We start from the raw sequence: 57,671 nt of genomic DNA, 5'->3' as shown, positions 1-57,671 counted from the left end.
AGCTTTTTGAAACCGGCTCGCTTGATCCGCTTAAGCAGAGCTTCGATGCCTTCTGGCGTGCCGGGTAAGTAGGCCTGGAACCAGTCGGCACCCTCCACCTTCGCCACCTCTTCCATAGGCACCAGCGATGAACCACTCATAATCATGGGTAAGTTGCGATTCGCTGCTGCTCGCGCTAGCACTAGGTCGCCCTGGTAAGTAGAAAGCGCACTGATGCCCATAGGGGCAATACCGAAAGGCACGGCGTAGCGTTTGCCATAGAGTTCTGTGTGCAGATCAATTTGCGACACATTGACAAACGCCTTGGGCATAAAGCGATAATCATCAAAAGCAGTGAGGTTAGCGCGCTGGGTTCGCCCATCCTCTGCGACATGATCGATATAGCCAAAAATAGGTCGTGGTAGCGCTCTTTTGGCGAGCCGTTCTACGTCGTGCAAGTTGTGGATACGGGCGAGTTTTTTTCGAGACCATCGTTGTTGGAGCCAACCTTTCACACCACCCTCCTACTGATTGTTTTAGATTACCCGCCCATCTATCCGCTTGCTCACGCTGGCACAAAACGCAGCGCCACTCCATTGTTGCACCAGCGCAGGCCGGTAGGGTCGGGGCCGTCTTCAAAGACATGGCCCTGATGGCCACCGCAGCGGGCACAGTGGTATTCCGTGCGGGGCCAAATCAGTTTGAAATCAAGCTCGGTGAGCATATGTCCTTCTACATGCTCAAAAAAGCTTGGCCAGCCGGTACCGGAATCGTATTTCATTTCACTGGTAAACAGTAATAGATCGCACCCTGCACAGCGATACTCGCCCTCTCTCCACTCTTTATCTAAAGGGCTCGAAAAGGCGGGTTCAGTGCCATGATCGCGAAGCACATTGTAAGCTTCATCGGAGAGTCGCTCACGCCACTCGGCTTCGCTAAGCTCTAGCGTTTCCAAGTCTGGCGCAGGTTCAAGATCTAGCCGTGGAAAGCCAAACGACAGGCTTGGTATGGCACCTACTATGCCGGTGAGTCCCGCTAAGCCTAAGAATTGACGTCTTTTCATGGGTATCGCTCCCGTGTTGTTCTGGGAAGAAAGTAGCCAATAAAAATGGGACAGTGCCGAAGCGCTGTCCCATTTTGGCGTCAATCGTTTCTAATGGCGATCACTTCTAAGCACTTAGCCGTTCTAACCGTCGATTAATTACACCCGCCGATTGCTTTTCTACTTGCCTCTTTACCGAGCAAACGCACCGGCTCAATCATCTACCAGCCGCTTACCATTAGGTTAACTGGGGGCCCGCTTGGATGATCGCTTCATTAACGCCTTCAAACTTCTTGAAGTTATCGACGAATTTGGTCGCCAGCTCTTTAAGGTGACGGTCGTAGGCATCGCGGTCCTGCCAGGTTTCACGCGGGTCGAGCAGGCTGGAATCAACGCCCGGCACGGCAACAGGCACTTGTAGATTGAGCCCATCGATATGCTTGGTGTCGATATCGCGCAGTACACCCGACTGAATCGCGCTAATGATGGCGCGGGTGGTCGGGATAGAGAAGCGCGAACCACCTTCGCCGTAAGCTCCGCCGGTCCAGCCGGTGTTGACCAAGTAAACCTGAGCATCCTGCTTATCGACGCGCTTGATCAGCAGGTCAGCGTACTCACGTGCAGGACGCGGGAAGAACGGTGCACCAAAGCAGGTAGAGAACGTGGCGGCCAGGCCTTCAGAAGAACCCATTTCAGTGGAGCCCACTTTAGCAGTATAGCCAGACAGGAAATGATACGCCGCGGCTTCTTTGGAAAGAATCGACACCGGGGGCAGTACGCCGGACATATCGCAAGTCAGAAATACAATCGCATTCGGCTCGCCCGCCAGATTTTCCGCTACGCGCTTTTCAACATGCTCCAGCGGGTAAGCGGCGCGGGAGTTCTGGGTCAGGCTATCGTCGGCGTAGTCGGGCTCGCGACGATCATCCAACACCACGTTTTCCAGCACGGTGCCGAACTTGATAGCGTTCCAGATGACCGGCTCGTTCTTCTCGGAAAGATCGATACACTTGGCGTAGCAGCCGCCTTCCATGTTGAAGACGATGCCGTCGCCCCAAGCGTGTTCATCATCACCAATCAAGAAGCGTGCCTGGTCAGCAGAAAGCGTAGTTTTACCGGTGCCCGAGAGACCGAAGAAGAGGCAGGTTTCGCCATCTTCACCCACGTTCGCGGAGCAGTGCATCGGCAGCACGTCGGCGGCGGGTAGCAGGAAGTTCTGCACGGAGAACATGGCTTTTTTCATTTCACCGGCATAGCGCATGCCCGCGATAAGCACTTTTTTCTCGGCGAAGTTGATGATCACGCAACCATCAGAGTTGGTGCCATCGCGAGAGGGATCACATTCAAAGCCCGCCACGTTAAGAATGGCCCACTCGTCTTTAGCAGCTTGATTGTAGGCCAAAGGGCGCACAAACATGGTACGGCCAAACAGGTTTTGCCAAGCGGTTTCGGTGGTGACACGAACCGGCAGATAATGGGTAGAATCACTACCCACATGAAGCTCAGAGACAAAGTGATCTTGGCTGTTCAGGTATTCATCGACCCGATCCCACAAGGCGTTGAATTTCTCAGCATCAAAGGGACGGTTGACGCTGCCCCAATCAATTTGGCTACGCGTAGAGGGCTCATCAACAATAAAGCGGTCTTTCGGTGAACGGCCGGTACGCAGGCCGGTATTAACTACCAGGGCACCGTTAGCCGAGAGGCGGCCTTCGCCACGTGCCACGGCGCGCTCGATAAGTTCGGCGCTGCTGAGATTGACGTGGGCTTGGGGAGCTTGAGTCGTGGTCATGTCGATTCCTGGGCCTTGAGGCCGTTATATCTCGTTACCGGGCGTCACCGACGCCTTAAATGTCATCCCAGCCTGCTAAATCGGCTGGGCACGCTGAAGTCCGGCGCATTATGGCAAAAAGAAAGCCCCCAGGAAACGGGGGCGAAGATCAAATATCTTGTAGTTAAACTACTACAAAAGCACTACATTTTGTGTTGCAGCGCAGTAAAAATTAAAACGATCGTTTGCAACAGCGGCCAAATTCATTGGTTCTACTGGTCCGCCTAGCGGCACTAAAACACGCCCGACTGCCCAGCCGCGACTACATACTTAGTGAATCGTAGGCGATGGGGCTTCAGGGTCATCTAACAAAGTTTCAATATCCGCCGCCGTGTAGTGATATTTCGTATGGCAAAAGTGGCATTGGGTGTCGATAGCGCCCTGTTCGTGAAGAATATCTCGCAGTTCTTCCTTGCCTAGCGTGTGCAGTGCATGGCTCATTCGTTCGCGGGAGCAGGTACAGCCAAAGCGCAGGGCTTTGGGTTCAAAAACGCGCACGGTTTCTTCATGGTAAAGGCGGTGCAGCACTTCGCGCTGTTCAAGGCCGAGCAGCTCTTCTGTTTTAATCGTATCGGCTAACTGCACGCTACGGTCCCAGGCATCGACATCCTGGTTTTGTGACTCTTCAGGGAGGCGTTGGAGCAGCAACCCACCTGCGCGCTTCTCATCAGCCGCTAACCATAGGCGGGTTGGCAACTGCTCGGATTGCGTAAAGTAGGCTTCCAGGCAGCCACCTAGCGTCTCCTGATCCAGCGCGACAATGCCTTGGTAGCGATGACCTTCACGGGGGTCGAGGGTGATGACGATTTGGCCCTCACCGACCAGCTCACGGAAAGAGGCATGCTCGCTAGGCAGGTCGGCGTCTTCCGCGATGCGGGCAATCGCCCGCAATTCACCACCGGGGTTAGATTCGGCCATCAGTAATGACAGAACGCCGCGGCCGCGCACTTCGATGCTTAGCGTGCCATCCAGCTTAACAGTATCGGTGAGCAGCGCCACGGCAGCTAATAGCTCGCCCAACAGCTCATTGACCGCAGGTGGGTAGGCGTGGCGATCCAACACTTCGTGATAGGCGGCCGCCAGGGTGACGATCTCGCCGCGGACATTGGTGTGATCGAACATAAAGCGTTGAATTTGATCGGACATAATTTGGCAACCTACTATAAAGGACGGCGGGTGTTTAGCTGCGACTAATTGTTAACTGGGCTATTGATACTGCTGCACTGAGTAAATAGCCGCGAGGGCTACTCACCCTGATTGCGTTGGAAACGCTGAATATCGCGGCGCTGCTTTTTATCAGGGCGTTTGAGCGGATGCTGCATCGCCTCGTTAGTGAGGCGCCTTGCTTCAGCTTCCTTGGCACGACGCTGCACACTTTCGTCGGTTTCTGCATAGAGTGTGCGCGCTTCTGGCGCACCGCGTCGTTGATCCGAAAGCGATACCACCTCTACCTCTAATATCTCCCAGCCCTGTGGCACACGGATAAGCGCACCGATTTCCACCTGTTTGCTGGTTTTAGCGCGGCCGCCGTCGTAGTGAACCTTGCCACCTTCAATGGCTTTTTTAGCCAGTGCGCGGGTCTTAAAGAAACGTGCTGCCCAGAGCCATTTATCTAAGCGTACGCTCTCGCTCATTTAGGCACTCCTTGCGTTTCTGACTGCTGTTCCGGCAGTTGTTCGGGTAACAGATGAGCGAACCGATCAAGGGCTATAAATTCCTGTAGCTCTTTTTCGGGCCGCTGGCTGTCAGGTTGTTTAATGCCCAGCAAATACTTGATACCAAACTCACGAGCGCTTTCAAGCACGCGGGCATTGTCATCAATAAACAGCGTGCGTGCCGGGTCAAAAGGTTCGATTTCCTGCAACGCAAACCAGAACGCCTGCTCCTCTTTGGCGGCGCCCACGTCTTCGGAAGAGACGATGGCGTCCAAGTAGCTTTCCAGGCCGGTGAGGGGCAGTTTCAGGGCAAGACTGGCGCGATCAGCGTTGGTGGCAAGTACCACCCGTGGATGTGCTAGCTTAAGCCATTTTAGAAAATCCAGTGCGTCACTACGCAGGCCTATCAGGTGTTGGATTTCTCGTTTCAGGGCGACAATATCCACGCCCAGCTCGCGGCTCCAGTACGCTAGGCTGTACCAGTTTAAAGTGCCCTGCTCGCCGATAATACGCGCGCGCAGCGCTTCCTGAGAGGCTTCATCCAGTTGGTGCAATTCGCGGTAGCGCCGCGGTAAATGCTCAAGCCAAAAATGGCTGTCGAAGTGTAAATCCAGCAGCGTGCCATCCATATCAAGGAGGACAGTGTCTATCTCGCGCCAATCAATCATTGCCGCTCCAGTCACGTTAGGAGTAAGCGTGCTATTGTAGCTTAACCGCCTTTTACCAGCCATGGAGGCACATGTTTATGTCTACGTCCCCCCCTACTCGCCCAACCTTTAATCACCCTGAAGATGGCAGCGTTAACCACTCGGGTTACCAGCAAAAGCCACAGATTCTTGCTCGCAAGCAGATTACCCAAAGCCGTTTATTCCAGATTGAGTCACTGGATCTGCGTTTTTCCAATGGCGAAGAGCGCCAATTTGAACGTTTAACCGGCGCGGACCGAGGCGCGGTGATGATGGTAGCAATGCCTGACCCGGAGCATGTGCTGCTGATTCGCGAATACGCCGCCGGGTTTGAAGATTATGTGCTCACCTTGCCAAAAGGGCTGGTCGACCCCGGTGAAGATATCATCACGGCGGCCAATCGCGAGCTGATGGAGGAGTGTGGCGTGGGTGCGCACCGCATCGAGCCGCTGGTTGAGCTTTCCCTGGCGCCGAACTATATGCGCCACCGCATGCAGGTGCTGCTTGCCACGGATCTTTATCCCAAGCGATTGCCAGGGGATGAGCCCGAGCCATTGATTGTGGAAACCCACGCCATTGAGGAGCTCCCTTCACTGCTATTGCGCGAGGATTTTCACGAAGCCCGTGCGATTGCCGCGCTTTACATTGCGCGAGACAGGCTGCGTGAAGAGAAGCGCAATAGTGCGACGGATTTGCTTTGAGGCAGCTCTAGCTCTCAATCGTTACCTCTTACATATTTAATGATGATTTTTCAATGTAATCCAGCGCCGCTGGCGATGGCTGTCCAACCCCGCTTCCAGCAGAGCCATCGAACGCAGGGCGTCGTCGACACTTACCGGTAGCGGCGCTTTATCGCGGATAGCGGCGGCGATGCCCTGGTAATAAGCCAGGTAGTCGCCCGGCAGCGTTGGGTACTCGCTCCGAGTGAGCGGTGCGTTTTCACCCTCCCCTTCACGCAGCGTTAGGATGCCAGGCTGGCTATCGATGCCCCACTGCGGGGTAGGCACTTCACCTGCTTTTAAGCGGTCCTCCTGAGGATCCAGGCCATATTTAACGAAGCTACCTTGGGTGCCATGAACCCGAAAGCGCGGAGTGGGGTCGGCGACCAGCGTGCCCGCGGCTAGCATAACGCGGAAATCCTCATAATCGAGCAAGGCCAGGAAGTCATCGTCGGCCTTGGCGCCATCACGCAAGGTGCCCAACTCAAGCAGAATGGCCTGAGGCATGCCAAACAATTCGCAGGCTTGGTCCAGCAGGTGCGGGCCCAAGTCGTACCAGATGCCACCACCGGGGGTCGCTTTCTCGCGCCAGCGATCACGTACTTCAGGGCGAAAGCGGTCAAAATGTGATTCAAAATTCACCGTACGCCCTAGCGTCTCCGCTTCAAGCAACGCTTTTACTGTTAAGAAATCGCTATCCCAACGGCGATTGTGAAATACCGACAAAAGACACTCTTTTTCATCCGCCAACTTTCTGAGCAACTTTCCTTCCGACAGCGTGACCGTGAACGGTTTATCGACCACCACGTGCTTGCCCGCCGACAGCGCCGCCTTGGCAAGGGAAAAATGTGTGTCGTTGGGTGTCGGAATAACAATCAGATCAATATCGCTGCGCTTGCAAAGCGCCAACGCCTGGGCCTCCACCTCTACGCTAGGAAGTGAAGCCTGCACCTTAGCAGCATCGCTTGAGGATACCGCCACCAAATCCAGGCCCTCCGTGGCCTGAATAAGCGGTGCATGGAAGGTTTGGCTAGCGAATCCATAGCCGACTAATCCAACGTTTATAATCGCCTTCATTTGATTCCTTACTCGGGCTGATTGTGTGTTTCAACTTCGCGTTTCAGCTAGGTGTATCAGTCAAGTTTGCTGAGATCTCGAACGGCCCCTTTATCGGCAGAGGTCGCCAGCAGTGCATAGGCTTTCAACGCCGGCGTTATCTTACGAGGACGTTGTTCGGCAGGTTTCCAGGCCGTAGTGCCTTTTGCTTCCATCGCCTCGCGGCGAGCCGCCAGCTCCGCATCGCTCAGGTTGACGTTGATCGTCCGGTTAGGAATATCAATACGGATGATATCGCCCTGCTCGATTAAGCCAATGGCGCCCCCAGCTGCGGCTTCCGGCGACACATGACCAATCGAAAGCCCAGAGGTGCCGCCTGAGAAGCGACCATCGGTGAGCAGTGCGCAGGCTTTGCCTAACCCTTTAGACTTAAGATACGAAGTGGGATAAAGCATCTCCTGCATGCCCGGGCCACCTTTAGGTCCCTCGTAGCGGATTACGACGACATCGCTCGCTTTCACCTTATCCGCCAATACATCGGCAACCGCCTGATCCTGAGACTCGACCACATGGGCGGGGCCTTCGAATACCAGAATCGATTCGTCGACCCCGGCGGTTTTCACCACGCAGCCATCCAGCGCGATATTGCCATACAGCACGGCCAAGCCACCCTGCTCGGAGAAGGCGTGCTCCAGGTCGCGGATACAGCCGGTAGCGCGGTCGCCGTCCAGGCTCGGCCAGCGGGCACTTTGGGAAAAGGCGGTCTGGGTGGGAATACCGCCCGGCCCCGCTTTAAAGAACTCAACCACCTCGGCGCTGGGCGAACGCATGATGTCCCACTCATCCAGCGCGGCCTTGAGGCTGTCGCCATACACGGTAGGCACCGAGGTATCCAGTACGTGTGCACGATCCAGCTCGCCGAGGATCGCCATGATACCGCCCGCACGGTGGACATCTTCGATGTGATATTTCTGGGTGTTGGGCGCTACTTTGCAGAGCTGGGGCACTTCACGAGAAAGGCGGTCGATATCCGCCATGGTGAAGTCCACCTCGGCTTCCTGGGCAGCAGCCAGGAAGTGCAGGATGGTATTGGTGGAACCGCCCATGGCGATATCCAGGGTCATGGCATTTTTAAACGCCGCCTTGGAAGCAATGGCACGGGGTAGTAGGTGCGCTTCATCGCCTTCGTAATAGCGTTTGGCCAGCTCGACAATACGATGACCGGCAGTTTCAAACAGGCGACGACGATCTGAGTGGGTTGCCAGCACGGTGCCGTTACCCGGCAGCGCCAAGCCCAGCGCCTCCGTTAAACAGTTCATCGAGTTGGCGGTGAACATGCCTGAACAGCTGCCGCAGGTGGGGCAAGCGCTACGCTCAACTTCGGCGAGGGTTTCATCGTCAACGCTGTCATCGGCGGCCATTACCATAGCGTCGACCAGATCAAGGCCATGATTCAGCAGCTTGGTTTTGCCCGCTTCCATGGGGCCACCAGAGACGAATATCACCGGAATATTCAGGCGCAGCGCGGCCATCAGCATCCCGGGGGTAATTTTGTCGCAGTTGGAGATACATACCAGCGCATCAGCACAGTGAGCGTTGCACATGTACTCGACGCTGTCGGCAATCAGGTCACGGCTAGGCAACGAGTAGAGCATACCGTCGTGTCCCATGGCGATGCCGTCATCCACCGCAATGGTATTGAACTCTTTCGCTACGCCACCCGCTTTCTCAATTTCCTTCGCCACTAGCTGGCCCATGTCCTTTAGGTGAACATGGCCCGGCACAAACTGGGTGAAGGAGTTGGCGACGGCAATAATCGGCTTTTGAAAATCACCGTCCTGCATACCGGTGGCGCGCCACAGGGCGCGGGCACCGGCCATATTACGACCAGCGGTGGTGGTACGTGAGCGATACTCTGGCATGGCGTCCTCTACTCTCTTAATATCTATCTTTTAATAACTATCTCAAAAGCTTTCTTGGATAAAAGCTTAAAGACAACGCTCTATTTTTATTCGCCCACAACATGAAAGGCCGCGGGCAAGGATGTCTGAATAATCAACGGCCTTCGATTGTGGCATGAGCGCCACGCAGAGACTAGATGCAGCGATTAGATACAGAGGCTAAATGTAGAGGCTCGAAGTAGAGAGAAAAGCGCCATCTTTAGCCTGAGTAGCTCCCTAGCGCTAAAGCTTTTCAATTAGACACCATGCCACCGCTTAGGGTGGCATGGCATTAAATGAAATGATAAAAATCAGCGACCCAGCATTTTTTATACCGCCTACTAGAACGCTTCCCACTGATCGGCATGGGGATGTGTTGAAAGGGATTGGGGACGTCGCTGGGAAGGAGCTGGCAAACCGCGGGTTGCTTTATTTAAGGCATGGGTTGCACGCTGCAACTTCGCCCGCGCCTCGTTGATGTTCTCATCCTGGGCACCTTCCAAACGGAATGCGTCCACCACGTTGGCAAGCTCATGAGCCTCAAGGGAGAGATTGTCGGCTGATGCCGCAATCGTCTGAACTTTAGAGGCATTCTGCTGAGTCACATGGTCCATTTCAGCAATCGCCGTGTTTATTTGGCCGATCCCACTGCTCTGTTCGGTGGAAGCGGTACTGATCGCGGCCATCAGTTCACTGACCCTACTAACCTGCTGAGACACCTCTTCTATCGCACGTTCCGCCTGCTCGACGGCACTGCGGCCCCCGCTTACTTCTTGCGTCGTGCTGTCAATCATCTTGCGGATTTCCTGGGCGGCATCCGCGCTCCGCCCAGCCAGATTACGTACTTCGCTGGCGACTACGGCAAAGCCGCGGCCATGCTCACCGGCACGAGCGGCCTCAACCGAGGCATTGAGTGCCAGAATATTGGTTTGGAAGGCAATGCCATCGATGACGCTAATCATTTCGGTCATTTTTTCAGCGCTCTGGGCAATACGCTGCATGCGCTCCACCAGTTGCTGCATTTGCTGGCCGGTATCTTTGGTGCTGGCAGCGTTCTGTACCGCCAGTTCGGTTGCCTGACGGGCATTCTCGGTATTCTGCTGAACCGTCGAGGTCATCTCTTCCATACTCGAAGCGGTTTGCTGCAGTGACGATGCCTGTTGCTCCGTACGCGACGAGAGCTCTTCATTTTCAGCGGCGATCTGTTGGATTGCCGGGGTGACGACCGAGACGCGACTTTCCACATCACCCACAATGCTCGATAAGCTAAAACGCATGGTATCCAACGAATAAAGTAACTCGCCCAACTCATCGTTGGTTTGATGATGCCCTCGAGCAGCCAGATTGCCGGCGGCGATTTGAAAAGTGATATAGCGCGCGCCCGATAAACTGCGCAACACGGATTTCAGTATCATCGCGCTCAGGCCAATCATGACCAGAAAACCAATGGCCAGTAATGTCAGCTGGGCTACCAGCATCTGTTGGCGTCCGCTTTGCGCCTGAGAGACCAACGTTTCAGCATCGGCGCGCACTTGCTCGACCAAGGTGCTGTTTAGCTCACGCAGCGATTCCGTCGTCGGCACCACTATGTCGTTAAAAGCTTCAAAGGCCGCAAACCCATTACCTTCTTGAATAGCGACCAGGGTGTTTTCCACACCGGCGTCCCATATGGTCAGCGCACTATCGAATGCTTGGTTTGCTTCAATCTCAGCCACGTCATCGATATTGTAATCAAGCCATAGCGTATTCAACGAGCGGGTATATTCGCCAATTTCAGCGTTAATGGCGTCAAGATCCACTTGGCGTGGATTACGTACGACCGGCTCCAGCGTCTCGACCGTTTGCCCAATATAGCGTTCGATGTGCTGTAAGGTGGCCACTTCACCCAACCCAGAGCGGTTGAGTGTTTCCAGTCGCTCACCGGACATCACCAGGGCGTAAACCCCCATGCCTCCTGCAAGGCTTATAAGCAGTAACGAAGCCACCACCATGCTGGTGAGCTTGGCTTTCAGGCTGGTGAGCTGGAACCGGGTCAGTATGCCGGTTAAACCTTTGCGACGTAGCGCGCCCTGGGCGAGCTTATAGTGGCGGGACTTGCCCTTTTCACGAATTTCAGCGTAAACCTTTTCCGCCCTGGCCACTGCATTGGCGGGGGCTTTGCGGCGAACGGAGGTATAGCCTGCGATTCGCTCTCCATCCCGCAATGGCGCCACGGTGGCATGTACCCAATAGTAATCGCCATTTTTGCGGCGGTTTTTGACCACGCCTTGCCAGGTTTCTCCGGCTTGAATCGTTTTCCAGAAATCCGCATAAGCCGCTTCTGGCATATCGGGGTGACGAAGGAGATTATGCGGAGCGCCGATTAACTCTTCACGGCTATAGCCACTGACCTCAACAAACGTAGGGTTCGCGTAGGTGACATTCCCTTTTAGATCGGAACGGGAAATGAGCACCGTTTCTTCGCTCAGGACGTATTCACGTTGGGACACAGGCTGGTTGTTGCGCATTAATGCTCCGAAAATTAGATGTTCTTAATTTTATTAAATCAGCCGCTATTATCGCTATTGTTGGGCTTAAACAAAGTGAAGAAATGTAAAAAAAGCGCCGTACTTAAGTACGGCGCTCTTAACGGTTATTTTAACTCACCTGCATGGATCACAGACAGCGTGTCGAGGCGTTAATTAACGGCCAAACACCACATCGGCTACATCGCGATAACGTTTGGCAAAGTGCACCGTCATGCCCTCTTTCAGATAGTCCGGCAACTCTTCGTAATCACGTTTATTGGCCTCGGGCAGGATCAATTCGAAAATATCACTGCGCCGCGCGGCAATCACCTTCTCGCGAATACCGCCAACCGGCAGTACTTGGCCGGTCAAGGTTAGCTCGCCGGTCATCGCCAGGGGCCGATCAATAGCATGGTGCTTGGCTAGTGACAGCAGCGCAGTGGTCATGGTGACACCGGCCGAAGGCCCATCTTTCGGTGTGGCTCCTTCGGGCACGTGTAAGTGCACAAATGCCGAGTCAAAGAAGTCGGCATCGGCACCATACTCCTGCAGGTGGCCCAGGGTATAGCTGTAAGCGATGTTGGCCGACTCCTGCATCACCTCACCCAGCTTGCCGGTCAGCTTAAAGCCACGATCCAGCGAGTGTACCTTGCCCGCTTCGATAGGCAGCGTTGCCCCGCCCATGGAGGTCCACGCCAGGCCGGTCACTACCCCTTCACCTGTGAGCACTTTTTCCTTGCGGAAGATCGGTGCGCCTAAGAACTCTTCAAGATTCTTCACCGATATTTTGACCGTTTCGGACTCCTCTTCGAGCAGCTTGACGGCCGATTTACGCACAATACGATGCAGCTGCTTTTCAAGCTGGCGAACACCGGCTTCACGGGCATAGCCTTCAATCACTTGCTTTAAGGCCGCATCGGATAAACTGATACGCTTTTTCGTCAGGTTGTCGCGTTTAAGCAGCTTCAGCCACAGGTGATTCTTAGCAATCGCCAGTTTCTCTTCGGCGATATAGCCAGAGAGGCGGATCTGCTCCATGCGATCAAGCAGTGGCCCAGGAATCGAATCCAGCGTATTAGCGGTGCATATAAACAGCACCTTGGAGAGATCCATGCGCACATCAAGATAGTGATCAAGGAAATCGACGTTCTGCTCGGGATCAAGCACTTCCAGCAGCGCTGAAGCGGGGTCGCCCTGAAAAGACTGCCCCAACTTGTCGATCTCGTCGAGCATGATGACCGGGTTCTCGACTTCGACCTCTTTAAACGCCTGCACCAGCTTGCCGGGCATCGCACCGACATAGGTGCGCCGATGGCCTTTAATTTCCGCCTCGTCGCGCATACCGCCAACCGAAAAGCGGTAAAACTGACGGCCTAAGGCTTCGGCAATTGAGCGGCCTATAGAGGTTTTACCCACCCCTGGCGGGCCTACCAGCAGGACGATCGAACCACCGACATCGCCCTTAAAAGTACCTTCGGCCAGAAACTCAATAATGCGTTCTTTAACGTCTTTCAGACCGTCGTGATCGCGATCAAGTACTTGCCGCGCATGGGGTAGATCGAGCTGATCCTGGCTGGTCACGCCCCAGGGCAACGACGTTAGCCAGTCGAGATAATTACGTGTGGTGCCATATTCCGGTGAGCCGGTTTCCAGCACGCTAAGCTTATTCAGCTCATCATCAATACGTACTTGCACGCGCTCGGGCACGACCAGTGCTTCCAGCCGCGCTCGAAAGGTATCGACATCGTTTTCGCGATCGTCTTTGGAAATGCCTAGCTCACGCTGGATCACCTTGAGCTGTTCGCGCAGGAAGAACTCGCGCTGGCGATCCTGCATTTGCGCGTTGACCTGCTCGCTGATCTCGCCCTGCAATAGCGCTACATCAATCTCTTTACGCAGCAACGGCAGGACTTTCTGCATCCGCTCTTCCACCGACAGCGTGGCCAGCACATCCTGCAGCTCAGGGCCTTTGGCGGAGGTGATGGCGGCGGCAAAATCGGTCAGCGGCCCCGGCTGGTGCGGGCTAAAGCGGTTGAGGTAGTGCTTGAGCTCTTCACCGTACAGCGGGTTGATCGGCAGCAGCTCTTTAATGCCGTTGATGATCGCCATGGCATAGGCGCGGGTCTCTTCGTTCTCCGCATCAACCGGCTCTTTCGGGTAGGTAACTTCCACTAGATAAGGCGGCTCTTTGGAGAGCCAGCGGGTAATTTTAAAGCGCTGCAAGCCCTGAGCGATAAACTGGATCTGATCGTCTTCGCCCTTGAGTTTATGCACCTTCACCGCTGTACCAATCTCAGGAAAACCTTCGTGATCAAGAGAGGTAACGCCCTGCTCACCCACGAACGCCACGCCCAAGGTGTGATGCGGTGTATTACCCACGCGGCGCATGGTCTCTTCCCAGCGCTCACGGTTAACCACCAGAGGCTGAACCTGGGCGGGGAAAAAAGGACGATTATGAATAGGAAGAAGATAAATGCGCTCAGGCAGCATGTCGCTGGCGGGCACTAGGGAATTTACCCGTTCGCCGTCGGAGCGGTACTCTTCGCCGCCCTGCTGGTCGGTATTCCCTGCGTCATCGGTAGTTGATGCTGACGCTTCATCGTCAACTTGCCAATCAAGGTGTTCGTGATCGCGTTCGTAATCCTGGTCGCTCATGCGTCCTCCAATGAACCGATACCGGCGGTGAGAACCGCCTTGCGTTGTTCATGGAATGCGGGCAGTGCGCCAAAACTTCAACCCTTATGGCCTGTTTTTGGGAGGTAGCGGTAACTAGCGACCGGTGCAGCGTCATGGAGCTGAGTGGATAAAGCCAAGACTTTTTGTACCAAACTTAAGGCCATAGCTCGGGCATGGGGCGACCATTAACACGCCAGACACCGCGCACTACATCAAACTGCAGTTCACGAGTGCCGAGCGGCAAACCTAACCATAGCGCGGCAACGGTGGGCGCATCATACCAGGTGAAGTCGCCATCAATACGCTCCAGCCATTTCGCCTGCTCGTCCTCTTCGTCGAGATTCACCACGCTAAGTTCATCCAACTCACGGGCATCAAAAAATAGCGCGCCATCCGCATCGAGTCGAATGCCGAGCAGTGGGCTGTCGATCGCCACCGTGGTCACATCTAGGCGCGGCGAGTCACTGAGCATGTTACGAAAATCGGGCTCAAGGCGGGCCAGCAACCCTTCAGCCATAGGCAGGCTGGCATCCCCCCAGGCGGCTTCCTGGCGTAAACGACGAATGGCGTGGCGAACCGCATCGGCATTGATGCGCGAAAGCTCCATCTTTATTCGTCCATTAAGCAACGGCGTTTCGGGCGCTTCTGAGGGAACCATCACCTCCCCCACTTCTAAATCGCCTGTAATGCGTAGTTCGCTTTCGTCCAGCACCATATAGCTATTTAAATCGAGTGGCGCCAGTTGGATGTCATAGGAGGGATAGCTAAGCGTCAGTGTCTCAATATGCAGATGATCGCGCTGGGCAAAGTGGTAGGCACCATCGGTATAGGTGTAGCGGCTTTCAAGCACCGTGGGGCCTAATGCAAGCTGTGCCAAGCCATCGGTCAGTGTTAGCTGATCTAATAACCCACGCAGGCGCCAATCACCAAAGACGCCTTCGAGGCGCAGCCGACCACCACGGACGGCTAACTCGCGACCATTTTGTTGAATGACAAAAGGTGCCAGGGCAAGGCGTAGTTCACTGCGGCCGCTAAGGGTGTGATAACGCCCCTGCCAACGAGGCACCGAAGGGGCGGTAACCTCCCCCACTGCTTGCTGCAACACGATATCCAAGCGAGGTAATACCGTGCCTTCTACATCCGTGCTTAAAATGCCGTGGCGAGCGCTATAGGTCAGTTCAAGCCGCCAGGGGCGACCCAATAGCGGTGAAAGTATCAGCCGCCCTTGGGAACTTAGCCAACCCTGGTGGCTCTCAGTTCTGTTGACACGCCATTCGCCCCGCGCTTCCAGATCTTCTAGCGCCTGACGCAGGCTGCGCTCAAAGAGCACGCTTGAGAGAAGTTGCGCTGCCATCCATACCACGGCGATTATCGCCAGGGTAGGGACAATCAGACGTTCCTTGCGCATGCTGCCTCCTTGGTGCCAACGCACTTAAATGGCGAAAGCTACCGACAATGCCTGGTATCTGTAATACCTAGTATCCGTACCGTTTTCCTAATGAATTTTCTAATGCAGCCAGAACCATAAGTGCATAGTACTCCAGGCGTAGCCCCCTGCCATCACATCATCAATCATAATGCCGAAACCACCGGCTACACGGCGGTCTGCCCAACGTATTGGCCAGGGCTTAAAAACATCGAAGATACGAAAGACCACAAATCCCCATAGCGCAGCTTCCCATGAAAAGGGCACCGCGGCCATAGTGAGCCAGTAGCCGACAAATTCATCCCACACAATCCCTGAGTGGTCGTGTACGCCTAAGTCGTGTGACGTCTTATCGCATAGCCATACGCCAACAACAAAAGCGACAAAACAAATGCTTAGATACCATCCTAAGGGCAAATCCGCCATCATCCAGTAGAACGGAATGGCGGCCAGCGTGCCAAAGGTGCCGGGTGCCCACGGCACCGTGCCGCTACCTAAGCCAAAGGCAAAAAAATGTGTTGGGCGACGCCAGACACTTTTCGGTGCACGATTCATGGCGTGTCCCCACTAAAATGCTGCCAACCGGCATAGCCATTGACATAGCTACTCAGATCACTCTGGTCAGAAGCACTAATGCCTAGTGTCTCACAACAATGACCAATCACCGTTAGCGTCAGGCCTAATGACGCCAGACGCTGCTGAGCCTTGGCTATATCGTCAGCGTGTAACGTGACGAGCAGTTCATAATCATCACCACCTGAAAGCGCCGCCTTCAAGGCCGCCTCCCGGCCCAGCGTGCTTTCCAGCTCGTCTGCCAGCGGTAAAGCGGCTACGTCGATGACTGCCCCGACCTGCGAAGCCTCGCGAAGATGCGCCAGGTCGGCCATTAAGCCATCAGAAATATCCATCGCCGCGGTGGCTAACCCACGTAGTGCCAAACCCGCCGCCAAACGCGGTTCAGGCAGCAGATAGCGGCGCAACAGCGGGTGCGCCAATTCACGCTCACCCTTATTCCAGAGCGCTAGCCCACCGGCCCCGCCGCCTAATGCACCGGTAACGGCAACCAGGTCGCCAGGCTGAGCACCGCTGCGGGTCAGCGCTTCGCCCACCGGCACCTCGCCCATGACGGTCACGCCAATCGAAAGCGCGCCGGAAGTTACGTCCCCGCCCACCAGCGTGGTGGCGTGTTGCTGACAAAGTGTATGAAAGCCACGCGCATAGTCAGCAAGCCAAAGATGCGTTGCTTCATCGTCGACAAATTCTCGCTGATCAAAGGTTAATGCCATTAGGCACCAGCGGGATTTGGCCCCCATAGCGGCCAAATCACTAAGCGCGACCGCCAAGGCACGATGGCCCACCGCGAACGCTGGCGCTTCGCGAGGAAAGTGAACATTCACCACTGAGGTATCAACACTCACGGCCAATTGTTGGCCCGCTTGCGGCATCAATAGCGTGGCGTCGTCTCCACATCCTAGTGTGACGCCATTTGACGCGGTCGACGCCTCCTGCGACGACATGAAATAGCGTCGGATCAAATCAAATTCGGCAAGCACAAAGGCCCCTTAAACGCATTGTCATGACGCTCGCGTTCAGAGACGACGAGCGCTGACCTCGGCACTACGCAGGCGAATCGCCAGCTTGTCTAGAATGCCGTTCACGTATTTATGGCCGTCGGTGGCGCCAAATGACTTAGCCAGCTCAACGCCTTCGTTAATCACTACACGATAGGGTACTTCCATTCGCCGGGATAGCTCATAAGCGCCTAAGCGAAGAATCGCCAGCTCGACGGCATCGAGATCTTCCAGACGGCGATCTAGCAGCGGGGAAATTTCACGATCCAGTTCCGCTTTAAAACGAACGGTATTGTGCAGCAATTCGTGAAACAGCGCTTTGTCGGCGATCTCCATCACCTTGACCCAGTTTTCGTGGTCTTCCAGGTCGTCATCGGCTACCTGACTACGAAACTCAGCTTCAATGGTAGTGATGGATTTACCCGTCATTTGCCACTGATAAAGCCCCTGCACGGTTAACTCACGCGCCGCGTGGCGGCCTTGCTGAGCAGCAGAGGGTTTACGCTCGCTCATTGGGTATCTCCTAACGGCAGCGCGCGTAGCAGTGAGACCATTTCCATGGCGGCCATGGCCGCTTCGGTGCCTTTATTACCGGCTTTGGTGCCCGCGCGCTCAATCGCTTGTTCGATCGACTCAACGGTTAACACGCCGTTAGCGACCGGGGTATCAAATTCAAGCTGCAAGTGATTAATCGCTGTGTTGCAGCCGCCCGCTACGTATTCAAAGTGCGGCGTTCCACCGCGAATCACCGCGCCTAGCGCGATGACGGCGTCAGGCTTCATCACCTTCAACACGCGCTTGACCGCTAACGGCAGTTCCCAGGCACCCGGCACGTGAACAATATGGATATGCTCAGCATCGACGCCATGACGCGTCAAACTGTCGACCGCCCCTTCCACCAGGCTATCCACCACGTGATGGTTAAAACGACCGACCACGATGACATAATGTCCATCGACGTCAACAAAAGTACCTTCAACTTGAGAAAGGGAGTTCATCAATTTATTCCTGCTGCTTAGTACTGCTAGATTAGTACTGCGAGATTAGTCCTGCTGGAGTGATCCTGCTGGATCAGTCCTGCTGAAAGGTTGGCTCATCCGCCGTGTCATTAGGCCCCAGACGCTCAACGACTTCGAGATCAAAGCCAGACAGCGCGGAGAACTTCCACGGTGAACTCAATAATCGCATTTTACCCACGCCTAAATAGCGCAGAATCTGCGAGCCGGTGCCAATGGTTAAATAGTTGCCAGCGCCGTCAGAATCACTGGTACGCGGCTGGCGAACGCGATCCAAAAAGATATCCAGTTGATCTTTTAAATCCTGATGGGGGCTACCGTCATCAATCAACACAAATACCCCCGCGTTTGAACTGGCAATCTCCTCCAGCGCCCGGTGGGCATCCCAGCGGCACTGGTCGCCTTTCATCAGGCCCATCACATCGCGCAGCGTATCGGTAAGATGCACGCGAACCGTGGTGGACTCCTCTGGGGTGGGCTGACCGTTCACCAACGCCAAATGGTGAGCGCCCTGAATGCGATCACGGAAAACGTGCAGCGTCAGTTCGCCATGGGCCGTCATTACCGTTGAGGCTTCCAGGTGATCAATAGTCTGCTCGTTGACGATGCGGTAGTGAATCAAATCCGCAATGGTGCCCATTTTAATGCCGTGTTCTTGGGCAAACGCTTCAAGTTCTGGGCGGCGCGCCATACTACCGTCGTCGTTCATGATCTCGCAGATCACACCACTGGGATCACAGCCCGCCAGTGCGGCCAAATCACACGCTGCTTCGGTATGCCCCGCACGGCGAAGCACGCCGCCGGGCTCTGCCATCAACGGGAAAATATGCCCCGGCTGAACGATATCAGAGGGCTTGGCATGGGGCGCCACTGCCGCTTGAACCGTGCGCGCGCGATCCGCCGCTGAAATACCGGTGGTAACGCCTTCGGTCGCTTCAATCGAGAGCGTAAACTTGGTGCCAAAGCCGGAGCCATTGTCACGCACCATGAGCGGCAAATTAAGCTGCTCACAACGGGCACGGGTCATCGGCATACAGATAAGACCACGGGCGAAACGGGCCATGAAGTTGATATGCTCGGCCTGCACTTTTTCGGCGGCCATGATGATATCACCTTCGTTTTCGCGATCCTCATCGTCCATGAGAATCACCATTTTGCCCTGGCGGATATCTTCCACCAGCTCGGCGATAGGGGCTAAGCCTCTAGAGGAGGAGTGCGCCATGGAATCTCCAAAAGTTGTCGCGTAACGTTGCCGCAAAAAAGCTGTTGCGCCAGCTTGTAACGAAAAGTCGTCACGAAATAAAGTTGTCACGTTAGCTGCGATTTCGCGCGTCAGGGTACCTTGCTATCGCCAGTTGCGCTAGTCGACTGAGGGGAAGCGATAATGCGCCAATCGCGCCCCACCGCTCGCATATCATGAATGGTTAAACGCCGCTGATCGGCCATGCGTGAGAGCCCTGGCAACGCAAATAGCGGTCGTGCCTCGCCACCTAACAGCGTGGGGGCGACAAACAGCTGCAGCTCATCGACCAGATCCGCATCAAGCAAAGCACCCGCCAGGGTCGCGCCGGTTTCTACCAGCAGCTCATTAACCTGCTCGCTCTCGGCTAACCAATTCAGCATCAAGGCTAAATCAATGCGGCCATCGCTACCGGCAGGCAACACCTGCACCTCGGCACCCGCTTTGGTTAACCGTTCGCGCTTTTCAGCCACATGGTCTGGGGTGGTAACCACCAAGGTTCGCCCCGGTTCGCTTAAACAGGCGGCTGCCAAGGGCAAGCGCAAATGGGTATCTAACACCACCCTTAACGGTTGGCGCTGTACCACCTCATCGGCATTGGCAAGCGACAACTGCTCGGCGCGAAGAGTAAGCCGCGAGTCGTCCATGATAATCGATTCAACGCCGCTTAATATCGCACTGGAACGCGCTCTTAGCCGCTGCACTTGCGTTCGCGCTTCGGGCCCGGTAATCCACTGAGACTCGCCTGACCCCATAGCAGTACGCCCATCCAAACTCATGGCCATTTTCAGGCGTACAAAGGGGCGCTGTGTGGTCATTCGGGCAATAAAGCCAGGGTTCAATGCCCGCGCTTCGCTCTCTAGCAGGCCTACTGCTACCTCAATACCGGCTTCTTCAAGCAAGCGAATACCCCGGCCACTGACCTGGGGGTTGGGGTCCTGCATCGCAATCACTACCCGTGCCACCTTGGCCTTTTGCAGAGCAACCGCACAGGGGCCGGTACGCCCAGTGTGCGAGCAAGGTTCAAGAGTGACGTAAGCCGTCGCGCCCTGGGCCCGTTCACCGGCCGCGGTTAAGGCATGGATTTCCGCATGCGGCTCACCGGCTCGCCGATGAAAGCCTTCCCCAACGATCTGCTCATCGTGCACGATCACACAACCGACCCGAGGATTAGGATCTGTGGTGTAAAGCCCTTTGCGCGCCAGCTTTAGCGCCTGCGCCATAAAACGGTAATCGTCTTGGCTAAACAGGGCGCTCATTTTGGCGGCTCGCTAGTGTGTCTCACTGTGGAAGAGGACTCTTGATTGGGCTCTTGGGAAAGCCGATCAATCTCAGCACGAAATTCATCCAAATCCTGAAACTTGCGGTACACCGAGGCAAAGCGAATGTAAGCCACATGATCGAGGGTTTTAAGCGCCTGCATCACTGACTCACCAATATCACGGGCGTTGATCTCACGATCGCCTCGCGCACGAAGGGTTTGACGTATGCGCTCGACGGCCGCTTCAATGGCTTCCGCGCTGACCGGGCGTTTTTCTAGCGCACGCAACATGCCCGCCCGGAGCTTGGCTTCATTAAAGCTTTCCCGTGAACCGTCTGACTTCACCACACGAGGCATCACTAGTTCAGCAGTTTCGTAAGTGGTAAATCGCTCCTGACAGCTCGCACACTGGCGACGACGGCGCACTTGATCGCCATCGGCTACCAACCGCGAATCGGTCACTCGAGTATCGTTTGCACCACAAAAAGGGCAATGCATAGCGGTCAACCTGTTGTCAGCTCGTGCTGGCATGCCGCACGAGTTAGCGTGTTATAACCTGGCAATGAATATGCTATTAATGGCGTTTAAACTGGCATCAACGTCTTAAGCTAATGGATTTTAGCGTTTAAACGCGCTATCAACCACGCATTGTAACGATTTGGCACACAAGCTGCAGCGTTTGTGGCAGATTGTTTATCAGGAGCCACCCATGTCCCCCTTTGAGCAGACCGTGCACGGCTACCTCAGCCACCTATACGGACCGCGTGCTGACGAAGTGCAGCGCCGCTTGAATCAACACATTGAGCATTTTTTGTCGCTTGCCCCGTTTTCGTCCGCCCCTGGCGATGCTCCTTCCAAAAACGCACCTTCATGGAGCGAAAAAGATCAGTGGGTGATTAGCTATGGTGACTCCATTATAGAAGAGGGTGTGCCACCACTGGCTGTGCTTAGCGAATTTCTTCAAGCACGGCTGGGTGATCGCATTAGTGGTGTACACGTGCTGCCCTTCTTCCCATGGAGTAGCGACGATGGCTTCTCGGTGATCCACTATCGGGAAGTGAACAGTGAGCTTGGCGACTGGTCGCATATCCGCGAGCTCGCCGGTCATTACGACCTGATGGCCGATTTGGTGCTCAATCATGTTTCCAGGGAATCGCTCTGGTTCGTGGACTACCTGAGCGGCAGCCTGCCAGGCCGTGACTACTTTATCGAAGTTGACCCTGACACCGATGTTTCTCAGGTAGTTCGCCCCCGCAGCAACCCGTTGCTGGTACCTGTATCAACCCGGCGCGGCACCCGTTACCTATGGGCAACCTTCTCCGAAGACCAGCTCGACCTAAACTTTGAACATCCGGATGTACTGCTGGAGTTCGTCGGTATTCTGCTCTTCTACCTGGAGCAGGGCACACGGATTATCCGCTTGGATGCGGTGGCTTTTTTATGGAAGCGGTTGGGCACCTCCTGTATTCACCTGCCGGAAACCCACACCGTAGTGCGTTTGCTTCGCGCGATTGTTGATCATGTCGCCCCAGGCACTCTGTTGATTACCGAAACCAACGTGCCGCACCAAGAGAACATCAGCTATTTCGGTCTTGAACGGCTTCCCAAAGGGCCGCCCGATGAAGCGCACATGATTTATCAGTTCACTCTGCCACCGCTGCTGCTCCATACCTTAACCCGTGGCGAGGCCAGCACGCTGCAAACCTGGCTTGCCAGCCTACCGGTTCTGCCTGACCACTGTACTTACTTGAATTTTACCGCCAGCCATGACGGTATTGGTGTGCGCCCACTGGAAGGCCTACTGCCCGATCACGAGCGCGATGCACTACTGGAGCTGATGCACAAATTCGGCGGTTTTGTCAGCATGCGGAGCAACCCGGATGGCAGCGACACGCCCTACGAAATCAACATCACCTGGTTTGAAGCCATGCGCGGCACTCGCCGTGGTCAGGATCCATGGCAAATAGCTCGCTTCCTATGCAGCCAAGCGATCATGCTCAGCCTGCAGGGAATTCCAGCGCTCTATATTCATACGCTGACGGGCACACTCAACGATGTAGAAGGCGTTGAGCGCAGTGGTCGCCTGCGCTCGATCAACCGTAGGCGCTGGCAGCGTAGCGAGCTGGACCTGCTACTGGATAGTCCTTCCACCCCTACCCACGATGTGTTTCATGCCTTAAACCGGCTGCTGGATCAGCGTCGTCAAGAACCCTGTTTTCACCCCACTGCTGCCCAGAGGGTATTGGAATCGCCACCAGAATTGCTGGCAGTGGAGCGCGGCCCCCTGCATGATGGCCGTCGCCTGCTGGCGCTGTATAACGTCACCGACCTGCCGCTCCCCTTAGCGAATGTGGGTGAGGCGGTAACCCAAGCGCTGAGCCAGCACGCATGGCAGGCGCTTGACCCAAGTAACCCGTGGGAGGCCGAAGGCGCCCTTCCGCCTTATGCGGTGCGCTGGCTGGTGGCCACCAGTTAGTCGCGGCGCTTCGCTCGCCAGTTGCGACATAACGCCCCAGGGGCGACTAACATAATCCTTAAATAATCTAGTGCTGCGATGATGCCAGTCCAAGATAATATGAAGGATCGTTACTGGTTATGTTGCAACAAAGCATCGCCCTTGGCCCGATGGGCTTTAGTATTCACCAGCTATTGATCGGCCTGGCCTTTTTATTGGCGCTGCTGGCTGGCGCGCTGTTGGGAAGGCGCCATCGGGTAGCTGTCAGCGATACGCTGTTTACCCTGCTGCTGGTTGCCCTTGTCGGCGCGCGTTTGGTTTTTGTCCTACGTTACTGGGGCGAATACGAGGGTCTACTTTCCCGCCTGGATATTCGAGATGGCGGGTTTGATATCGTCGGTGGCCTTGTCGCGGCACTGGCGTACGCCGGCTGGACGCTGTGGCGCTCCCCCCGCCAGCGGGTGCCCCTTTCCGGTGCCCTACTGGCGGGCGGCCTTGTCTGGGGATTAACCGCCGCTAGCGCCACCATGATAGAGCATCAATCCCGGCCCTTGCCGGAGGTGGCGCTGACTACCCGTTCAGGCGAGCCCATTGACCTTCCCTACCTGTCACGCACGACCCAGCAACCCATGGTGGTCAATTTGTGGGCCAGCTGGTGTCCGCCCTGTATCCGTGAAATGCCGGTGTTTGAGCAAGCGCAGGATAATGAACCCGGCATCACCTTTGTGTTCGTTAACCAAGGGGAGTCGCTCGGCCAGATCAACGCTTTCATGGATGAGTACGGCTTTTCTCTCGATAATGTGTGGCAAGACCCACGCAATGCCGTTGGCCAGGCTACCGGCGCCAATGCGATGCCTACCACACTTTACTACGATGCCGACGGTCAACTCGTCAGTACTCATTTTGGCGAACTTTCCAGCGCCACCCTGCAGCAAGGATTGGAGCGTTTACGCTGATTGCTGCATGAACCGACCACCTTTTTTCGCCTGGCTAACGTCATCTCACTCAAACAGGATGTTGCAATGCGCTTGAACCACTACACCACTATCAGCAGTTTTCTTCTTCTGGCAGGACTGGGAGGAGTATCCACAGGCTACGCCGATGAACTCCCTGCCCCAATTCAGGCACTGGCCGACCAGGGCCTGGAAATTCATGGCCAGTTTGACGCCCCTGGCGGTTTGCGCGGCTACGGCGCCAGCGCTCAGGGCCAGGACATGGCCATCTATCTGACCCCGGATGGCGAGCATGCGGTGGTGGGAACACTGATGGATAGCGAGGGTAACGACCTCACTGAAGCGCAACTGGACAAGCACGTGCGTGCGCCCTTAGAAGCACAGACTTGGCAGCTTCTGAGCGAAAGCCATTGGATTCAGGATGGCGACGTGGATGCCCCTCGTGTGATTTACACCTTCACCGACGCCAACTGCCCCTATTGCCGTCAATTATGGCAAGACGTTCGCCCCTGGGTAGAGGCCGGTGAAGTGCAACTGCGTCATATCATGGTGGGTATTTTAGCGCCCGACAGCCCTGGCAAGGCCGCCGCCATACTCGGAGCCGACGACCCGGCGGCTACACTGCATGCTCATGAAAGTGGCCAGGAAGAAATCGACGCCAGTGCCCAGCCACGAGAGATCGAAGAACAGGTTTATGCCAATAACCAGCTTTTCGAAGAGCTAGGGCTGTATGCCACGCCCACCTCGGTTTTTCAGCGTGAAACAGAAAATGGTAGCGTGCGTCTTGACCGCATTCAGGGTTTGCCCAGTGACAAGCGGCTGATCGAGATGATGGGCAGCGAAGCGCCTTGAGCTTAGCCTGTCACCGCTAGCTGAGATTGCCGCGTCGCAAGCTCCTCACAATGACATAAAGAGGGCTACTCGCAATAGCATATGAATTGTTATTGCGAGCTTCCCCTGTCCCTACGCCCCCTCGCCATTGCGTCCCCCCTGTCATTGCGAGCAGAGCGAAGCAATCTCGGTTAATCCGCCACCGTAAGCCAAGGTCTTTTCACTTTTCATAGTCAAAATGAGAGTACTGTCTGCAATGATGTGCCCCTACCATTGCTAATAAAATGACGCTAGATTAATAAAAACTCATCGCCGAAAGGTCGATTTATGTCGACAGCAAGCAATCTTTATTATGTTTATATGCTGACTAATCGTACTCACCGCGTTCTTTATATAGGAGTTACAAACAACTTGGAGCGCAGGCTTTATGAACACCGCCAAGGTTTAATGCCAGGATTCACCAAAAAGTATCGTTGTCACAAACTTATATGGCTAGAGGAGACAAATAGCATAAAAGATGCAATAAGGCGCGAAAAACAGCTCAAAGCGGGTTCACGCCAACGTAAAAATGCTCTGATTGACTCGCTTAATCCGGAATGGGATGAGCTTGCACCATATTAATAGCTTTCTGAGCGCCACAATCCCTTATCATTGTGAGCCCCCTGTCATCGCGAACGCAGTGAAGCAATCTCGGGGTTAATCACCACCGCAGCTTAAGATTGCCGCGTCGCTGCGCTCCTCGCAATGACATAGGTGATGTCATTGAGATCCTCCTGTCATTGCGAACGCAGTGAAGCAATCTCGGGGTTAACCTGCCACCGCAGCTTAAAATTGCCGCGTCGCTGCGCTCCTCGCAATGACATAGGTGATGTCATTGAGACCCTCCTGTCATTGCGAACGCAGTAAAGCCATCTCGGGGTTAACCTGCCACCGCAGCTTAAGTTTGCCGCGTCGCTGCGCTCCTCGCAATGACATAGGTAATGTCATTGAGATCCTCCTGTCATTGCGAACGCAGTGAAGCAATCTCGGGGTTAATCACCACCGCAGCTTAAGATTGCCGCGTCGCTGCGCTCCTCGCAATGACATAAAGAGGGCACCTCTAAATGACAAACATAGAAAGCTCAGTGCAATGACAAACAAGAAAGCTCTTCACAATCACATTTCTTGACGGCATTACTCCTCCGACAGGTTCTCAAACCTCGGCATGCCCACGTTCCAGGGTTTGATATCGCCCTTCTCTCCGAAGTTGTCATGGTCTCCTAGCACATGGCCATCATGCTCGCGGGTTTGACCATAGAGTGAACGGCCGTGGAACCGTTCCGCCGTCTCGGCGACATCCCCGGTATAGCGAGGATCCTGAGGACGCTCCTGGCGGGTTATATAATAGGCAATATCCCAGGCCTGTTGATCACTGAGCGAGCGGGGCTGGCCAAGCGGCATGTTCTGATAGATGAAGCCCGCCATGGTTTCCAGTCGCGCGATGCCGGCTCCCCAGTTATTGGAGCCATCCCCCCAGGGCGCGGGAAACACGTACTCATCATTTTCATAGTGCCCGGCACCGTTTTCCTGGTGGCATATCGAGCAGTTTTCCTGGTAGGCAGTTTCCCCTCTAGCGTAGCTGGGGCCTTCGGCTGGCTCTTCCGGTGCCGGGAAGCCTCGACCATAAATCGGCTTGTCGGGATACATCGGTGCGCCGGTGGCCAGCCACTGATGATAGGCACTGAGTGCCAACATTTCATCACTACCATACTCCGGTGGCACGCCGTTCATGGAGTAGGCAAAGCAGCCTGCAATACGCTCTTCCAGGTTATTCACATGCTGATTTTTACCACGGAAATCCGGCAATGTGATGGCTGCTGTCCACACCGGGGCACTGAACGGCACCCGACCCTCCCCCAGATGGCAACTGGAGCAATTCATGTCATTGAAGACGTTTTCACCACGCAACTGCTGTGTATTAGTGAATAGATCATGACCGTAGCGGATGACTTTTTTCAGTTCGGGATGAATATCGGCACTTTCCAGATCTTCCATGGTGGGCGGTTCGTGCACCAGTTGGTTCAGCGCTGCATCCGCCCGTTCTTCCTGAGCAAAGACACTAGTGGCGTAAACGCTAATACCGATGCCGACCGTCAATGAACAGCCAGTAAGCGCTAAAACGAGAGGGCGTGGGCAGGTTATCATTGTGCTGACTCCTGGTCGGCGGAGGCGGGTTGCGTGGCGTACCAGGCGGATACAGCCTGAATGTCGTCATCACTCATGCGCTTGGCAATGGCGCCCATCAGGTTTTGCGGATCGTTGCTGCGGGTTTCGTTTTTCCACGCCGACAATTGAGTGCGAATGTAGCCGGCATGCTGGCCTGCAATGCCTGGGAAGGTATCACCTACGCCCTTGCCCCCAGGCCCATGGCAGCTTTGGCAGGAAACAATGTAGGCGTTCCAATCGCCACGTTCGGCGAGCTGCTGCCCACGGGCCAGCAGCGTCTCATCTGCCTCATCGCCGCCTTGCCCCTGGGTAGCGGGCAGTTGGCTGTAGTAGGCGGCCACATCAGCGATTTGCTGGTCGTTGAGCATATTGGCAAATGTTGCCATCGTCGCGTTTTCACGCCGCCCCGCTTTAAAATCATGTAACTGCTTGGCGATATAGTCGGCATCCAGACCAGCTAAACGCGGCCAGGACTCACCGTCCGGCACATTCATGCCACTGCCATCTGCCTGGTGGCAGGCGCTACAGCTAGCCGCGGCGGCTTGACCGCGCTCCGCGTCCCCCTCCTGGGCCACCGTCCCTGCGGCGATCAGGGTGAGACCTACACAGAGACCAACCCTGCTAACGTATTTGTTATTCATATCGGTTTCTCCCTTGCGTTATCATTTTTAGCTGTCCGCCACTGGCACCATTAGGCGAGCGGTAAACCCGCCCCCCGCCGGGCTGGCGAATGCCACTTCGCCATCGAATCGTTCAGCGATTGCCGCGACAATCGCCAGCCCCAGCCCGCTTCCCTGCTGTTTGCTGGCGCGCCAGAAGCGTTGCGTCAGTTGCTTGAGCGTCGCGTCATCGACGCCAGGTCCCTGGTCGCTGACGCTGAAGGTAAGAAAGCGCTGCCCGTGCTCCCACTGCGCCTCCAGTGTTACGGGTGTTTCCGATGGTCCATGGTGCAGCGCGTTATCGAGCAAATTGCGTAGCGCGGTAATCGCTAGCTCACGGGGCATGGCCAGGTTGGTTTCTGGCCAGTCAGCGGGCACCACAAAGCGGCCGGAGTGACTATGGTGGCAATCCGCCAGGGCGCACTCGGCAACATCGGCAACACGGCTTACCTCGCCATCATCAAACCGGGCACGTCCTTCTACCCGTGCCAGAGTCAGCAGCTGATCAAGGGTCGAGCTCAGCCGCACCACGCCCTCTTCCGCCTGATTGAGCGATGCCTTCGCCGCTTCCCCTTCGACGCGCCGGGCAACTTGCAGGTGGGTCTTGATGGCCGTCAGCGGCGTGCGCAACTCGTGCGCAGCGTCATTGGTAAAGCGCTGTTCGCGGATAATGGTTTGCTGCACCCGCGCCAACAGCGCGTTAAGCGTTGTAATGAGGGGCCGGATCTCTTTTGGCAAGCCGTAGGTAGCCACCGGCGCCAGCGCATCTGGATGGCGGTTGGCAAGCGACTCCCGCAGCCGTGTCAGCGGTGCCAGCCCACGCCAGATACCTAGCCACAGCGCCACCATGCTGCCCACCAGCGCCACCACAAACGGCACCACCGCCACCCGAATAACGCCGCTAAGCAGTATGTTCCTTTCATCCATCCGGTCGGCGGTGGTAATCACGATGCCATTGCGCTCGTAGGTGAAGACCCGCCAGGTCACATCGTCAGCCTGACGATAAGTGTGCCCGCCCTCTCCCGGCGCCAGCACATCGTCCATATCAGCATGGGTGCGCGCCATGACCTCGCCTTGGGGGGAATGCACCTGGCAGGCCAGCCCTTCAATAGAGGGAATGGAGAGCACTGGATGCTCGGCGTCCGCCCAAACGTCAAGGGGAAGCTGCAAAACCAGCCCCGCCACCATTCGCGCCGACTGCGCCAGACGTTGGTCCAGGGTTTCTACAAATTTGTCTTCCAGGTCGCGCATCAGCCACGCGGCGGCGATACCCCATAGCAACGCCAGGGTTAGCCCCAGGGTGATTAGTAAGCGGGCACGTAAACTCATAGCTGGCCTTTATCTATCTCACACTCATAGGGTGTGCCCGCCAAGTGCACCGCCTCAGGCTTGCCCAGTCGATAGCCAAGCCCGCGCACCGTTTCAATCACCCCGCTCCCGAGCTTGCGGCGCAGATGGTGTATATGCACATTCAGCGCATTGCTCTCGACATCATCATTCATGCCATAAAGGCTGTCTTTGAGCTGATCGGCCGACAGTACGCTGCGCGGCGATTGCAGGAAGGTTTCCAGCAGCACCAGCTCACGGCGAGATAGGGTGATCAGTTGCCCTTCGACATACACTTCGCGGGCAGCGGGATCTAACGCAAGGGCTCCATGGGAAATCATGCCACTGCTGCGCCCTGCCACACGGCGCAGCAAAGCGTGCAGGCGCGCGACTAATTCATCCAGATCGAAGGGCTTGACCAGATAGTCATCGGCACCGCCCTGCAGGCCATCCACCCGGTCTCGCACGGTATCTCTTGCGGTTAACACCAGCACCGGCACATCGACGCCCTGCTCACGCCACTCGGCCAACAACTGCAGGCCATCGCCATCCGGCAAGCCACGGTCAAGAATGACCACATCACTAGTGACTGTTCGCATCGATTGGCGAGCGGCGTTGAGCGTGGAGACGTGGTCGACGACAAAATCGAAGGTCATTAATCCAGAGCGGATACCCGATGCCACCAGCGGGTCATCTTCAATCAGCAAGACGTGCATAACGGTTTCCTTTTTATTACCTGACAGCATGACGGCCACGCATTAACTCAGCGTTAAGAAAACAAAACGCCCTTGCAATAAAGGCAAGGGCGTTAGCAATAGCGGCCATATAACTCCGACGTATTAGCCGAGCCTTTTGGCGGCAAACCACCCCAGCACCATCGTCAACAGCATGGCCGCTAGCGGGAGTGATATGCCGCCGATAGAGGCAATGGCAGGCCCCGGGCAGTAGCCGGAAAGCCCCCAACCAATACCAAACAGGGCAGCGCCGCCCAGCAACTTGCCATCCAGCTCCTTTTTGGTGGGTAATTGAAAGACGCCGCCCAACAGTGGTGCCGAACGCTTGAATACCAGCCGATAGCCGATAAAGGTGGTTACCACGGCCCCGCCAAGCACAAACATCAGCGTCGGATCCCAGGCGCCCGCTACATCTAAAAACCCCAGCACTCGTGCGGGGTCAGTCATGCCTGAAATTGCCAAACCCAAACCAAAAATCAGCCCCGCCGCATAACCAGCCGCTGTTTTCATCGCGTTACTGTTCATGACACTCCTGTTCATTGCACACCGCCTAGGCCTAACAGATGACGCGAGATATAAACGGTCACTAGCGCCGTCAGCAAAAACATACCGGTGGCCGCCATGGAGCGTGGCGCCAAGCGTGCTAGGCCACATACGCCATGCCCACTGGTACAGCCGCTACCAAGCCCTGTGCCCACACCCACCAACAAGCCGGCCACCAACATCAATCCGACGCCACCGGCTGGCGCGCCAATCACTTCACCCGGGCTCCCCGCCACGTTTCCCAAACCGCCACCTAATGCCATGATCAATAGCGGCCCGCTAATCAGCCCTAAAACAAACGCCACTCGCCAAGCACTATCGCCTTTGGGACGTTGGGTAATTAAGTTACCAACGATCCCACTAATCCCCGCGATACGCCCTAACGTTGCCATTAGCCAGGTGGCGGAAAGCCCAATCAGCAAGCCCCCAGCTAAGCCTTGTAAACCTGCTGTCCAATCCACTGGTGTCTCCCAAGCATTCCGCTTTCACAGGTGAAAAAAATAGAAACGGTTAGAAAAAATTAATCGGCACTTTTAAATAGACCGTGCCATTCTCTTCCGCCGGAGGCAGCGCTCCAGCACGCATATTGATTTGAACCGAAGGAATAATGAGCCGTGGCATGCCTAAGGTGGCATCACGCTCGGTGCGCATCTTCACAAACGCCTCTTCGCTGATACCTTCGTGAACATGAACATTCTCATTGCGCTGTTCTGCTACGCTGGTTTCATGCTGAAAGGTATCGCGGCCGGGGGCTTTATAATCGTGGCATAAAAACAGCCGCGTCTGATCGGGTAGCGCCAACACTTTTTGAATAGAGTGATACAGGGTACGTGCATCGCCGCCGGGGAAATCGCACCGCGCGGTGCCATAATCCGGCATAAAGAGCGTATCGCCTACAAAGGCCGCATCCCCCACTACGTAAGTTAAACAGGCGGGCGTATGGCCGGGGGTATGCAGTACACGGCCCTGTAATTGCCCAATGGTGAAGGTATCCCCTTCTTCAAACAGCGTATCAAATTGGCTGCCATCCCTAGCAAATTCGGTACCCGCGTTGAATGCCTTGCCGAAGATCTCTTGCACCTTGTCTATTTTTGCCCCAATGCCGGTTTTGCCTCCTAAATGCTCATGCAGATAGGGCGCTGCCGAAAGGTGGTCGGCATGTACATGGGTCTCCAAAATCCAGGCGACGTCGAGTTGGTGTTCGCGAATAAAGGCGATGATGTTGTCAGCTGAACGCACATCTGTTCGCCCAGCGGCATAATCAAAGTCGAGCACCGAATCTATGATCGCGCAGGCACTGCTATCGGGGTCTTGAACGACATAGCTAAAGGTGTTCGTGGGCTCATCAAAAAAGTGCTTAACAATTGGGCGTTGCATGACGGCCTCCCATTAGTGGTAATTGCATTCCCATGCTTTAAAGACAGCATAGTGCATCCCAGGTTCTATCGTTAGACTATTTTTGAATATTGCAGAAGCTACTATTTATTCAAAAAAATAAGAGTGATACGCCAAACAGCATTGATGAAACATTTCATTAATCTTTGCCTTGTTTAGGCCGATAGGAATAAATTAGGGGCTGAACTACTCAATTACAAAAAAGGAAAAACATGACTCGTCTAACAACAACACAAAAACTCTGGGGAACGTTGGGCATCATCTGGATAGCTATGCTGCTCTTGGTGGGCTGGCTAGCCCTTGAGAACCGTCAAACAATTGTAAGCGAACGCCGCGACAGCATTCAGTACGTGGTTGAAAGCGTACAAAACCAAATCGAAGCCCTGCAGGAACGGGTAGACGCTGGTGAACTCAGTCTTGAAGAAGCCCAGCAGCGCGCCATCGACAATATGTCTAGTGTGAGCTTTGGGGCAGGCGAATACATTTTCTCCTTCAATGACGACTTACTGGTTATTTCCCATCCCAGCCGCATACCCGGCACGGACATGACCGACTACCTGGACGCCAGCGGTATGGCGCTATACCCGGAGTTGCTGCGTGTTGCCCAAGCGGGTGGGGGCCACGTTAACTACTACTCAACCCGCGCCGGTGGCGAAGAACAGTTGCCGAAAACCAGCTATGTAGCACACCTTCCCGAATGGGAGTGGTCGCTCGCCACGGGCGTTTATGTCGATGATATCAATGAAGCGTTTATTGCCGATTTGATTCGCTCCATAGGGGTACTGCTGATCATTGGCCTGCCGGTAACGCTGCTGATGGGTTGGGTGATCCGTGATGTTTCCCGTCGTTTAGGCGGTGACCCACGCTACGCCGCCAGCGTTGTGCGCCATATCGCCGACGGTGATCTCACACAGGTAACGCAGCTTTCAGCGAAAGATCAGCAGAGTTTACTGTTTGATATTAACCGTATGCGGGAAACCCTAGCCGCTACCATCGGTGATATTCATCAAGGAGCCAATCAGGTCAACAGCGGTGTCGAGCAAATTGTAGGGGTGAACGAAGAGCTTTCGACACGCACCGAAGAACAGGCAGCGTCGCTAGCCGAAACAGCCACCAGCATGGAACAGCTCACCGCGACCGTTAAACAAAACGCGGAACACGCAGACCATGCGCGCAAACTTGCCACCAGGGCGGCCGACAGTGCTCAGCGCGGCAGCGACTCGATGTCATCCGTCACGACCACGATGGCGACGATTAACGAAAGTGCCACGCAAATGAGCAGCATCGTCAACACCATTGACGGCATTGCCTTCCAAACCAATATCTTGGCCCTGAACGCGTCCGTTGAAGCCGCACGCGCTGGAGAACAAGGGCGCGGTTTTGCGGTGGTGGCCAATGAGGTTCGCCAACTTGCCAGCCGCTCCGCCTCTGCCGCACAAGAGATTAAAACGCTGATCGAGGCATCAGACAGCAAAGTGGTTGAAGGTAGCCGCCAGGTACGCGACACCGGTGATGTGATTAACAGCATGGTCAATGACATCAAGGAGCTCAGCATACTGGTGCAGGAAATTTCAGCCGCCACCATTGAACAGAGCAGCGGTATCGAGCAGGTCAACCAAGCCGTCACGCAAATGGATCAAATGACCCAGCAGAATGCCAGCCTGGTACAAGAGAGCACTCAGGCCACCCAAACCCTGGCCCAGCTAAGCAACCAGCTTCGTCAGTTGGTGGCCAACTTCCGCATTAATCAGTCCACAGAGCATATGCAGGCAAGCTTACCCGCCTCCTCACCTGCCCCGCAGGCTGCCTATCAGGATAGCGATTTTTAGCATTAGCATTAATATCGCTCGCGATTTTATGTTTGTCATCGCGTATAGGGACTCCTCCCCGGTTGCAAGCGACGATGATGGAAAAACATAAGCCGATGCGTGCGTATAGTCGGTCTCTTGATGGGGACGCTATCCCCTGACCCTGATGAACGTCGCGCACCTTCTCTCCTCAACGAGCGGGAGGCTTCTTCAGCCATCGCGATGATCAGGTTTTGAGAAGGTCGGTCTGACCTGTTTTTCATCAATCGTTGCCCGGCAACAAGGTAGTCGCCTCTCGGCGCTTAGGCGCTGGTGGTGCTACCGCTTAGCTCGCCATCAGCGCTGAACCTTCGTTAAACTCTCTACAATAGGACTGTCCGCTGTGCAGAACCGCCCAGGCGGTTCGCACTGTCTTGTTCGCTAACGCGACAGCCGCTTTGTTCTTGCCAACGCGTGCGACCAGCGCGCGTAGCCAACGGCTTTTGGCATCCTGCTTGTCACCCACGGTGTTGATGGCCGAGTGTGCGCCGCGTATCAGGGCGGCTTTCAGCGAGATTTGCCCCGTTCGGCCAATGCCCTTGATCTTCGCGATGCCACCACTGCTGTGTTGTGTCGGCGTTAACCCCAGATAGGCTGATGCTTGGCGACCTTTCTTGAAGGCGTCGCCGTTACCGAGGGCGCTATAGAGCTGGGTGGCGACCACCGGTCCCACTCCCTCAATCGCCAACAGTTGGCGACAAGGCATCACCGCACGGCTCATCTGCTCCACCCGTTTATCCAGTGACTGAATACGCTCGTTGAGTCGATCCAGCTCCGCCATTTGCTCGGCAATCAAGTCACGCATCAGCATCGAAAGCTCGTTATCGGCATCTTCCAGGGCGAGCCAGACACGTTGCTTTAACGCTTTCTGTCCCCGACCGCTGATCACTCCATATTCCTGCAATAACCCATGAACCTGATTGATCAACTGGGTGCGTTGATGAATATACCTTTCCCGAATGCGGTGCAGGCTCTGAATATCCTGTTGCTCGACGCTTTTGAGCGGCACGAAGCGCATATCAGGGCGCAACCCGGCCTCAACGATCGCGAGCGCGTCATTGGCATCGGTCTTGTGCCCCTTGCGAAAGGGCGTCACAAACTGGGGTGAAATGAGCGCAACGCTATGGCCGAGGGCCTGCAGCTGTCGGGCCCAATAATGCGATCCACCGCACGCTTCCATGAACACCCGACAGGCCGGTTGGCGGCGCATAAAATCCAAGACCTGATGCCGTTTAAACTCTTTGTTGACCTGAGCACGCGGGCGGCGGGTGTCGACAACACACACTTGGAAAACACGCTTTGCCAGATCAATACCTATTGTCTTATGCTTGTTCATGACTCTTCCCCTCCGCATTGAAGTGGTTCAACTATCAATGTAGCTCTTTGAAGCTTCGAGAGGGGAGGAGTCCCTTTCATTGAGCGGTATCCCCCTGTCATTGCGATTACTTCCCCCATGTCATTGTGATTCCCTCCCCCATGTCATTGCGGTCCCCCCCCCATCTTATTGCGAACGCAGTGAAGCAATCTGGGTTTAATGCTGCCACGGCCATTAAAACACCGAAATATAATTTATATTATATTTAGCTAAGGTATTTTCGCTTCTAGCCGATAAAAACGTTGCTTACATAAATCGGCTAGGAAAAACATGACACGCTTAACGACGACGCAGAAACTCTGGGGAACGCTGGGTATCATTTGGATTGCCATGCTGTTGTTAGTTGGCTGGCTAGCGTTGGAAAACAGACAAACGATTGAGAGTGAACGACGCGACAGCATTCAATACGTGATTGAGAGCGTGCATAGCCAAATTGAAGCCCTACAAGAACGGGTGGCCACTGGCGAGCTAAGTGAAGAAGAGGCGCAGCAGCGCGCCATCGACAATATGTCCAGCGTCAGTTTTGGCGGCGGTGAATACCTATTTTCCTTCGACGACGACTTACGTATTGTTTCCCACCCCAATCGCCCCCGCGGTGAAGACATGAGCGCTTATCAAGACGCTAGTGGCATGGATCTTTACGCCGCTTTTCGTGAGGCTGCTCAATCCGGCGGTGGTCATGTTGACTACTACTCGCGTCGTATTACCGGCGATAAGCAGGTACCCAAAATCAGCTACGTGGCTTATCTCCCTGAATGGCAGTGGTCAATGGCGGCAGGCGTTTATGTCGATGATATTAACGAAGCCTTCATTGCTGGCCTGATTCGCTCAGTGATCATTCTTTTAATCATCGGCTTACCGGTAACGCTGCTGATGGGCTGGGTGATCCGGGATGTTTCCCGTCGTTTAGGCGGCGACCCTCGCTACGCCGCCAGCGTTGTACGTCATATCGCCGACGGTGACCTGACCCAGGTAACGCAGCTTTCAGCGAAAGATCAGCAGAGTTTACTGTTTGATATTAACCGTATGCGGGAAAACCTCGCTGTCACCATCGGTGATATTCATCACGGAGCCAATCAGGTCAATAGTGGTGTCGAGCAAATTGTGGGCGTCAACGAAGAGCTTTCGACACGCACCGAAGAGCAGGCAGCCTCACTCGCCGAAACCGCTTCCAGCATGGAACAGCTTACAGCTACCGTTAAGCAGAATGCAGAACACGCAGACCATGCGCGTACGCTTGCCACCCGCACCGCCGACAGCGCTCAGCGGGGTAGTGATTCGATGTCCACGGTGATCACCACCATGGCGACAATTAACGAAAGCGCCACGCAAATGAGCAGCATCGTCAACACAATTGACGGCATTGCCTTCCAAACCAATATCTTGGCCCTGAACGCGTCCGTAGAAGCCGCACGCGCTGGAGAGCAAGGGCGTGGTTTTGCCGTGGTGGCCAATGAAGTTCGTCAACTTGCCAGCCGCTCCGCCTCTGCCGCACAAGAGATCAAGACGCTGATCGAAGCGTCGGACAGCAAAGTGGTCGAAGGCAGCCGCCAGGTTCAGGCGACCGGCGACGTTATCAATGGCATGGTCGATGACATCAAGCAGCTCAGCACACTGGTGCAGGAAATTTCAGCCGCCACTATTGAGCAGAGCAGTGGTATCGAACAGGTCAACCAAGCCGTCACGCAAATGGATCAAATGACCCAGCAAAATGCCAGCTTGGTGCAAGAGAGCAATCATGCGACCCAAACGCTTGCGCAACTCAGCACCCAACTGCGTCAGTTGGTAGCTAACTTCCGCATTAACCAGACCACGGAGCGTATGCAGGCAAGCTTACCAGCGTCATCAACGGCGCCACGGCCTGTTTATCAGGACAGCGATTTTTAACACGTATTATTTCTAACACGTATTAAAAAAGGCCGGCTACCCAAGGGTAGCCGGCCTTATTCCATAACTCTTCCAGTGCCGTTAAACCTTACCTTGATTATCCAGTTCGACTGCTTCGTGCATACGCGTGAGGAGGTCAGGCACGGCTGCCTGTACGCGGTTCCAACTGGGAATAAAGGGCCGTTCTCTAGGATTGTCCAAAAATAAGTTACCGGCTTCGAGCAGATTGCTGGCAAATAGCTCAACCGCTTGCTCTTCACTATGGCGGTCAAGGCTCAGGCCATTCATGGTGGCGTCGTGGTCGTAGGCCTCAATCAAATCCAATGCGAAGCGGTAGTAAGTTGCTTTAAGCGTGCGGAAGTCTTCGCTGCTAAAGGTAATGCCCTGAGTGGCTAATTTTCGATACAGCGCTTTAGAGATATCCAAACTCATGCGGTTTAAGCCACCGTTGGGATCATCTTCGCTAACCGGCTGGTGCTTGTGGTCGTAGGCATCGGCAATATCGACTTGGCAGAGTTGGCGCAGTGAGTAGTTACGCTGCAGCTCTGATAGCACGCCGATTTCCAGCCCCCAATCAGCGGGAATACGAATGCCTTCCAGCACTTCGCTACGCATCGCAAACTCGCCCGAAAGCGGGTAACGGAAACTATCCAAGTAGTCGAGATACGGCAGCGGCCCGCAAACGGTTTTAAGCGCCCGCAGCAGCGGTGTGACTAATAGTCGAGAGACACGGCCATTGAGCTTGCCTTCCGCAATACGCGGGTAATAGCCTTTGCAGAAACTGTAGTTGAAATTGGGGTGGGCCACCGGGTACATCAAGCGCGCCAATAGGCCACGCTCATAGGTGAGAATATCGCAATCGTGCAGCCCGACCACCCTCGAGCGCCCAGATGACAACATATAACCTGCGCAGTACCACACATTGCGCCCTTTACCTGGCTCCAACGCCCCTAGCCCATGCTCTTCCAATTCTGCATCGAGCGCTTTCAGGCGCGGGCCATCGTTCCATAAAATGCGCGTATGCTGCGGCAGGCGAGAGAAAAATTCGCGGGCGTATAAAAACTGTTTGCGATCGGCGCGATCCAGGCCAATGACAATCTCACTCAGGTAAGGGACCTTAACCAGTTCATCAACAATCGCTGAAAGCGCAGGTCCTTCCAATTCCGAAAAAAGCGACGGTAGAATCAACCCCATCGGCCGTCGTCGGGAAAATTGGCATAGCTCCTCTTCAAGTGCTTCTACTGAACGCTTAGTCAGGTTATGGAAGTCGGTAATAATCCCATTTTGATGAAAGTCACTCATGCGCTTGCCTCCCTGGATTCATGGAACGGTTCTCAAATACCGAACCGTTCTCAAATAACGTCTGTTCTCAAACCACAGCATCACCTTTCTCCGCCGTCGCTAAACGGCGGTCATCTCGCCCCCACCAGTGGGCAACCCCCTCTGCCCAGCCGGTCGGCCCTGTAGCTTCCGTGCGATATAGCGACGTGTTACGCGGCTCTACGATTAAGTCGTGGCAACCGCGGATAACGACGGCTTGATCAACCGCTTCAAGCATAGAAATATCGTTCGGCCCATCCCCCAGCCCTAACGAGAGGGGTGTGCGGCCTCTTAATGCCGTAAAGCGTTTCACTAACCACTCTACTGCACTGCCCTTATCTGCCGAGCGCCCCATGACATGCCAAAAACGCCCGCCTTGTGTTAGCTGTAGGCCATCTCCCTCCAGAGCAGCACGAAACGCTTCTAATGCTGAGTCACTGTCTTTCCATAACAGCGGCTCGCTGCCTTCCCGCTGCCGGGCGTCGCGAGCGCGGCTCTCATCCAACCCAGTCAGCTCCATGACCTCCTGCACACTCAGCTCACCCATACGGGTAAATTGAAACCCCAGACGCTCACGCCACACCTTTAAGCGAGCACGAATAAAGCCAATATCCACCCCAGGGTGCTTAATCACCACGCCATCGCGACCACCACCAGGGCGGTCTAACCGCGCATGACACCAACCCGGCGGTAGGCCAATCACCGCCCCATTCTCAGCGATAAAAGGCGTACCCGTCAGGCCCAACGCTTCGCGCAGCGGAATCAACTCCGCACGGGTTTTACTGGTGACCGGAATGACCGGCACGCCCATTTGTTTTAAACGAGCAAGCCACGGCGCGGCGGGGCTGAAGTCATAACTATGGTGATCCAGCAGCGAGCCATCTAAATCGGTCACTACCAGACGCGGCTGAAACGCAGGGTCTACCGGCGATGGTGGCGGAGAAGGCGACGGAGAAAGCGGCGCTGAAAACTGATTGGATTCCGGCATGGCACTACCTCTATTCGTCTTAGCACATCGTCAAGACAGTAGCCTGCGATGCCCTATGGCGATGACCAACGAGTAATTGGCTATGAAAAAGTGGCTATGAAAAGGATAGCAAGTTATAAGCCAAATCAGAGAAGTGTAGCTTTAGCAGAGGGTTAGCGGGGGTTTTTAGAATTTTATGGCGCGCCATACGCCCAAGCACCAAAAAGAAGCAGCTTGAATGCACCAAATGAACGCATGGAACACATTAGTGCACTTGTCGCGCCGTTATTAATTAAAAAATGAGACAGAACTTAAAAAAAACTGAGACAGCACTTGGCAAGGCCTTATAAATAGCTATACTAAACCTGTACCCACTGGTGATCCTGTATACCCCCTCACCTGATGCCAGTGGGCTGCAGTGAGCCAAGCCCTTTCATGCCCGCCTCCCCCGGCGGGTTTTTTTATGTAGGAAAAGTGAGATGGCACCGCGAGCGAAGCGCGACCATTTGGACAACTGGGCTGAAATTCACCTGTATTAGCTTTTATTCAACGTGAATGACTACCTCAACCCGCCGGTTGCGAGCCCGCCCTTCTGCGCTAGCGTTACTTTCCAGCGGCCTTGTGGCTGCCAAGCCGACGGCGCGTAGGCGCTCAGCGTCGACCCCCGCCGCTTCCAGCGCCTCAACAATGGCGATGGCGCGCGCACTTGAAAGCGCCCAGTTGGAAGAGAACTCATCGGTGCTAATCGTCTGACTATCCGAATGGCCTTCCACCCATACTTCGCCATCATAGCGCTGAATCGTTTCCAGCAAACTGCCGACTAATGATGACCCGTCGTTGGTTAACTCAGCCGTCGCCGAAGGAAACAGCAATTGATCCTGTACACGCAGGCTAATACCTTCCGCCACTCGTGATACTTCAACACCTTCCAGGTCGGGCAGATAGGTAGACTCCTCAACGCGTTGGGAAAGCGCTTGGTTCAGGGCAAGCGCACCCGCCACTGACTCGTCGCTGACAACCTGCACATTTACCGGGGGCCGGTCAGTTAACACCACCATGTAATCCGCCAGAGGCGATGAAAAATCATCACTGCCCGCAGGCATTAGCAGTTTAGGGAGGGTAATGGCCGGTTCAACAGGTTTCGGCGCGGCCAACAGCGGCGGTACACCAACGCTAACGCGCCGCCGGGGTAACCGAGACAGCTTAGGCAAGCCAGCCACCCCCAGCGACGCACTCACCGCCATCGGGCTCAGCCCTGCGCCACTCCAGGCGGCACTACCAACGCGCTCAGGCATGGCGTTTGCTAACGACTCAGGCAAAGGGATTTCCAGCGAAGGCGATGACGATTGACTAGCGTCAATTGCTGTATCGCCTGCCAACCACTCTGAATGGTTCGCCCCTGTCGCGGCGATAATGACGACGAAGAGAGCCACCAACAACGTCATGATATCCAGATAGCTAATCATCCAACCGCTATTGCTATCACTTTCATGATAAGCCGACATCAGCGAATCATGGCGCGGTCCGCCGCGGTGATCTTCAAGCATTGGTATTATCGCTCATCAGATTTTACGCGGGATACCTCGTACTTTTAGTGCGAGGAGGGAGAGCGCGTCGCCCGCAGGGCGACTTGGATCACGCCACCGCCTGTCCCGCTCCTCCTGTTAGGTTGATAGAGGGGGTGTGGTGATAGCCGTAGCCATCACCGCGCTGGATCACGGTGCAGTAGTTGTGCGAAACCCCTTGCACCGCACCGTGTTCTGTTTGGATATTGAAGCTGCCGGTTTTACGCACCGCGACACGCCCCGTATGCATTCCGGCTTTCTTGCCGGTGGGCACCAGCGCACGCACCATGTCGCCGGTCTGAAAGCCTCTTACTTGCTTCTGTCGCATCAAAAAGCCGCGTGGGAAGCCGTACTTGTTCAGGCGCGTGCGTTGATAGCTGCCACGCCCCATCGCCTTGATGGTTAAGGTAGGCACCTGCCAAGCGTGAAGCGTGTCAAATGCACCGACACAGGCAGCATCCAGGCCGTGGGTTTTAGGGATGCCCAGTCGCTGGCGGTTGTATTTGGTGCGGCCGCCGCTGCTGACGGCGACCGGCAAATCAGTGGTCTTGAGCGCGGAGAACAGCGCCCAACGGGTCGCGTTGACGGCGCTGGCATCTCTTAATGACTGCTTGAGCTGGCGCTGTACCCGCTCTAGTCGAATGGCAGCGGTGTGGCCATTGGCTTTCAAGCGGCGATGCAGTCCCTTGTCGTGGGCAAAGAAGTCAGCCAATGCCTGGCTGTTCTTGGCCTGATTACAGGGGTGGCAGCTCAGCGTTAAGTTGCTGACACGATTCGAACCGCTGCGTGAACGCGGCACCACATGCTCGACTTCAAGTGGTGTGTCTGTGTCGCCACAATACGCACATTCGCGCCCCCACTTTTCCAGTAAATATTCGCGCACCTCGTAGCCCAACAGCGTGCCTTGCTGATACTCGACGCCGCTAATCTCTGGGTTTTCCAACTGTTGCGTGTCAAAGCGCACTAACTCTTGGCAGATGCCGGTGATCGGTGCCAAGCGACTGAGCCGATTTACCCAGGCCATCACGGTGTCAACGCGATGCTGCAGCGACGGTGCCAGCCAACCTTTGGGCTTGGTGCGATTGTTAAAGCGCGGGGCGCGGTAGCGCAGATTCTTCGACCGGCGACGACGCCGAAAGGCAGCGCGCTGCTCCAGCGATTTCTTTATCTGGTACCCACGATGCACCAGCCCAAACAGGCACAGCACATGACGCTGTTCAGTGTCGGTTTCGCGCATCAGCGCCAACCCAGTGGTCTTGCTGCCAGGGTCAATGCCCAGGCGTAGCGGCTGCATGTCTCCGCCCACCCGATCTTTCAGTCGAATGGTAAACGGGTAACGCTTATGCACCACGGCACGACCGCGCCCTAGCAGCAAGCGGGCGCGCTTTTCGCTGCACGGCATCAACGGTTGCTTCTGTTTGTCTATTACGAAAACCGCCATGCGATTTTCTCCTGTGTAAATACCCTTACGGGTCTTGTGTCGCGAGGCGTGCGCCCCGTCTCCCCTCGGGAATGTCGATAACCGGCTCCTGCTGACGATAGCGCTGCCAACAGCGATCAAGACCTTCGGCGTTTTACCTTGCGCCCGCATGATCCTGACCTTTCAGAGCGGCAAGCTGAGGAAGCACTTGCCGGTGAGTTTTGGCGACCTGTTATCAACGTAGCGGGTTGGCTACCGCTCTCCCTGGTCAACCCAGCGTGTTGTCACAAGCTCCCGCCTTCAGGCGGGGGTAGTTGACTCAAGTTTTGAACCTCTTGGCCGATTTAGCTATTTAGATCTAATCATGTATTTTGAACCCAGTACTGTGAACCTAGCACTTAGGACTAGGCACTTAGCGCTAGGTACGTCGAATTAGGCATGGCAAACTAAGCATAGCGAACAGTCTATCAAAAGCCGTTTTGTAGCAAAAAGGAACCCGCAGGTGCGCATCCGTCCCCTATTATGTCGTTTACCCTATTTCATACGTCCTGTTAGCGTGGGGCTGGCGAGCCTAATGCTCAGCGGCTGCTTCTATGCCAATACATCACAAGCGCCCATTGCTACGACTTACCCCTATACCGAGCAGCAACGCATGCAGGCTGCCCATCACTGGGATGTGCTCGCACGTCACGAAGCTACCAGCATTTTGCAACGTGAGCGCGTTCGCAATCGCGACTTATATATCACAGAAGCCGACACGGGTGACTTACACGCCTACAGCGGCGGTGAATTTGGGCGTGGCTTTCGCACGCTGCTTACCAGTGAGCTGGTTTCACGCGGCGCCAACCTCACTACCGTGCCCACTGCCAACAGCGCCAATATCTCCATTGATGTCGAAGTGGTCGAACATCGGGATCGCGATTTTGTACGCCCGCCGGTAGGCGCTTTCACTGCGCTAACCGCTGGCATCGCCGTGGCCACCATTCCCTTTAATCAGTGGAGCGAGCCAGCGCTGGCGTTAATCCCTGCAGGTATGCTTGCCGATACCACCAGCGGCAACTGGACCCATACCGGTAACGAAGAGATCATTGTGACGACCCAGATTATCGATGGCGAACGAATTCTCTACTCGTCATCCAACATTTACTACATTAATTCGGGCGATCGTCGTCAATATGCCCCACATCGTGTGCCCCAGGCGCCTACCACTCCCTTCGTTCCTCTTACTGATACGTGGTAATTTCATGCTGAACACACTCTTTTCTAAACGGCGCGCGCCCTCTATCACCCGTATTGCGCTCATGAGCATTGCACTACTATTGCTGGCAGGCTGTAGTACGCTGGGTAATGCTAACAACCCCCCTGCGGAACCGGAACCCGATCTTTCTGAATTAGTGCACGCCGCTGCCGAACAAATGATCGCCAGCAACCCGGAACTGACGCGCTACAGCCCCATGATTGCCGCCACCTTTGTCAGCATCGACAACTTGAGCCAATCATCCACGCTTGGGCGGATTAGTTCAGAAATCATGGCATCAGCGCTCTCGCGCCAGGGCATGGAAGTCCGCGAAGTCAAAATGCGCGACAGCATGTTTATTGAAGAGAGCGTGGGAGAGTTAATTCTTTCCCGCCAAGTGCAGCGCCTAAGCGCCCAGCACAACGCCCGCTCTATCCTGATGGGCACCTACGCGCAAGGCCAGGACTACGTCTACGTCAGTGCGCGTGTGGTGAGAGCAGGCGACGCTATGGTACTCGGCAGCGCCGATTTCCGCCTACCGTTAAACAACAACACCCGTAGTTTGTTAGAAGGCCAAGGGGGCTGGTGAGCAATTAGACGTCTAACCATGCTTCCATTTTGAGGACTACCTTCCGCTTCACCAAATACACATCGCCCAACAAGTCGGGCTCCTATAAGGCTGGGTGCAGGCACCAGGTATTGTAGGAGCGCAATTCATTGCGCGATCAGCAATGATCGAGACGCCAAGAGTAAATGCTTCTAGATAACCTGATCGCCCGACAAGTCGGGCTCCTACAAAGGCTAGGTGCAGGCATCAGGTGTTGTAGGAGCCCAATTCATTGGGCGATAAGCAATGATCGAGGCGCCGAGGGTAAATGCTTCTAGACGGCCTGATCGCCCGACAAGTCGGGCTCCTACAAAGGCTGGGTGCAGGCACAAGGTATTGTAGGAGCCCAATTCATTGGGCGATCAGCAATGATCCCGCTCTGAAACTCACTCATGCTCCGAAGGCAAAACAACGCTGATGGAGCACCCGGCTTTGTGGGCCAAAGCTTCTATCTCCGCTTTCAGTACTCGCTTGGCACCTGTATCCCCATGCACCAGCTTCACTTCCCGGGGCCAATGGCGCATTCGCTTGATAAAGTTGAGTAAATCCCGTTGATCGGCGTGGGCGGAGTAACCGCTAATGGTGGTGACACCCGCGCGGATATCGTAACGCTCACCATCCAACATTGCCCAGCCACCCTGGGCCCCGAAGCGCTGTATATCGCGCCCCGGCGTTCCCGCCCCTTGGTAACCCACAAACAACACCTGGTGGCGCGGGTCACCCAGCATGGCTTTTAAATAATTAACGACCCGGCCACCGGTGCACATACCGCTGGCGGCAATCACTACCGCAGGCCTGCCGCTTTCGGCTAAATAGCGTACCGTTTGCTCATGGGTTTCATGGCTGTCCACGGTATACAGCGCATCAAAATTTAACGGATGCCGTCCCGCTTTCAAACGCTTCTGCGCTTCGTCGTCCCAAAACGGTTTAAGTTCCCGATACACTCGAGTAAAACGCGAAGCCAACGGCGAATCGACGATAATCTCCAGCGATTGCCAAAGCGCATCACTGCCCGCCCGGTGGATAATACCCTCCAACTCGTAAAGCAGTTCCTGGGTTCGGCCAATGCTAAAGGCAGGAATAATCACCGTGCCTTTATTATCCAACGCCTTTTCTATCGCCCGCTTTAGTAGTGCCGCACGTTCACTACGTCCCTCATGCAGCCGGTCACCATAGGTAGATTCCAGCACCAGTACATCAGCTCTGGACGGCGATTTAGGCGCAGGCAGTAAAGGCGCATTAGCCGCCCCCAGGTCGCCGGAAAACACCACACGCTCACGGCGTTTTGAATGCGGCTCCCGTAACGCGACCTCTACATAGCTTGAACCCAGAATATGCCCCGCACGCTGGAGCTTTATCTTCATGTTAATAGAGGGCGATGCCTCCACGGTGTGCCATTTAGCATAATCCAACGGCACCAACTGTTGCTCTACCCGCTCTAAAAACTGGGAAATTAAACGCGCATCACGGGTAAAACCAATTTTCAGAGCATCTTCAATCACCAACGGCAATAACTTCGCCGAAGGCTTTGAGCACAAAATAGGGCCTGAAAAACCAGCGGCCAACAAGTAAGGCAACCGCCCAATATGGTCGATATGAACATGCGTAACGATGAGCGCTTTTACCGTCGAAATATCAAAATCAATAGAGAGCTGATCGAAGCTATCCTGCTGCGCATCATCGCCTTGAAACAAGCCACAATCGATTAATAGTGAAGACTCACTATTAGCGATAAGTTGATGACAACTACCCGTAACACCGCTAGCGCCACCACGATGAATGATAGTTGATAGAGAAGTCGTCTTAGGGGGTATCGCCATCGTCAGCTCTCCAAGCAGCGCCATTAGAAATTACTAGCTTCATTAAAGAAAAACTAATGATACATCGACGATGCAATAAAAAAGCACGAAAGACAATGTTTAGTTAGCAAAAACCCGCCAACACTATGGGTGATGGCGGGCTTTAAAACGCATCCAGCTTGAACAACAGCAGGGACTAAAGCTTAAAACGTATAAGAAACACCCAGCACTGCAACGGGGAATACGGGTAGTTTATCGATATCATCTTCAAGGCTTTGCTCTTCAGCACGAATATCCTGCTGAAGCTGTGGGTTAGCCGCTTCCAGGTTACGGGTAGTGCTCAGCGATACGTCTACGTTGGTCGCTACGACCCCAAACTCAGAGAAGAACGAAAGCCCACTCTGATGGGAACTGCGCCACCCAAGGCCCACATAAGGCTGGGTACCATCCGAAACGGTAGCGCTACCCACAACCGAACCAATCTCAGCGGCGGTATAAGGACGGTTGTTAAATTCATAGGTGCTGCCATCGTCCGGCGTACCTACCACGTTCGCTTCGATATCCGGCATCATGATGCCTGCCGATAAGAAGAAGCGGCCGCCGAACGGAAAATAATCCATTTTGACGCTAGACGCCTTCATCTCGAAATCGGCGTTATAGGTCACATCATCTTCTTCAAAATCCGTGTCAAAATCCAAACCGTTGGTATAACGGGCGGTAACAGCGAGGTTCTCATGGAAACGCCAAGACGCATCGGCCCCGAACCCAGTGGTACCCGCGATAGCGGAAACCGTCACTTTTTTATCAAATGCAACGCTGTGACTGGCACCCAATGCCAACACCAACGCACTAGCAGTTAAGCCGAGTGTTTTTTTAATATTTAACATCGTTTTCCCTTGAACAATTTACCGGCCTTTATGATACGCAGCAAACTTCCCTTTAACGTTTACTGCAGGCCTGTTGATTAGTTGAGTTGCTCCGATAGCCGGTAAACTTTACTTTATTATTAGCTTTAATTGTGTAGCGTATTGTTAATCGAGGGGTACTCCCCGTGAGCTAATGCCTTACGCTGGCGAGAATAAATCCCCCACAACACCGCCAGCAAAAATGCATACATCATCACGCCGCTGTTATGGGATAAAAACCCCTGTGTAAGCCCAAAATCAATATAAGTAACCGGTAGCAATACACCTGCCGTGGCTGTGGCGCGTATCGATAAATCCCTGGCCCCCAGCTCTTTAGCAAAAAATCGCATGGGCAGTAAGTAGACAGCTAACAACACCATAAGGCCAATCAGCCCGCGCTTGGCAAAGGTATCAATAAATTCGTTGTGGGCATGATCATAGCGCGCAGCACGTTCATTAATTACGCCTTCGTTGGCTAATGTTTGCATCGCCTCAGCGTAACCATTTGATCCCCAGCCAACCAGCGGTTTCTCGGCAATCAAATAACTGGCCCCCCGCCACATCTCAAACCTCGCCCCCACAGAAGTAAAGCTTCTATCGCCTGCTACGTAGCGCTGTACTTCCTCGATGCCTTGATGAACGCGCCCTTGCACGCCAATTTCAGGTACCGCGTATACCGCGGCCCCCGCTAACAAAACGCTCACTAACGCACCTACACTATGTCTTTTGAGCACCAACGGGGCATAGGCGCGTAACAGCACAAGCAACACGAAAGGAATGCCTATCCAGCCACCCCGGCTGCCAGATAACAACGACCCCGCCACACCAAACAAAGCCGCTACCAAAAACAATGCCACCCACAGATGACGGCGTGGTTGGGTAACGGCCCACCCCAACGCGGCGAGACACAACACCCCCAGCAGCATACTTAAATTGCCAAACTGAATCGCATTGTTATAACCGCCTGGGCGCACTACACCTTCTATCACCTTCAGCCACATAGCCAACCCCCCTGCGCCCATCGCCCCCACCGCAACACCGCCCCAAAACCAGGCCAAACGAGGAGGGTAAGCCATCACTAACAACAACACGGGAATCGCCAGCAGCAAGCGAATTGGTTTATCCATGCCGCGCATGCCCTGCCCATCCCACCACGCCTCAAGCGCCCCTACCAGGGTATACGAGGCCATCGCTAATATCACCAACGCATCCTGACGGTTCAAGCCAAGCGCAGGGCGTTTTATCAATAGCACCACGCTGCCCAACAACAGCATGACGGCACCCAGCGAGTAACCACTAGGTACAACCAACGCAATCGCGCATAGTAAAAATGAAGCAAGGGACGTGTAGATGGAAATAGGAGTAGAAACCGGGAGGGAAGCAGACAAAGAAGGATAATTCACAGAAATTCCAGGACTGACGGGAATAGAGCGCGAGATATTACCACACAACGTCGCAAATATTGTCAGCGGAAGATATAAAAGCGACTCCCAACAAAGCTAGAAGTCGCTTATAAAAATCAATGCTTAGCAGGCCTAGCCTCAGCGTCATAAACAATATGATGATAGTTGGGCAAAAGATCACAAACATCGCCACTGTGGGCAAAACCGCTAACCCCCCGCTTTAACACCGCGCAGGCGCGATAGCTATCAAGGTTTCGCTCAGCTTCACGCAGTTCATGCAACAGTATGGATAATTCCTGGCGGGGTAGAGTTTCTTCATGTGCACGCATTATTTTAGGGTGTAATGTGCCAGCCACATTATCGCCAATCAATAGCTCCTCGTAGAGTTTCTCACCAGGCCGTAGGCCACTGAAAACAATCTCAATGTCCCCCCCTGGGTTTTCGGCATCTTTGACCTCAAGACCGGTTAGCTGAATCATCCGCTTTGCCAGGTCAACAATTTTCACCGAATCGCCCATATCCAGCACAAACACATCACCGCCTTCAGCCATGGAGCCTGCCTGAATCACCAGCAGGGCAGCCTCGGGAATGGTCATGAAATAGCGAGTGATATCTGGGTGAGTCACGGTAATCGGCCCGCCCAGCTCAATCTGACGACGGAAAAGAGGCACCACTGAGCCACTGGAACCCAGCACGTTACCAAAACGTACCATGGAGAAGATGGTGCGGTGATTGTCCTTCAAGGCATAGCGCGTGGCTAAATCCTGCAGTACTAGCTCGGCCATCCGCTTAGTCGCTCCCATCACATTGGTGGGGCGCACCGCTTTGTCGGTAGAAATCAATACACAGCGCTCGACACCCAATTTGGCAGCACTTTCCGCGATTACTTGAGTCCCGTGCACATTATTACGCACACCTTCAAGCACATTGTTTTCGACAATCGGCACGTGCTTGTAAGCGGCGGCATGGTAGAGCGTCTGCACCCCATAGTGGCGGATAACTGCCTCTATTCGACTACGATCACAGACATTGCCTAGCAGCGGTACGATGGGAAATGCTTCACCCATATCAATGCGCAGCGCCTCGAGCTCTTGCTCAATCGCGTAAAGGCCAAACTCACTCATCTCAAATAAGATGACCGACTTAGGCCTACCGCGCATCACTTGTCGGCACATCTCACTACCGATTGAACCGCCAGCGCCGGTAATCATCACCACTTTATTGCGAATACTGGCATCAATCAGTGATTGCCGAGGAGGCACAGGGTCACGCCCTAACAAATCCTCCAGTTCTACCTCGCGTAGCTGATCGACACTTGCAACGCCGGAAATAATTTCAGGCATTGAAGGCACTGTTTGCACGCGAACAGGCAAATCAGCAAGTTGATCCAGCGCATGCTTGCGCTGCGCCTTGGTTGCTGTTGGCATTGCAAGCAGAACCCGTCTTACACCCAATCGCTCGACTAAATCCTTAAAGCTAGCCGGGTTATAAACCCTGATACCCTTGATGGTGCTACCCCAAAGAGCCGGGTCATCATCCATAAAGGCGGCGATATAAAACTCGCGCCCGCTTGAGAGCGCCAGCGCTAGCTGAGCGCCTGCCCCGCCAGCGCCGTAAACAGCAACGGCCTCTTTCTCGGTATAGTGCTTAATCAACCACTGGTAGTAACTGCGCACAAGCAACCGGGTGCCGCCAACATACACCAGTGTAACCAACGCGAAATTCACCGGCACCGAGCGGGGAAACTGCTGCCACTGGTAGAAGTAGGCAGCCGACCACATCAGTGCCGCCATCAACAGCGAGCCTTTCACCACCGCCCACAGCGCCTGAGGGCCCATGAAGCGAACCACCGCGCGATAAAGCCCTAGCCGGGCAAACACAAAAACGCCTGCCGGAGGCACAATCAAGAACAGCCACCAGAAAGGCTCAATATAGTACTCAGGCCACCAGTCGGCGAAACGCAGCGCATAGGCGGACCACAGCGCCAATGGCAAAGCTATTAGGTCAGCCACTATCATTATGAACCGTTTTTTGCCCCGGCTGAGCCCCGCAATGGAACGGTGCAAACGTCCTGATTTAGTCATACGGAATCCTTCCGATAAGGCTTAATCGGTGCCAAATAAGTCACGGGTGTAGACTTTACTTATCACCTGTTCGAGTTCCGGCACTATGCGATTTGAAAGGATAACATCAGCCTCAGCTTTAAAAGCATCCAGATTACGGATTACTCGCGAGCCAAAAAAGGTGTCTTCCTCAAGCACAGGCTCATACACTATGACTTCAATGCCCTTTGCCTTAATGCGTTTCATCACTCCCTGCATGGCGCTGGCACGAAAGTTGTCGGAACCAGACTTCATTATCAGACGATAAACGCCCACCACCTTTGGATTTCGACTAATAATATCGTCGGCAATGAAATCCTTGCGAGTGCGGTTGGCATCTACGATAGCCTGAATCATGTTGCTGGGAACGTCCTGATAATTGGCAAGTAGCTGCTTAGTATCCTTCGGCAGGCAATACCCACCGTAGCCGAAGGAAGGGTTGTTGTAATGAGAGCCTATACGCGGGTCCAGGCCAACGCCCTCAATAATCTGACGGCTATTCAAATCATGTCGGGCAGCATAGGTATCTAGTTCGTTGAAATACGCAACTCGCATGGCAAGATACGTATTGGCAAATAACTTGATCGCTTCAGCTTCAGTGCTATCAGTAAACAAGACTGGTGCATCATCTTTCACAGCCCCCTGCTTTAACAAGCTGGCAAATAATTCAGCACGCGTTGAACGTTCACCGACAATAATACGAGAAGGATATAGATTGTCATGCAATGCCTTGCCTTCACGCAGAAATTCCGGCGAAAAAATGACATTGTTGGTTTCAAAACGTGCACAAACCTCCTGAGTATAGCCTACAGGCACCGTAGATTTGATAACCATGACCGCCTGCGGATTAATGGTTATTACGTCCTGAATAACCGATTCAACAGTCTTAGTATCGAAGTAATTAGTCTGTGGGTCATAATCCGTTGGTGTGGCGATAATCACGTAATCTGCATTTTTGTACGCCTGCTCTTTATCCAGCGTAGCGGTAAAATCAAGCTCCTGATTACTTAAGAATTCTTCTATTTCCGCGTCAACAATCGGGCTTTTACGGTGATTAAGAAGTTGTACCCTCCCTTGTTCAATATCCAGTGCAACAACTTCATTGTGTTGAGCCAGCAGCATGGCATTAGAAAGGCCTACATAGCCTGTACCTGCAATAGCAATTTTCATTTGTGTTCCTATAACTTTAACTCAGACTTGCGTCCCTGCTATTTGGCAGCCTTAGCCATCACATCCTTAATTACACTGCACGTTTTGTCTAACTCAGCCTCCGTGAGGGTGGGATGACAGAGGAACATCAAACTCGTTTCGCCCAACTCATGAACCACCGGTAACGATTGTTCAGGCCGCCAACAAGTACCATCAAAAGCTTTTTCCAGATACACCTCGGAACAAGAACCTGAAAAACATGGAACGCCCGCCGCCACCATTTCATTCTGAATGCGATCTCGGTCCCAGTCATCAGCCAACTGTTCCGGCTCAGCAAATACATAACACTTATAAGCTGCATGGCTAATGTAGCTCGGAACTTCGGGAACTCGAAGACCCGGCAACGCCCGAGCACACTCCCAAATGGCAGCAGCGTTGCGCTGACGTGCGGTGGACCACTCCGGCATACGGCTTAGCTGAATACGGCCAATGGTCGCCTGCATTTCCGTCATACGGAAATTGGTGCCAAAGCTTTCATGCAGCCAGCGGAAACCCGGCGGATGCTCATGTTCATAGACCACTTCCCAGCTCTTACCATGATCCTTGTAAGACCACATACGCGACCAAAGCTCACGATCATTGGTGGTCACCATGCCGCCTTCACCGCCGGTTGTCATGATCTTATCCTGGCAGAAAGACCAGCAGCCTACATGCCCAATGGAGCCCACAGAGCGGCCCTTGTAGGAAGCACCATGAGCCTGGGCGCAGTCTTCAATCACGTAAAGGCCCTTCTCGCTGGCAAGCGACATGATGTCATCCATTTCACAGGGCCAACCTGCTAGGTGCACGCAAACAATAGCTCGGGTCTTATCGGTCAGCACTGCCCTAACCGTGTCTGCAGAGATATTCTGATTATCTCGCTCTACATCGGCAAATACCGGAACAGCTCCTGCCGTAACGATGGAAGACACAGACGCCAGAAAAGTCCTGGAAGTAACAATCACCTCATCACCAGGACCAATTCCCAACCCCTTCATAGCAAGATCAAGCGCATTAGTGCCATTGGCAACTGCAATGGCGTAATCACTCTGGGCGAAAGCAGCAAATTCTTTCTCAAACTCGCGTCCTTCTTGGCCTGTCCAGTAATTAACCTTATTAGAAAGTAGAACCTTTGACACCGCTTGGGCTTCTTCATCAGTAAAAGAAGGCCATGGGGAAAATGGGCTATTTAACATAGATTTCTCAATATTCCTGTCAGGATTTACTGCACGCACTGAGCAACTTGTAACGCGCTAAAGATTTAGCGAGAAAGCATTTTCGCGGGACTACCAATCACCGTCAGGCCTGGTGGTACATCGCGAGTAACCACCGCCCCCATCCCTACAATGGCTCCGGCGCCAACCGTTAACAATTGGCGAACGGCAGCGCAGGCACCTATCCACGCTTCGGGGCCAATGTTGACGCCTCCTGCCAAAACTGCGTTCGAACTCAAATGCGAGAATTCACCAACTATACAATCATGTTCGATAACGGCGCCGGTATTAACAATAGCCCCTAAACCGATAACCGCACAGGCATTAACGACAGCATTTCCAAAAACCACAACCCCTTCGCCAATGGACGCATGAGGACTAATGATGGCAGAGGGATGAACAATCGTTGCCAGCTTACCCCCAGCATCACTAAGGCGACTCTGTTTTTCCGCACGGATATGATTGTTACCAATCGCAACCACCACGCCATCAAAATCGGCTATACGACTCAGCAAAGTACTGGTATCGCCATCGACAGCCCAGGGGCCATTGTTTCTCAGAGTCGGCCAAGCATCATCGAAAAAAATAATCCGATCCCAACCCAATAGCTCAGCGGCATCCGCCACCACTTTGCCATGCCCGCTAGCACCAAGGACCGCGAGATGCATTAATCTTTGTTCCCGGTAAATTTAGGCATAGTTACCTCACCTTCACCGCTTACCCCATCACGAGCCAGTACCTTTTTCACTGTTAGAAACAGTATCTTCATATCCAGCCAAAACGAGCGGTTATCTACATACCAAACATCCAGCTTGAACTTGTCTTCCCAGGAGATAGCATTCCGGCCATTTATCTGTGCCCAACCAGTAACACCAGGACGCACTTCATGGCGCCGGTATTGCTCTTTGGAATACAGCGGCAAATATTCCATAAGTAAAGGACGCGGGCCAACAAGGCTCATATCGCCTTTCAGCACGTTCCACAATTCGGGAAGTTCATCAAGGCTGGTGGAGCGTAGGAATTGGCCGAAAGGAGTCATTCGTTCAGAGTCCGGTAGAGGGTTGCCTTTTGCATCCGAAGCATCTTTCATGGTCCGGAATTTGATCATTTCGAATGGTTTACCACTCATGCCAGGGCGGGTTTGTCGGAAAAAAACAGGAGCACCGAGTTTGCGACTCACATGCCATGACACTATTACTATAACCGGGAGAAACAATAAAAGACCAACAGCTGATCCAATAATATCCACTAGCCGCTTAAACATAATTTTCTCTTAAAATATGACTTAGATATTATGAGTTAAAAAAATAATTACCAGGCGCAATCTGTTCTGCTCTATGAGGAGCACCCTCAACAACAGTTTCTAAAACTAACATTAATTGTTTAGCCAGCTTATCCCTGGCAAAACAATCCTCAGCTAGTTGCCTTGCTGCGCCTCCCGCTTTCGCTAGCCAATTTACATCTTGCATTAGCTCATTAAGCTCAACTGCCACTTCAGCAACTGACTTTCCCCACATTGCAAGGCCACATTCACGCTGCTTCACTAACTCATGCATCCAGCCCCCATAGTTAAGCATTACAGGAGTACCAGAGGCTAACGCATCAAAAAACTTGTTAGCAGAGTTAGGTCGCATCTCTGGTAAATCAATAAAGAGAACGGATGCCATAGTTGCAGCGCTAAGTAACGCGGGAATTTCCCGTTTGGGTAGTTTATCTTCAACAAACAGATTGAAACCAAGTACACCGGCTTGCTCAGCCTCCGAGATTACCTTGCCTCGCTCAGCCCCGTCACCAACCAGCAAAATGCGAACATCAGAGTTTAATTTTTTAAATTCGTTGGCTAAGTTAACCAAGTAGCCAACACCATTTATTGAACCAAATGTACCCGTATAGACAAGTAAAGGCCTATCGCCTAACCACTCACGTTCAGAGCGAAAGCGAGATGCTGCAGCTGGGTCATGCTGAAATTCGGCATTATCACTACTGTTAGGAATAACTGACACACGCTCTGCTGGATAATCGGTACGTACAACACCTTCTTTCATGCCAGGAGAAAGCGCTACTACAGCTTCGGCATTGTGGTAGGCCCAGCGCTCAAGTTTGCAGGCACTAAAACGCAGCAGAGGGTTTTTTAGTGCCCCTACTGCTATCGGTAATTCTGGCCACAAATCCCGAACCTCAAAAACCATGGGGATCTTCTTCTTTCGTGACGCCATAACAGCTGGTATGGCAATAGTAAGTGGGGTACTGGTGGCGAAAATTATATCGCCACCATTCTCAATTACCTTTTTTCTCGCTGCAAGAGCAAAGGAAATAAATGCTTTTAGTCGCTGGCTGAAGCCCATAAGATTAGAGTATGGCACCGGAAACCAATGGACGTTAATTCCAGCCTCTTGAGTTTTAAACCAGCCTTTTTTTTGAGAATCTGTTTCCCGGTAGCTTGTAATCATGTGGACTTCATGACCAGCCGCAACCATACGACGGGCCATTTCATAGGAGCGGGTACCACCGGACATTTCAGGAGTATTGAAGTATTGGTGTAGGTAAATAATCTTCACTCAGGCGCTCCGCTAATCAATTAATATTCAACCATATGTAATGCTCATCACTACTATAGTGTAAGCTTTAAAAAAAAAACATAACAAGCCTCAATTTTAACCCACACAAAGCACCAAAAAGATTCGAGCATAACAAAAACTGTATTTTTTTTCATTAATGTTAAAAATAAGCTTCAAAATATTAAAACCAGCACGACACATCAGATAAAACACTGCTATTTCAAGATGCAATCTTTAATACTTCAACGAACCGCATTGAACCCAAGCATCACATACTAAAAAACAGTCTTAAGAACTTACTTTACCAATGCTTACAATCGAGCTAATGATAATAAAGATGACATTTGAGCTATACTCATCATCATACCATTATTCCATTTATCACTTACTAGCGGATGCTGCTCTCTTGTTGAGCTTCCTGCATAGAGCTGAAGTTCAGCGCTTTCAAGTGGGAAAGCCTCTATAAGGGAATCATATTCAGAAGATATGTTTTCACCACCTAGCAGGCTCCACCAACCAATTGCAAAACTACCAGATAAGGAATAGGGGCCATACCCATTTAAGGCACCTTTATGACTAGCATAGTTATAACGAAACCAGCCATTTTTACCGTCCATATAATTATTTAACATCGGGACGCCTTCTTGTCCTGATACTAAAATAACATTTAAAAACTGAAACTTAAGACCAGTTTGCAAATCATGTATGAATGCAGAATCTTCTTTTAAAGCTAACTGTGCGGATCTTAGCCAGGAAGGATAACGAAAAGCATGGCTGGAATCAGTGACAGCATCGTTCCTCGGCTGTGGGCTTAAAACCTCACCTTCTAAAGATACCGGTTCTCTATAATAACTAGCATAAGCATGGTCACGATGATCCCGCCAGCGACCAACATCAATCAACCACCCATCACCGTACCATTCAACTCTATCTTTAAAAATGGTAAGAAAGAAGTCTTTCGCTTCAACACAGCCTGTGCATTCATTTAGTCGATCAGCACGAGAATATAGTCCGTATAGATCTAAACCTAATGAAAGTGCGAAATAATCTTCATCAAATATTACGTTGTAATATGATTGAGATATTTCTTTGTCAGGTGTTGTAAGCTTCCAACCAATTCTTTCTTTAATCCCACCGAATGGATCTCTTGCCCAAAGCCAAGCGGGCTCGTCAGACCAAAGTTTTTGAAACTCATTCAGGAGCCAATCTGATCCGATAATATTATCTGAAAGCACATAATAACGTCCAACAAGATGAAGATGCTGAAGCCAATTAAGACGACCTGGAATTTCCCAAGATTTATTTGATACAGTTTTTTTCAAATTACTAATATAGTTCGAAAAACAGTCTAACAGGACCTCATCATTGAATTCGAATGCGTACTCAAGAGGAATCATTAGTAAGTGAGCTGCATCATAGGCATTACGCTGCGTCCATAAAGGTTCATTGAGATATTCACAAAATAGCGCTCTATTTAACACTCTTTCGCCATCTTCTTCTAAGGCATTAATTTCGCCACCTGTTCCATTAACGACTTCGTTATTAGATCCAGAAGAATTACTAACTGCATCATCACTACAACCCATTAAAATAAAAATAAATATTAATAAAAGGTGCATTTAGTTTAGTCCTAGCTCTTTGTAAAATGCCAATAGCTTCTGCTCTTCATTAATCCAATTATATTTTTCTAACACAGCCTTCTGGCCGTTATGACCCATCTTTTTAGCTTCTATTGGATGAGAGACTAGATAATCAATCGCCTCAGCAATCGCTTTTGGATCAAGAGGATCCACGCATAGCCCACATTGATTACCTTCGATGATCTTTTCCCATAGAGAGAAGTTGGAAGCAATCACAGGTAAACCTGCGGCCATATATTCAAACATCTTCACTGGCAATGAATCCAAATAATTGATTATAGGATGAAGAGTCACAAGTCCAGCGACAGATTCATTTAGTGAATCTTTCACTCCATTCCGATCTAACCAACCGAGATACTTAACTTTTTGCCATCCTGCTTCAGCACGGACTTTTGATTCAAAACTAGGCTGAACGAAATTCCCACCCAGAACAAATTCAACACTATTTTCGGTTAGAGCTATAGCCTTAACCATTTCGTGTATTCCACGAATACTTCCTAGCCCTCCAACATAGACTACCTGATCCTTCTTTTGCGACCAATCAACTTCTCCGATTGAAAGCTCACCTAACAAAGGGTAGTTGTTAATATCTACTGAGTTCACACCCATTGCAGTAAACTTATCCCTAATATAGGGAGTAGCAGCGACTACAGCATCTAGCTTACGACAAGCATACTTCTCAAACACACCAAAGATTTTAGATATTGTTTGTCTAGCCAACCAATTCAGGTAAGGCTTCCCTAATATTTGCTTTGGAACATCTTCGTGAGCATCGAATATGACCTTTTTACCTAGCTTTTTAAGCTTAAGACCAATCGGGATTAGTTCTGGATCATGCAAATGATAAAGATCAGCATCAATCTTTAATGCACGGTTAAGCACCCTTCCAGGAGCCTTTGATATACGAGCTAAACGATTTTTAGAGTCACCC

Annotated in this window: 50 protein-coding genes (2 of these 50 running past the window's edge); 9 read left to right on the top strand and 41 right to left on the bottom strand. The window is 53.5% G+C overall.

The window, feature by feature from the left end; translation table 11 throughout:
• The 6 genes from HUO07_RS05920 to yrfG all read right to left on the bottom strand — a co-directional run.
• On the bottom strand, positions 1-494 hold the 5' end (the start) of the coding sequence (locus tag HUO07_RS05920; RefSeq protein ID WP_176302784.1) for an alpha-hydroxy-acid oxidizing protein. It extends 721 nt beyond the left edge of the window; only the first 494 of its 1,215 coding nucleotides appear in the window; it begins with the start codon at positions 492-494; its stop codon lies beyond the left edge, outside the window.
• 50 nt (positions 495-544) lie between these two features.
• Complete coding sequence (gene msrB, locus HUO07_RS05915) at positions 545-1,042, bottom strand: peptide-methionine (R)-S-oxide reductase MsrB (protein WP_101145324.1); 498 nt, start codon at positions 1,040-1,042, stop codon at positions 545-547.
• A gap of 217 nt (positions 1,043-1,259) precedes the next feature.
• On the bottom strand, positions 1,260-2,813 hold the full coding sequence (locus HUO07_RS05910) for a phosphoenolpyruvate carboxykinase (RefSeq protein ID WP_101145325.1): 1,554 nt from the start codon (positions 2,811-2,813) through the stop codon (positions 1,260-1,262).
• 309 nt (positions 2,814-3,122) lie between these two features.
• Entirely contained in the window at positions 3,123-3,998 is an 876-nt protein-coding gene (hslO, locus tag HUO07_RS05905) for an Hsp33 family molecular chaperone HslO (RefSeq protein ID WP_176302783.1), read from the bottom strand.
• 98 nt (positions 3,999-4,096) lie between these two features.
• Entirely contained in the window at positions 4,097-4,486 is a 390-nt protein-coding gene (gene hslR, locus HUO07_RS05900; RefSeq protein ID WP_176302782.1) for a ribosome-associated heat shock protein Hsp15, read from the bottom strand.
• The gene (gene yrfG / locus HUO07_RS05895) at positions 4,483-5,175 is read right to left on the bottom strand and encodes a GMP/IMP nucleotidase (RefSeq protein WP_176302781.1); all 693 of its coding nucleotides are present in this window, start codon (positions 5,173-5,175) and stop codon (positions 4,483-4,485) included. The genes hslR and yrfG overlap by 4 nt, the downstream gene beginning before the upstream one ends.
• A gap of 77 nt (positions 5,176-5,252) precedes the next feature.
• Here yrfG and nudE point away from each other — a divergent pair, with 77 nt between their 5' ends.
• Entirely contained in the window at positions 5,253-5,894 is a 642-nt protein-coding gene (nudE, locus tag HUO07_RS05890) for an ADP compounds hydrolase NudE (RefSeq protein WP_217908789.1), read from the top strand.
• Between the two features lie 36 nt (positions 5,895-5,930).
• On the opposite strand, the gene HUO07_RS05885 is transcribed toward nudE, so the two are convergent.
• From HUO07_RS05885 to nrdR, 12 genes are all read right to left on the bottom strand, one after another.
• Positions 5,931-6,989, bottom strand: coding sequence for an oxidoreductase (locus HUO07_RS05885; protein ID WP_176302780.1), 1,059 nt, complete (start codon positions 6,987-6,989; stop codon positions 5,931-5,933).
• Between the two features lie 56 nt (positions 6,990-7,045).
• On the bottom strand, positions 7,046-8,890 hold the full coding sequence (gene ilvD, locus HUO07_RS05880; RefSeq protein WP_176302779.1) for a dihydroxy-acid dehydratase: 1,845 nt from the start codon (positions 8,888-8,890) through the stop codon (positions 7,046-7,048).
• Positions 8,891-9,249: 359 nt separating this feature from the next.
• The gene (locus tag HUO07_RS05875; protein ID WP_176302778.1) at positions 9,250-11,415 is read right to left on the bottom strand and encodes a methyl-accepting chemotaxis protein; all 2,166 of its coding nucleotides are present in this window, start codon (positions 11,413-11,415) and stop codon (positions 9,250-9,252) included.
• A 174-nt stretch (positions 11,416-11,589) separates the two neighbouring features.
• Positions 11,590-14,070 carry an endopeptidase La gene (lon, locus tag HUO07_RS05870; protein WP_176302777.1) on the bottom strand — a complete coding sequence of 827 codons (2,481 nt, stop codon included), beginning with the start codon at positions 14,068-14,070 and terminating at the stop codon, positions 11,590-11,592.
• A 175-nt stretch (positions 14,071-14,245) separates the two neighbouring features.
• Entirely contained in the window at positions 14,246-15,499 is a 1,254-nt protein-coding gene (locus tag HUO07_RS05865; RefSeq protein WP_176302776.1) for a DUF945 family protein, read from the bottom strand.
• A gap of 99 nt (positions 15,500-15,598) precedes the next feature.
• Positions 15,599-16,072: a phosphatidylglycerophosphatase A family protein gene (locus HUO07_RS05860; RefSeq protein ID WP_176302775.1), complete on the bottom strand. Its 474-nt coding sequence runs from the start codon at positions 16,070-16,072 to the stop codon at positions 15,599-15,601.
• Positions 16,069-17,070 carry a thiamine-phosphate kinase gene (gene thiL, locus HUO07_RS05855; protein WP_176302774.1) on the bottom strand — a complete coding sequence of 334 codons (1,002 nt, stop codon included), beginning with the start codon at positions 17,068-17,070 and terminating at the stop codon, positions 16,069-16,071. Before thiL ends, HUO07_RS05860 begins: the two co-directional genes overlap by 4 nt.
• Positions 17,071-17,106: 36 nt before the next feature.
• Positions 17,107-17,601 carry a transcription antitermination factor NusB gene (nusB, locus tag HUO07_RS05850; RefSeq protein WP_101145129.1) on the bottom strand — a complete coding sequence of 165 codons (495 nt, stop codon included), beginning with the start codon at positions 17,599-17,601 and terminating at the stop codon, positions 17,107-17,109.
• Positions 17,598-18,086 (bottom strand): 6,7-dimethyl-8-ribityllumazine synthase, encoded by a 489-nt coding sequence (gene ribH, locus HUO07_RS05845; protein ID WP_176302773.1) that lies wholly within the window; start codon positions 18,084-18,086, stop codon positions 17,598-17,600. Before ribH ends, nusB begins: the two co-directional genes overlap by 4 nt.
• A gap of 73 nt (positions 18,087-18,159) precedes the next feature.
• Complete coding sequence (gene ribBA / locus HUO07_RS05840; RefSeq protein WP_176302772.1) at positions 18,160-19,326, bottom strand: bifunctional 3,4-dihydroxy-2-butanone-4-phosphate synthase/GTP cyclohydrolase II; 1,167 nt, start codon at positions 19,324-19,326, stop codon at positions 18,160-18,162.
• A gap of 110 nt (positions 19,327-19,436) precedes the next feature.
• Positions 19,437-20,603 carry a bifunctional diaminohydroxyphosphoribosylaminopyrimidine deaminase/5-amino-6-(5-phosphoribosylamino)uracil reductase RibD gene (ribD, locus tag HUO07_RS05835; protein WP_176302771.1) on the bottom strand — a complete coding sequence of 389 codons (1,167 nt, stop codon included), beginning with the start codon at positions 20,601-20,603 and terminating at the stop codon, positions 19,437-19,439.
• Positions 20,600-21,103, bottom strand: coding sequence for a transcriptional regulator NrdR (gene nrdR, locus HUO07_RS05830; RefSeq protein ID WP_176302770.1), 504 nt, complete (start codon positions 21,101-21,103; stop codon positions 20,600-20,602). Before nrdR ends, ribD begins: the two co-directional genes overlap by 4 nt.
• 211 nt (positions 21,104-21,314) lie before the next feature.
• Here nrdR and HUO07_RS05825 point away from each other — a divergent pair, with 211 nt between their 5' ends.
• From HUO07_RS05825 to HUO07_RS05810, 4 genes are all read left to right on the top strand, one after another.
• Positions 21,315-23,081, top strand: coding sequence for a sugar phosphorylase (locus tag HUO07_RS05825; protein WP_176302769.1), 1,767 nt, complete (start codon positions 21,315-21,317; stop codon positions 23,079-23,081).
• Between the two features lie 119 nt (positions 23,082-23,200).
• Positions 23,201-24,016: a TlpA family protein disulfide reductase gene (locus HUO07_RS05820; protein ID WP_176302768.1), complete on the top strand. Its 816-nt coding sequence runs from the start codon at positions 23,201-23,203 to the stop codon at positions 24,014-24,016.
• 66 nt (positions 24,017-24,082) lie between these two features.
• A complete protein-coding gene (gene dsbG / locus HUO07_RS05815; RefSeq protein ID WP_176302767.1) occupies positions 24,083-24,865 on the top strand; it encodes a thiol:disulfide interchange protein DsbG in 783 nt (260 codons plus the stop codon).
• A 306-nt stretch (positions 24,866-25,171) separates the two neighbouring features.
• Positions 25,172-25,465 carry a GIY-YIG nuclease family protein gene (locus tag HUO07_RS05810; RefSeq protein WP_246286484.1) on the top strand — a complete coding sequence of 98 codons (294 nt, stop codon included), beginning with the start codon at positions 25,172-25,174 and terminating at the stop codon, positions 25,463-25,465.
• Positions 25,466-26,017: 552 nt separating this feature from the next.
• Here the strand turns inward: HUO07_RS05810 and HUO07_RS05805 are convergent.
• The 7 genes from HUO07_RS05805 to HUO07_RS05775 form a co-directional block, all read right to left on the bottom strand.
• Positions 26,018-27,028, bottom strand: coding sequence for a c-type cytochrome (locus HUO07_RS05805; protein ID WP_176302766.1), 1,011 nt, complete (start codon positions 27,026-27,028; stop codon positions 26,018-26,020).
• Positions 27,025-27,690 (bottom strand): c-type cytochrome, encoded by a 666-nt coding sequence (locus HUO07_RS05800; RefSeq protein ID WP_176302765.1) that lies wholly within the window; start codon positions 27,688-27,690, stop codon positions 27,025-27,027. The genes HUO07_RS05805 and HUO07_RS05800 overlap by 4 nt, the downstream gene beginning before the upstream one ends.
• A 27-nt stretch (positions 27,691-27,717) precedes the next feature.
• On the bottom strand, positions 27,718-29,037 hold the full coding sequence (locus HUO07_RS05795) for an ATP-binding protein (protein WP_176302764.1): 1,320 nt from the start codon (positions 29,035-29,037) through the stop codon (positions 27,718-27,720).
• Positions 29,034-29,750 (bottom strand): response regulator, encoded by a 717-nt coding sequence (locus HUO07_RS05790; protein ID WP_176302763.1) that lies wholly within the window; start codon positions 29,748-29,750, stop codon positions 29,034-29,036. Before HUO07_RS05790 ends, HUO07_RS05795 begins: the two co-directional genes overlap by 4 nt.
• Positions 29,751-29,873: 123 nt before the next feature.
• On the bottom strand, positions 29,874-30,293 hold the full coding sequence (locus HUO07_RS05785; RefSeq protein ID WP_176302762.1) for a DUF6691 family protein: 420 nt from the start codon (positions 30,291-30,293) through the stop codon (positions 29,874-29,876).
• Positions 30,294-30,304: 11 nt separating this feature from the next.
• The gene (locus HUO07_RS05780; protein ID WP_176302761.1) at positions 30,305-30,772 is read right to left on the bottom strand and encodes a YeeE/YedE family protein; all 468 of its coding nucleotides are present in this window, start codon (positions 30,770-30,772) and stop codon (positions 30,305-30,307) included.
• Positions 30,773-30,821: 49 nt separating this feature from the next.
• Entirely contained in the window at positions 30,822-31,688 is an 867-nt protein-coding gene (locus tag HUO07_RS05775; protein WP_176302760.1) for an MBL fold metallo-hydrolase, read from the bottom strand.
• Positions 31,689-31,918: 230 nt separating this feature from the next.
• On the opposite strand from HUO07_RS05775, the gene HUO07_RS05770 reads away from it, so the two are divergent.
• Positions 31,919-33,535, top strand: a complete 1,617-nt coding sequence (locus tag HUO07_RS05770) for a methyl-accepting chemotaxis protein (protein WP_176302759.1) — start codon at positions 31,919-31,921, stop codon at positions 33,533-33,535.
• A 304-nt stretch (positions 33,536-33,839) separates the two neighbouring features.
• On the opposite strand, the gene HUO07_RS05765 is transcribed toward HUO07_RS05770, so the two are convergent.
• Positions 33,840-34,889 carry an IS110 family RNA-guided transposase gene (locus HUO07_RS05765; RefSeq protein WP_176302736.1) on the bottom strand — a complete coding sequence of 350 codons (1,050 nt, stop codon included), beginning with the start codon at positions 34,887-34,889 and terminating at the stop codon, positions 33,840-33,842.
• A 309-nt stretch (positions 34,890-35,198) separates the two neighbouring features.
• On the opposite strand from HUO07_RS05765, the gene HUO07_RS05760 reads away from it, so the two are divergent.
• On the top strand, positions 35,199-36,815 hold the full coding sequence (locus HUO07_RS05760; protein WP_176302758.1) for a methyl-accepting chemotaxis protein: 1,617 nt from the start codon (positions 35,199-35,201) through the stop codon (positions 36,813-36,815).
• A gap of 81 nt (positions 36,816-36,896) precedes the next feature.
• On the opposite strand, the gene HUO07_RS05755 is transcribed toward HUO07_RS05760, so the two are convergent.
• From HUO07_RS05755 to iscB, 4 genes are all read right to left on the bottom strand, one after another.
• Positions 36,897-38,117 (bottom strand): glycosyltransferase family protein, encoded by a 1,221-nt coding sequence (locus HUO07_RS05755; RefSeq protein WP_176302757.1) that lies wholly within the window; start codon positions 38,115-38,117, stop codon positions 36,897-36,899.
• A gap of 67 nt (positions 38,118-38,184) precedes the next feature.
• Entirely contained in the window at positions 38,185-39,123 is a 939-nt protein-coding gene (locus HUO07_RS05750; protein WP_176302756.1) for an HAD-IIB family hydrolase, read from the bottom strand.
• A 521-nt stretch (positions 39,124-39,644) separates the two neighbouring features.
• The gene (locus tag HUO07_RS05745) at positions 39,645-40,649 is read right to left on the bottom strand and encodes an OmpA family protein (RefSeq protein ID WP_101145151.1); all 1,005 of its coding nucleotides are present in this window, start codon (positions 40,647-40,649) and stop codon (positions 39,645-39,647) included.
• 88 nt (positions 40,650-40,737) lie between these two features.
• Entirely contained in the window at positions 40,738-42,108 is a 1,371-nt protein-coding gene (iscB, locus tag HUO07_RS05740) for an RNA-guided endonuclease IscB (RefSeq protein ID WP_101145152.1), read from the bottom strand.
• A 553-nt stretch (positions 42,109-42,661) separates the two neighbouring features.
• Here iscB and HUO07_RS05735 point away from each other — a divergent pair.
• Together HUO07_RS05735 and HUO07_RS05730 are read left to right on the top strand one after the other, a co-directional pair.
• Complete coding sequence (locus HUO07_RS05735) at positions 42,662-43,327, top strand: hypothetical protein (RefSeq protein ID WP_217908799.1); 666 nt, start codon at positions 42,662-42,664, stop codon at positions 43,325-43,327.
• Positions 43,328-43,331: 4 nt separating this feature from the next.
• Complete coding sequence (locus HUO07_RS05730) at positions 43,332-43,913, top strand: FlgO family outer membrane protein (protein WP_176302755.1); 582 nt, start codon at positions 43,332-43,334, stop codon at positions 43,911-43,913.
• A gap of 404 nt (positions 43,914-44,317) precedes the next feature.
• Here HUO07_RS05730 and HUO07_RS05725 read toward each other — a convergent pair whose 3' ends face one another.
• The 11 genes from HUO07_RS05725 to HUO07_RS05675 form a co-directional block, all read right to left on the bottom strand.
• Entirely contained in the window at positions 44,318-45,751 is a 1,434-nt protein-coding gene (locus tag HUO07_RS05725) for an MBL fold metallo-hydrolase (RefSeq protein WP_176302754.1), read from the bottom strand.
• 182 nt (positions 45,752-45,933) lie between these two features.
• Positions 45,934-46,617 carry a hypothetical protein gene (locus tag HUO07_RS05720; protein WP_246286482.1) on the bottom strand — a complete coding sequence of 228 codons (684 nt, stop codon included), beginning with the start codon at positions 46,615-46,617 and terminating at the stop codon, positions 45,934-45,936.
• Positions 46,618-46,742: 125 nt separating this feature from the next.
• Positions 46,743-48,038, bottom strand: coding sequence for an O-antigen ligase family protein (locus HUO07_RS05715; protein WP_340162490.1), 1,296 nt, complete (start codon positions 48,036-48,038; stop codon positions 46,743-46,745).
• A gap of 116 nt (positions 48,039-48,154) precedes the next feature.
• Positions 48,155-50,122 carry a nucleoside-diphosphate sugar epimerase/dehydratase gene (locus HUO07_RS05710; RefSeq protein ID WP_176302753.1) on the bottom strand — a complete coding sequence of 656 codons (1,968 nt, stop codon included), beginning with the start codon at positions 50,120-50,122 and terminating at the stop codon, positions 48,155-48,157.
• Between the two features lie 21 nt (positions 50,123-50,143).
• Positions 50,144-51,310 carry a nucleotide sugar dehydrogenase gene (locus HUO07_RS05705; protein WP_176302752.1) on the bottom strand — a complete coding sequence of 389 codons (1,167 nt, stop codon included), beginning with the start codon at positions 51,308-51,310 and terminating at the stop codon, positions 50,144-50,146.
• Positions 51,311-51,348: 38 nt separating this feature from the next.
• Entirely contained in the window at positions 51,349-52,524 is a 1,176-nt protein-coding gene (locus tag HUO07_RS05700; RefSeq protein ID WP_176302751.1) for a DegT/DnrJ/EryC1/StrS family aminotransferase, read from the bottom strand.
• Between the two features lie 65 nt (positions 52,525-52,589).
• Positions 52,590-53,210, bottom strand: a complete 621-nt coding sequence (locus tag HUO07_RS05695) for an acetyltransferase (RefSeq protein WP_176302750.1) — start codon at positions 53,208-53,210, stop codon at positions 52,590-52,592.
• Positions 53,210-53,806 carry a sugar transferase gene (locus HUO07_RS05690; RefSeq protein WP_176302749.1) on the bottom strand — a complete coding sequence of 199 codons (597 nt, stop codon included), beginning with the start codon at positions 53,804-53,806 and terminating at the stop codon, positions 53,210-53,212. The genes HUO07_RS05695 and HUO07_RS05690 overlap by 1 nt, the downstream gene beginning before the upstream one ends.
• A 28-nt stretch (positions 53,807-53,834) precedes the next feature.
• Positions 53,835-55,100: a glycosyltransferase gene (locus HUO07_RS05685; RefSeq protein WP_176302748.1), complete on the bottom strand. Its 1,266-nt coding sequence runs from the start codon at positions 55,098-55,100 to the stop codon at positions 53,835-53,837.
• Between the two features lie 311 nt (positions 55,101-55,411).
• A complete protein-coding gene (locus tag HUO07_RS05680; protein WP_176302747.1) occupies positions 55,412-56,719 on the bottom strand; it encodes a hypothetical protein in 1,308 nt (435 codons plus the stop codon).
• Positions 56,720-57,671, bottom strand: the 3' portion of a protein-coding gene (locus tag HUO07_RS05675) for a glycosyltransferase family 4 protein (RefSeq protein WP_176302746.1). The gene runs 161 nt beyond the window's last position; only the last 952 of its 1,113 coding nucleotides appear in the window; its start codon lies off the right edge, out of view; the stop codon is at positions 56,720-56,722. It abuts the gene before it with no gap.

Source organism: Vreelandella maris (assembly GCF_013371085.1).
In the GTDB taxonomy this organism is placed as follows: domain Bacteria; phylum Pseudomonadota; class Gammaproteobacteria; order Pseudomonadales; family Halomonadaceae; genus Vreelandella; species Vreelandella maris.
This window is presented reverse-complemented; position numbering and strand designations above follow the sequence as displayed.

Bases quoted from the DNA above. Each gene is read 5' to 3' on its own strand.
- HUO07_RS05745 (WP_101145151.1), bottom strand. From the start codon at position 40,649: ATGCTTGAAGATCACCGCGGCGGACCGCGCCATGATTCGCTGATGTCG.
- HUO07_RS05805 (WP_176302766.1), bottom strand. From the start codon at position 27,028: ATGATAACCTGCCCACGCCCTCTCGTTTTAGCGCTTACTGGCTGTTCA.
- HUO07_RS05705 (WP_176302752.1), bottom strand. From the start codon at position 51,310: ATGAAAATTGCTATTGCAGGTACAGGCTATGTAGGCCTTTCTAATGCC.
- HUO07_RS05710 (WP_176302753.1), bottom strand. From the start codon at position 50,122: ATGACTAAATCAGGACGTTTGCACCGTTCCATTGCGGGGCTCAGCCGG.
- ribBA (WP_176302772.1), bottom strand. From the start codon at position 19,326: ATGGCGCACTCCTCCTCTAGAGGCTTAGCCCCTATCGCCGAGCTGGTG.
- HUO07_RS05885 (WP_176302780.1), bottom strand. From the start codon at position 6,989: ATGAAGGCGATTATAAACGTTGGATTAGTCGGCTATGGATTCGCTAGC.
- msrB (WP_101145324.1), bottom strand. From the start codon at position 1,042: ATGAAAAGACGTCAATTCTTAGGCTTAGCGGGACTCACCGGCATAGTA.
- HUO07_RS05820 (WP_176302768.1), top strand. From the start codon at position 23,201: ATGTTGCAACAAAGCATCGCCCTTGGCCCGATGGGCTTTAGTATTCAC.
- HUO07_RS05825 (WP_176302769.1), top strand. From the start codon at position 21,315: ATGTCCCCCTTTGAGCAGACCGTGCACGGCTACCTCAGCCACCTATAC.
- HUO07_RS05695 (WP_176302750.1), bottom strand. From the start codon at position 53,210: ATGCATCTCGCGGTCCTTGGTGCTAGCGGGCATGGCAAAGTGGTGGCG.
- HUO07_RS05680 (WP_176302747.1), bottom strand. From the start codon at position 56,719: ATGCACCTTTTATTAATATTTATTTTTATTTTAATGGGTTGTAGTGAT.
- HUO07_RS05790 (WP_176302763.1), bottom strand. From the start codon at position 29,750: ATGCACGTCTTGCTGATTGAAGATGACCCGCTGGTGGCATCGGGTATC.
- HUO07_RS05730 (WP_176302755.1), top strand. From the start codon at position 43,332: ATGCTGAACACACTCTTTTCTAAACGGCGCGCGCCCTCTATCACCCGT.
- HUO07_RS05865 (WP_176302776.1), bottom strand. From the start codon at position 15,499: ATGCGCAAGGAACGTCTGATTGTCCCTACCCTGGCGATAATCGCCGTG.
- HUO07_RS05690 (WP_176302749.1), bottom strand. From the start codon at position 53,806: ATGTTTAAGCGGCTAGTGGATATTATTGGATCAGCTGTTGGTCTTTTA.
- HUO07_RS05875 (WP_176302778.1), bottom strand. From the start codon at position 11,415: ATGCGCAACAACCAGCCTGTGTCCCAACGTGAATACGTCCTGAGCGAA.
- HUO07_RS05785 (WP_176302762.1), bottom strand. From the start codon at position 30,293: ATGAACAGTAACGCGATGAAAACAGCGGCTGGTTATGCGGCGGGGCTG.
- ribD (WP_176302771.1), bottom strand. From the start codon at position 20,603: ATGAGCGCCCTGTTTAGCCAAGACGATTACCGTTTTATGGCGCAGGCG.
- HUO07_RS05795 (WP_176302764.1), bottom strand. From the start codon at position 29,037: ATGAGTTTACGTGCCCGCTTACTAATCACCCTGGGGCTAACCCTGGCG.
- yrfG (WP_176302781.1), bottom strand. From the start codon at position 5,175: ATGATTGATTGGCGCGAGATAGACACTGTCCTCCTTGATATGGATGGC.
- HUO07_RS05760 (WP_176302758.1), top strand. From the start codon at position 35,199: ATGACACGCTTAACGACGACGCAGAAACTCTGGGGAACGCTGGGTATC.
- HUO07_RS05725 (WP_176302754.1), bottom strand. From the start codon at position 45,751: ATGGCGATACCCCCTAAGACGACTTCTCTATCAACTATCATTCATCGT.
- HUO07_RS05775 (WP_176302760.1), bottom strand. From the start codon at position 31,688: ATGCAACGCCCAATTGTTAAGCACTTTTTTGATGAGCCCACGAACACC.
- HUO07_RS05860 (WP_176302775.1), bottom strand. From the start codon at position 16,072: ATGAATCGTGCACCGAAAAGTGTCTGGCGTCGCCCAACACATTTTTTT.
- HUO07_RS05755 (WP_176302757.1), bottom strand. From the start codon at position 38,117: ATGAGTGACTTTCATCAAAATGGGATTATTACCGACTTCCATAACCTG.
- lon (WP_176302777.1), bottom strand. From the start codon at position 14,070: ATGAGCGACCAGGATTACGAACGCGATCACGAACACCTTGATTGGCAA.
- HUO07_RS05765 (WP_176302736.1), bottom strand. From the start codon at position 34,889: ATGAACAAGCATAAGACAATAGGTATTGATCTGGCAAAGCGTGTTTTC.
- HUO07_RS05770 (WP_176302759.1), top strand. From the start codon at position 31,919: ATGACTCGTCTAACAACAACACAAAAACTCTGGGGAACGTTGGGCATC.
- hslR (WP_176302782.1), bottom strand. From the start codon at position 4,486: ATGAGCGAGAGCGTACGCTTAGATAAATGGCTCTGGGCAGCACGTTTC.
- HUO07_RS05750 (WP_176302756.1), bottom strand. From the start codon at position 39,123: ATGCCGGAATCCAATCAGTTTTCAGCGCCGCTTTCTCCGTCGCCTTCT.
- ilvD (WP_176302779.1), bottom strand. From the start codon at position 8,890: ATGCCAGAGTATCGCTCACGTACCACCACCGCTGGTCGTAATATGGCC.
- dsbG (WP_176302767.1), top strand. From the start codon at position 24,083: ATGCGCTTGAACCACTACACCACTATCAGCAGTTTTCTTCTTCTGGCA.
- nrdR (WP_176302770.1), bottom strand. From the start codon at position 21,103: ATGCATTGCCCTTTTTGTGGTGCAAACGATACTCGAGTGACCGATTCG.
- HUO07_RS05720 (WP_246286482.1), bottom strand. From the start codon at position 46,617: ATGTTAAATATTAAAAAAACACTCGGCTTAACTGCTAGTGCGTTGGTG.
- HUO07_RS05810 (WP_246286484.1), top strand. From the start codon at position 25,172: ATGTCGACAGCAAGCAATCTTTATTATGTTTATATGCTGACTAATCGT.
- nusB (WP_101145129.1), bottom strand. From the start codon at position 17,601: ATGAGCGAGCGTAAACCCTCTGCTGCTCAGCAAGGCCGCCACGCGGCG.
- HUO07_RS05910 (WP_101145325.1), bottom strand. From the start codon at position 2,813: ATGACCACGACTCAAGCTCCCCAAGCCCACGTCAATCTCAGCAGCGCC.
- iscB (WP_101145152.1), bottom strand. From the start codon at position 42,108: ATGGCGGTTTTCGTAATAGACAAACAGAAGCAACCGTTGATGCCGTGC.
- HUO07_RS05800 (WP_176302765.1), bottom strand. From the start codon at position 27,690: ATGAATAACAAATACGTTAGCAGGGTTGGTCTCTGTGTAGGTCTCACC.
- nudE (WP_217908789.1), top strand. From the start codon at position 5,253: ATGTCTACGTCCCCCCCTACTCGCCCAACCTTTAATCACCCTGAAGAT.
- hslO (WP_176302783.1), bottom strand. From the start codon at position 3,998: ATGTCCGATCAAATTCAACGCTTTATGTTCGATCACACCAATGTCCGC.
- HUO07_RS05735 (WP_217908799.1), top strand. From the start codon at position 42,662: ATGCTCAGCGGCTGCTTCTATGCCAATACATCACAAGCGCCCATTGCT.
- ribH (WP_176302773.1), bottom strand. From the start codon at position 18,086: ATGAACTCCCTTTCTCAAGTTGAAGGTACTTTTGTTGACGTCGATGGA.
- HUO07_RS05700 (WP_176302751.1), bottom strand. From the start codon at position 52,524: ATGTTAAATAGCCCATTTTCCCCATGGCCTTCTTTTACTGATGAAGAA.